The organism is Brachyspira sp. SAP_772 (genome assembly GCF_009755885.1).
Lineage (GTDB): Bacteria > Spirochaetota > Brachyspiria > Brachyspirales > Brachyspiraceae > Brachyspira.
Genome location: NZ_VYIX01000001.1, coordinates 288,358 through 346,028, shown reverse-complemented (window position 1 = coordinate 346,028; position 57,671 = coordinate 288,358). Strand labels below are relative to the sequence as shown.

The following is a 57,671-nucleotide window of genomic DNA, read 5'->3' as shown; positions in this document are numbered from 1 at the left end:
TTCTAATGATGATTTTACTGTAACTTCTGAATATTGAGGATACATACTAAATAATATAATTTCTTCTACACCGCTATTTTTTAATTCTTTCAATACATCATAAGCATAAGGATGAGTATAATTCATTATATATTTATAATCTGATAAACTGTCTAATTTATTAAGTTTATTTACTAATTTTTCTGTATATTCATTTATTGGAGATTTTCCTCCTATAGCTTCATAATGACTTATAACATCAGGTTTTATTTTATTTACTATTTTTTTTGACACCATATTTCTTATAAATCCGTTTTTTATATTTAGAATATAATAATCATTAAACATATTAACTAAAAAAGTATTTATTTCCTCAATATTTTTTGGTCCGCCCATATTTAATAGTATAACGCTTTTTTTATATTTAGACTTATTCATAATATATCCTTATTAGTAATAATTATTAATTATAATGCATTTTTATTAATTAGTCAAATCTAAAATATAATTTTTATTAATAATAATTAAAATAAATTGCTGATATGTTTAAAGATAAATTAAGAAGAAGTGTTTAAAATTTTACAGTTAGTTGATAAATAATAAATTTCTATCTATAAAACAGAGGCTTTTATGAAATCATATTATGACAAATTTAGAAATTTTGACTATATACAAAAAAGATGCACCTATAAAAGATGCATCTATTATATTTAAATTATAATTCTATTTTTTTGATTAAACCAGTAGGAATCTCTGGAATATATATAACATCATTTATAACATCTATATCAGCAGCACCTATCAAAGAACCTTCAATTTTTTCTAATTGTTCTTTTGTGCTTATATCAAATACATATATAGAAGCATTAGTTCCTCCTTCACCCCAATCTGTAACATATAGTTTATTGTTATATACAGCTATACCGTCTAATCCGCCTGAGCCTATTATAGAATCTATCCATTTACCTAATCCGCTTCCATCTGCATTAAAAGAATATATATAACCCGTATTTTCTGCTCCCATAAATCCATTTGAAACAACATACAATATACCATCATTAAAAGCTATTCCATTAGCACCATAAACATTTTCAATAGTGTTTACAATAGAAAGCGATGAGTTATTTTCTATTTTTATTATATATACCCTACTCTTTCCTGTATCTGTAACTGCTATAGTATTATCATCTATTGCAACTACATCATTTAATAATTTGGCATCATTTATAGCGAGTTTTGTTATTATAGTATTATCTTTAACATTGGCAAGCACCACATTTCCAGCTAATTCTGTCTCATCATCTTGATCAGCAATAGCAATAATATCATCAGTGATAAAATAAAACCCCTTAGGTGAATCTAATTCTCCTTCAAAGAGTTTTATTGGATTAGAGCCGTCTTCATTAACACATAAGAAAAAGCCGTCATTTGCTTTGCCTGTATTTCCAATATTTGCAATATATAATTTTCCATTTCTTAATCTTATACTTTCAGGTGCAGCAGTGCCTTCAACATCTATTAACACAGCTTCTTTTTTATTATTAGATGATGAAGAATTTTGTTTATTGCATGAAACAATAAATATTATTATAAAAAATAACGCTAATATAATTTTATTCATAAAAAAACTCCATAACATTTTTTATTTTAAAAATATATTATTTATAATCTATATCAATATAAAATTATGATAAAAATAAAAAAGCACATATTATAATCGAATTATAATATATGCTTATAATTATTTATAAATTATACAAGAAAATTATATAATAAATTATAATTGTACTTTCTTAATTAAGCTTGTAGAAAGCTCTGGTATATATATAACATTATTAACTAAATCTATATCAGCAACACCAGACAAAGAACCTTCAATTTTTTCAATCTGCTCTTTAGTATTTAAATCAAACACATAAATACAAGCATTATTATTAGCACCGTTTTCGCCCCAATCAGAAACATATAACTTTCCGTTTGCAATAGCTATACCATCTAAAGCACCAGCACCCAATCTTGAAGCTGTCCATTTAGTTAAGCCTGTACCGTCTATATTTAAAGTATAAATATCGCCTCCATTAGCATCGCCTCCGAATGTGCTTCCTGCTATATATAATACTCCGTTATCTAAGAATATGCCATTAGCACCAACTACACCTGTTACTGATGAAGTAATAGATAAAGCTGAATTATTATCAACATTTACGAAATGAACTGTAGAAGCACCAGTGTCAGTTAATGCTACTTTTGTAGGAGTTATAACTACTGTATCATTTAAGAATTTAGAGCCTTCTATAGGAAGTTTAGTTATTATTTTATTTTCTTTTACATTAGCTAATACTAAATTACCTGTCATAGAGCTATCATTAACTTGATCAGGTATAATAATAATATCATCATTTAAGAAAGAAAAACCTTTAGGGCTATCCAATTCACCTTCAAAAAGTTTTTGAGGGTTAGAACCATCTTCATTAGCAACAATGATAAATCCGTCTTTAGGTGCATTAGGGTCTCCCAAATTTGCTATATATAATTTACCATTTCTAAACTTAACACTCTCAGGTGCTGCTAATCCTTCAACATTAATAGCAACCGCTTTTTTTACATATTGAGCTCCTGAAGTACTGCTGCTAGCTTTAGTTGTTCCATCTCCAGAATTATTTGAACAAGAAACTGCAAATACTACTAATGATAAAATTAAAAAAAGTTTATTCATTTTTTTCTCCTCTTTATTTATTCATTAAAAAAATTTATACAGCACTTTCAATATTATATCAATAGTCTTTAAACAAAATATTGTTACCAAAACAGTTACAATACTAAAAATAAAAAACTATTGACTATTATGCTTATTAAATTTATTATAATATCATGAAGATTAACACTAAATTATCAGTTGCTACACATATAGTTTTATGCATAGCCTTTTTTGAAAATGAAGGCACTACTTCTCATCTGCTTGCAAAAAGCGTAAAAACTAATCCCGCCCTAATAAGAAGAATTCTATTAAAACTTCAAGATGCTGGAATAGTTGAAACAACTAAAAAGGGAAGCAAACTTATAAAAGATGAAAAAGATATAACATTGCTGTCAATATATAAAGCAGTATTCACAGAAGAAGAAAGAGGACTATTTAGTTTTCATCACCCTAATCATGTTTGTCCGGTTGGTTGTGCTATGTTTGATGTACTTGGAGAAGAGTTTAATAGTGTAAAAGAAGACTTTGAAAAATCATTATCCAAAATCACTATCAAAAAAATAGTTGATGAAGTGAAAAAAAGAAAAAAGCATTTAGACTTTATGAATAAGTAGTTTTTAATGTTTTAAAATTGTTATTTTGTTGCCTTCAAGTTTTATTATTTTTTCTTTTGATAGTCTATTTAATTCTCTTGATAATGCACTTCTATCTGAAGATATAAACTCTGCTAATTTATCTCTATTATACGGTATTACTATATTATTAGATTTTTGTATATTAGACATATATTTTAAATAAAGCATTATTTTACTTCTTAAACTTTTTTGACTTAATATATCATTTTTTATAGAGAGAAATATATTTTTATCAGATAAAACTTTAATGAGATTTTGCAAAAAAATTGCATTACTAAAAATATTATTAGTATTTATTTTTAATATCTTAGTATTGGTAAAAGATAATGCCTGTATTGTAGAAATCTTCTTTGTAGATAATGCAAAAGATTCTGCAAAAATATCTCCAGCATTTAATATATTAACTATGTTTTTTCTTGCATCATCATATTCTTTTGAAACTTCTACCATTCCATCTAATATTAAATAAATATGCTCTATACGATCTCCTATGTCTATAATAGTATTTCCTTTTTTATATGATTTATTTTGATATCCAAAACTATTAATTATATTAAGAATATTATCTCTCTCTATATTATTAAATAAACTTGATTTTAATATTATATCTATATACTCTTCCATAACTCAAACTCTCAATTATATAATAACTAATATAGTACTTTTTATTAAAAAATCAATATTATCTAGTTGCCATAGCAACTGAGTTTTTTATAAAAAATAGTATTATAAAAACAATTAATAACTTTTATAAATAGGAGTTTAAGCAAAATGAAAAGAAGAATAATAAAAATAGATGAAGATAAATGCACAGGCTGTGGAGAATGCATACCAGATTGTCCTGAGGGAGCTTTACAAATAATAGACGGAAAAGCAAGACTTATAAGCGATTTATTTTGTGACGGGCTTGGAGCTTGCATAAAAAAATGCCCAGAAAATGCAATGACTATAGAAGAGAGAGAAGCAGAAGAATATAATGAACAAAAAGTAATGGTAAATATTGCTAAAGGCGGTGCTAATGTAATAAAGGCTCATCTAAAACATTTAAAAGAGCATGGAGAAGATAAGCTTTTTAATGAAGCTATAAAATATTTAAAAGATAATAATTTGGAGGTACCTAACATGGAAGAAAACAAACCTTGCGGATGTCCCGGAAGCATGCAAAGGGACATGAGAGATAAAATGCCTACATCCAACAACAATATAAAGATGGATTCTGAGTTAAGAAATTGGCCTATACAGCTAAAACTTATGAACCCAAATGCCACCTATCTTAATGATATAGATTTACTTATTAGTGCAGATTGTGTTCCTTTTACTTATGCAAATTTCCATTCAAAATTCTTGAAAGGCAAAGTGCTTATGATGTTGTGTCCTAAACTTGATAGCGACATAGATTCATATATTGAAAAACTCGCTAATATATTTGAAACAAAAAATATTAAATCTATTACAATAGTTCGTATGGAAGTGCCTTGCTGCGGAGGTGTTGAAATGATAGTAGAAGCAGCTCTTAAAAAAGCAAATAAAAACATCATAATAAAAGAATACACTATATCCATAGATGGAGAAATAATCTAATAAAAAATAATAATGAGATGATTATAAACTAATCATCTCATCATACTTGAAATAATTAATCTTAAGATATATTATTCTTTATAATATATTTAAGGATTAATTTTCAATGAAAAAAAGAGTTCTCATACTTGGTGCTACTGGTTCTATAGGAGTGAATACTTGCTCGGTAATAGAACATTTTTATAATGACTTTGAAATAGTAGGAATTACTACAAACACAAAAATCGATGTATTAAAAGAAGAATGCATGAAATTCAAACCAAAATATGTGCATATCTCTTCTCAGGAAGCTTTAGAAAAGTTCAAAAAATTTAATATCAATGTTAATATCTATGAAGGAAGTATAGCTGATTTTGTAAAAGATATTGATTTTGACATATTAGTAAATGCTTTAGTAGGCTATTCAGGTTTTCTTCCAACAATAGAAGCAATAAAAAAATCTAAAATGGTGGCATTAGCAAATAAAGAAACATTAGTTGTAGGCGGAGATATAATTAATGATTTATTAAAAAAACATAATGCTAAATTGGTGCCAATAGACAGCGAACATTCTGCAATTTTTCAAATATTAAATCATTTTAGCAATGTAGAAATTTCAAAAGTAATAATAACAGCATCTGGAGGACCTTTCTTTAGAACTCCAAAAGAAGAGTTAAAAAATGTTACAGTGGAAATGGCTTTAAAACATCCTACTTGGAATATGGGCGGAAAAATTACAATAGATAGTGCCACTATGATGAATAAGGGCTTTGAAGTAATAGAAGCTCATCATTTATTTAATTTGGATTATGATAAAATAGAAACTATTATACACCCTCAAAGTTTAATACATTCTATGGTTGAGTTTGTAGATGGGGAGATATATGCACAAATTGGAAAAAATGATATGCGTCTTCCTATACAACATGCCCTCACCTACCCTGAAGTAAAAGGTACACCATTTGAAAAATTAAAACTTTATGAACATAGTGAGATTAATTTTTATAAGATGGATTTTGATAAGTTTATTATGCTAAAACTTGCTTATGAATGCGGCAAAAAGGGAGGATTATATCCTTGCATATTAAATGCTGCTAATGAAGTATGTGTATATTCTTTTTTGGAAAGAAAGATAAGATTTACAGAAATATTTGATATAGTAGCGAGAATGGTAAAAATTAATGTTTCGCATATACCGCTTACTGTGGAAAATATTATAAAAATTGATAATGAAACAAGAAAAGAAACTTTAAAATTAATAGAAACTATAAAACATATGTGAGAAAAATTATGAAAGAAAAAATAATAATTGGTTTTTCAAAATTAATAATATTTAGAGAAATATTAAAAACAAAAACTATAAAAAAATTAATAAAGTTATTAAAATATAATTCTAATGATGATACAGAAACAACATCTTTATATTACGATTTTTTAAATGAACTTTATAATAATAATGATAATATAGGAGAGTATTTATTAGAATATATATTTAGAGATGATAACATATATATAAAAAAAATATTATTAAAACAAAATATAAATAAAAACATAGAAAATGCTTTAAAAGAAGAATTAGATTTTTTTAGTTATTTATCTGAAATTAATTTGTCTGATATTTATAATAATTTTGCAGGGTTAGAAACAAAAAAAATTGATTTTTATAATATATACTCTAGTCATATAAAAGAAATTAGCAAAAAAGGCTATGGAATATTTTATAACAACAATATGTTCACACTTGATGAAAGAAACAACATAACAAAAGCAGAACATCAAGATAAACAAGATATAAAACAATTATATGGTTATGAGAGAGAAAGAGAGAAAGTAATACAAAACACTAGGGTCTTATTAGAAGGAAAAAAGGCTAATAATATACTTCTTTATGGTGATGCTGGTACTGGTAAAAGCAGCACTATAAAAGCTATTGCCAATATGTTTAAAGATGAAGGTTTAAGGCTTATTGAAGTTAAAAAAAGTCAATTATCATTTATCACAGATATAATACAAAAACTAAGTTTAAGTCCACTTAAATTTATAATATTCATAGATGATTTAACTTTTTCTTCTAATGATGACAGTTTCTCATATTTAAAAGCAGTACTTGAAGGCGGAGTAAACTCTTTTCCACAAAATATAGTAGTTTATGTAACTTCAAATTATAGGCATTTAATAAAAGAAAATTTTAATGACAGGACAGGAGATGATATACACGTAGAAGACACTATTCAGCAGATAATGAGTTTAACAAACAGATTTGGTATAGTTATAACTTTCCAAAGACCAGATAAGGATTTATTTGTAGATATAGTGTTATCATATGCAAAAGACTATAATATACAAATAGATAAAGAAGAACTTATAAAACAAGCAGAAAGTTATGCTATAAGAAGTGCAGGAAGAAGCCCAAGGGTTGCAAAGCAGTTTATAGAGACTTTATTATAATTTAAATAATAATTCTTAAACTATAATACATAAATATATTTCTATATTAATCAGGAACATTAGGAAATTTAAATATTGTGTAACCTGCTATATTAGTAAGTTCAATAGCATTATTATTTATAAGATATTCCATCTCTCTATTATTTCTATTATCATCCCAATTATTGATAAGTATATCATCTCTTATTGCATATAATATATCAGGACTTTTAGAAATATTTAAGTTCATATTTGTAAAATATATTTTAAAAATGTCCTCAAATTGTTTATGAACTATACCAGAAAAACTATCATATATAGCAATTTTCTTACCCTGAGAATCATCTTTAATAAAATTTCCAACAGCATACAATGCTTCTTCACTTCTAGGTTCTTGAAATAAGTAAAAATATCTATACATCTCTCCCGATACAGCAAACACATTAAGAATAAAGAATATACTAATAACTAATTTCTTTTTATTATTAAAATTATTTTCGTAAAACTTAAAAAATAAAATATATGTAATAAAAGAAATAGAGAAAGCAGAGTATAAATAATGAAAAGTACCCGGTTTAGATCTAAAAATAATAAATGATAATATCGTTATAGGTATAAACATTAAAAATACATAAAACATTTCTACTACTGTTCTAGTTAATTTATCATCTATATTTTTATTTTTTATAACTATAAAAATAGAGTTAAAAAACAAAAATACAGATATTAATACTGATAAAATTAAAAATATTAATCCATAAAAATAAATACCATTTTTTGTCCAAAAATAATATACAGAACCAAATCTTGTACCTATCATACTTGACATTTCATTAGTAGGAAAAATAAGCAATGCATATATTTGAGGAAATGGAATTCTATTTAACCCATCTCTTATATTCATAGCAAGTTTTAAATTATTAAAACCATTTTGAAATTCAGATACTAAATAAGGTAAATACAATAGAAAAGCTATAAATACTCCAATACTCCAATATAAAAAATAATGTTTTGTAGTTTTAAAACGTATTATAAGATAAACTATAATTGTAGGAACCATAGAAAAGAAAACTACAAAATGCCCTTGAGCCATTAAAGCAAGTATTGGAAAAATAAAAATTGATGATATTTGTTTTATTTTTTTATTATCATTATTAATATATTCAAATAAAAATATAAAAAATAAAAAGCTAAATATTAATGTAATATTAGGATTCCAAAAATCTGTTATCGCTAATATAACATAAGGATTGCATAATATCAAAGCAGACATTATAGAAGTAATAAAAATACCAAATTTTCTATAAAACCAAAATAAAAATACAATTAATATTATCAAATTAAATATTAAATTAATAATTCTAGCATTTAATAAATTTTCATTAGATAATTTATAAAATAATGTATAAAATATATAATATGCTCCTCCCGGAACTCTAGGTGTTGTAATTTCTCCATTAATTATTTCACTTGCTATAAACCTTGTACCTGTAGTAGGCAGCTTATTAGAATCATACCATTTTTTCATGTCATAAAAATGCTGAACCTGATCCATCCCTATATATCTTTTATCAACTGCATAAAATGAAATAAATATGCATGCTATTATGGATATAATTATTAATATAATACTATATAACTTCATACATAATATCCTTAAGGTTTTCTAAAAGGTTCATCACCTATATATTTATATAAATACAATTTAGAAGTATTTATTATTGGTATAGAATTTTTATTTATATAATCCATATAATTAGATATACTCTCATCTGTTTTTTGAGAAGATGCTACCATATTTATTATAATATAAAAATTGCTAGAATCATCAACTTGATTAAAAACAGACTCTGGAAAATAAATTTTAGCAATATCTCTGTATAAATAATTATAATTCGCATCATATACTAATTCTACTTTAACATCACTATTCTTAGAATCATTATATAATGATGATATTATAGTTTCAATATTTCTAAAACTAAAAGGCTCTTCATAATTTTTTACATAAGTTGTTATTTGAAAAGTCATAACAATTATATTTAGTATAATTAATAAAGATGATGTAAATAAAAATTTATCAATTTTGAATTTACTTTCTTTTTGTATAAAAAATAAAATTATAGGTAAAAAAGAAAATGAAAAAAATTGATAAAAATAATGTATTTTAGCAAACTGACCTGCAAACATATTACCAATTATTGTAATAGGAATAAATAATAAGAATATTCTCATCATTTCAATAATTATTTTTTCATTATTTGAATTTACTTTGTATTTTTTATTAAAAGAAAAATATATAGCTCTCAATAAGCATATAAATGCAAAAATAATACTGATAAATAAAAATAATACCCCTAAAAATTTAATTGGATACATATTCCAAAATTTTATAATTGATATCATCTTTGAACCATAAAAGGCCGACATTTCATTAGTTGGAAAAACAAATAAAGATTGAATTTGAGGAAAAGGGAATTTACTAAAAGAAGAACGTGTATTAAAAATCATATTTAAATTAGAAAAATTAGTTTGTATTTCAGAGATAAGATAAGGTAAATATTCTAAAAAAGATAAAAATATTCCTATGATAAAAAATTTCATATATTTTAATGTTCTTTTAAACTTAATAATCAAATAAATTATTATAGTTGGAACAAAAGAGAAAAATACAAAAAAATGTCCTTGTGCCATTATTGCAAGTACTGGAAAAATAAATATAGCAGCAAATCTTACTATATTTTTTCTTGTATCATTTTCTTTATTTTCATCTATATATTCAAATAAAAATATAAATAATAAAAAACTAAATATTAAAGAGAGATTAGGATTCCAAAAATCTATAATCGCTATAACAAAATAACCATTGCATAAAATTAGAGGTACAATAAAAGAAGTAATAATTAAGCCAAATTTTTTATAAAACCAAAATAAAAATATTGATATTATAATTAAATTAAATATTAAATTAATGATTTTAGCACCTAATAAAGTTTCTGAAGCTAATTTATAAAATAAAGTATATATTATATAATACGCTCCTCCCGGTACTCTGGGGGTAGTAACTTCATCGTCTATAATTCTAGTAGCCATAAACCTAGTACTAGTAGTAGGAAGTTTTTTACTTTCATACCATTTTTTCATGTCATAAAAATGAGTAGGCTGATCTATTCCTATTGTACCTATAAACTTTTTAGGCACACTATAATGCAGCAAAAATAAATTAGCAAAAATAGCAGATACTATTAATAAAACAGGTATAAATATATACTTATCAAATCTCATAAATAATGTTTATACTAAATGGCAAGCACAATAATGCCCATTTTCAACTTCTCTAAACTCAGGAACTTTCTCAGCACAAATAGCCTCTGCCTTAGGACATCTTGTTCTAAACTTGCATCCTGATGGAGGATTGATTGGAGAAGGTATTTCACCAGAAAGTATTATACGCTGTTTGTTTTTTGCAACTGAAGGCTCTGATATAGGTATAGCAGAAATTAAAGATTGAGTATAAGGGTGAAGTGATTTTGTGTATAATGATTCACTATCAGTAAGCTCAACAATATTACCCAAATACATAACAGCTATTCTTTTAGATATTTGACGCACCACCGCTAAATCATGAGCAATAAACAAATAAGTAAGTTTCATATCTTGCTGCATATCATAAAGCATATTTATAATTTGAGCCTGAATAGAAACATCTAAAGCAGATACTGGCTCATCGCACACTATGAACTCTGGATTAACAGCCAAAGCACGAGCTATACCTATACGCTGTCTCTGCCCGCCAGAAAACTCATGCGGATATCTCTGTGCCTGTTCAGCATTAAGTCCAACAAGTTTAAGGAGATTAATTACTTTCTCTCTTCTTTCTGATTTTGTAGAATAAAGTTTGTGAACATCAAGAGCCTCGCCTATTATGTCTTCAACAGTCATACGAGGGTTAAGTGAAGCATAAGGGTCTTGGAAAATAATTTGCATTCTTTTAGCATATTGTCTGTAATTATTTTCATTAACTTCCTCTCCATTAAACAATATCTTTCCGCTTGTAGGTTTGTAGAGATGAAGCAAAGTTCTTCCAAGTGTAGTTTTACCGCTTCCAGATTCTCCCACAAGTCCAAAAGTTTCTCCTTTGTTTATAGTGAAAGATACTCCATCAACGGCCTTTACTGTTTGTATATTTCTTCCAAACAAACCGCCCTTTATTCTAAAATGTTGTTTTAAATCTTGTATTTCTATTAAAGGTGCCATAATTTTTCCTTTTATTTCATTAATTAATTAGGCATTTGATGAAGCCAGCAAGCAGAAAAATGCCCCTTCTCAAATTCAGTTCTAGGAGGTTTATTGTCTATACAAACCTTCATACATTCTTCGCATCTTGTGCTAAAAGGACAGCCTGCTTTCATATTAAGTAAATCTATAGGTGTTCCTTCTATAGGTATAAGTCTATCTTGTTTAATATCAATACGAGGTAAAGACTTAAGAAGCCCTAAAGTATAAGGGTGTTTAGGTCTTTCAAATATATCAAATACAGTACCTCTCTCTACTATGCCGCCGCCATACATTACTATAATGTCATCAGCCATATCAGCTACAATACCAAAGTCATGCGTAATAAGTATAACAGCCATATGTATTTTTTTCTGTATATCTTTTATAAGCTCAAGTATCTGTGCTTGTATTGTAACGTCGAGTGCAGTTGTAGGCTCATCAGCAATAAGTATTTTAGGGTCTCCAGCAAGTGCCATAGCTATCATTATACGTTGACGCATACCGCCTGAAAGTTCATGCGGATACTGTTTTATTCTTCTTCTTGGTTCATTAATACCAACCAATGTTAAAAGTTCTACAATTCTTTCTATTGCATCTGGAGTGCTTATTTTTTTATGAGTAGTTAAAGCTTCCATAAGCTGATTGCCTATAGTATATACTGGGTTCAAACAAGTCATGGGGTCTTGGAAAATCATTGATATAGAATCACCCCTTATTTTCTTTTTTTCATGTTCAGAAAGCTTTATTAAATCAGTACCTTCAAAAAGTATCTCTCCATTAATAATTTTACCGGGCTCTTCAATAAGTCCCATAATAGAATAAGCAGAAACACTTTTTCCGCTTCCAGACTCCCCAACTATTCCTAATACCTTAGATTTATCTAATTTATAAGAAATATTATTAACAGCCTTAACTTCTCCAAGCGGTGTAAAAAAAGATACGCTTAAATTTTTAACTTCTAGTAAACTTTCCATTAAATACCACCTTTATAGCTTTTTATCTGTTTTTCATTCTAGGGTCTAAAGCATCTCTAAGTCCATCACCCACCAAATTAAAACAAAGTATTATAACACTTATTAAAGCAGCAGGGAAAAGCAGCTGATAAGGATAAGAATAAACCCCGCTAACAGCATTTGAAGTTAAAGAGCCAAGTGAAACCATAGGAGCACTTACACCCAAACCTAAGAAACTTAAAAAAGCCTCAACGAATATAGCATTAGGTATCTGAACCATAGCTGATACTATTATTGCTCCCATAGCATTAGGTATTAAGTGCTTAAAAATTATTCTGCCATGAGAAGTACCTAAAGCCCTAGCAGCAGTTACAAACTCCTGATTTTTTAATGCTAAAATCTGTCCTCTAGTCATTCTAGCCATATTAGTCCAATATAGCAAAGATATAACTATAAATATACTAAAAAGTCCGGGACCTAAAAGTCCAATTCCTCTTAATGACTCATTTTGTAAAAATAGTTTATCCATAGGAGCTTTAAGAACAACTGACAATAATACAACAATTAAAAGTGTAGGCACAGCACTAATAATATCTACTATACGCATCATAATATTATCAAGCATACCGCCAAAATATCCAGATATAGAACCATATACTATACCTATTATTACAACCAAAGTAGCAGACACTATACCTATTAAAAGAGATATTCTAGCCCCTATCATACAACGCACAAGCAAATCTCTTCCCAAAGTATCTGTACCAAATGGGTGTTCTAATGTGGGCAAACTATTTTCAACACCTCTATTTATTTGAGCATATTCGTATTCTGATATTATAGGTATAAATATAGCAAGAAGAGCTATAATGCCTATTATAATAATAGAAACTAAAGCCACTTTATTTTTTTTGAATCTTCTATAAGCATCCTGCCAATAAGTTACACTCTCTCTCTTCACCTCGGCAGCAGCCTTTTCTTCTTCGCTTGCCTTTACAAATAATGATTTATCTAAACTATTTTCCATTTATTATTCCTTTTTATTAATCTTGAATCTTTATTCTAGGGTCTATAATACCATAAGATAAATCAACTAAGAAATTCATAATTATTAAGAAAGCTCCATAAAATATAGTAACTCCCAATATTGTAGGATAATCCCTTTGAGTGATGCTTTCAACAAAATATCTTCCAAGACCGGGTATATTAAAAATCTTCTCTACAACAAAAGAACCAGTAAGTATACCAGCAGCAAGAGGTCCTATATATGTAACTATTGGTATAATAGCATTTCTTAAAGCATGCTTAAATATAATTATGCTTCTTGATATACCCTTTGCCCTAGCTGTTTTTATATAATCTTGGTGAATAACATCAAGCATAGAACTTCTCATAAGTCTAGCCATAAAACTAAGTGAACTAAAAGATAAAGCAAAACCGGGCATTAAATATTGCTTAAAAGAATCAAAACCATAAGCAGGAAGCAATTTTAATTTAACAGAAAAAATAATTATAGAAACAGTAGCAACAACAAAACTAGGCACTGCTATACCTAAAGTAGCTGCCACCATCACAGCCCTATCTATTGCCTTACCCTGTCTAAGAGCGGCAACTATACCAAATAAAACTCCAATGGTAGTGGAAATAAACATACTAAATATTCCAAGCCTAAAAGACACAGGAAAAGCCCTCACTATAGTACCTGATACAGATTGACCTATTTTAGTGAGAGAAGTACCTAAATCTCCTCTAATTGCATTTTTAAGATAGTTTGCATATTGAACAACAAGAGGCTTATCTAAACCATATTTTTTATTTAAATTCTCCAAAGCAACTTTACTAAGCGGCTTCTCTCCAACAAATGGTCCTCCCGGTACCGTATGCATTAAGAAAAAAGTAATGGTTATTATAACAAATAAAGTTAAAACTGATATAAATAGTCTCTTTAAAACATAATCAAACATAAACTATACCCCAAAATTAATAATTAATTATACAATTATTAAGATATGCAATTATATAATAAAAATGTTCTTTCGTCAATTAAAAAAACTGAATAAAATTACATGTAAAAATTGTCATGCATATTCTATTTCTATTAGAGACCTCAAAGCACTTTTAGCCTCTGTTAAAAATCTCTGATTAGGATCAACTTTGTAGTTTTCGCCTATCTTAAATACTTCAGTACCGCTTTCTGATTTTAGTTTTAAGAAAATAGTATAATCGCCGGGGTTTGATGATATAGCATTTTGTAAACATAATAAATCCATATCATCAAATATATTTTTATTAACATAAAGTGCTAATTGTTTTTTGCCTGTAGTATTTTTTATAATAATATTATTATTTTCTCTTTTTATTATAGAACCATCTTTATTATTAACAGCATTTTCATTAGAGGGTTTTGGTATTTTATTTTCTGTTACTAAAGTTTCTGCATTATCTCTTTTTATCTCTCTTTTTACTTCTTTTAAAACATTCTTTTTATCATTAAGAACGCTGTCTAAATCTTTAATATCTATTATGTTATTATATATTTTGCCAGAAAACTTATTTTTATCTCTTTTACCTTTTATAAGTATACCCATATTTTCATTGAGAAGCTCTCTATATTTATCAACCTTTGTTGTAATATAGAAAGTGCTCTCTGTAAACAAATCTATCACTTTTAATACAAGCATAGGAGTATTTTTCTTTGTAGTACCTTCTGATATATTCATTAAAATTGCAGGTATAGAAAACTCATATTTATCTTCAAGTTCTTCTAATTCAAGTAAATTATTAAAATACTTATAATCTATTTTTGTAATATATCTTGCAAAAGGATGATATCTTAAAGAAAAGCCTAAAACCTCTTTTTCATTTTCCATTAAAATATTATTAGCATATTCAACCTGTTTTTCTATCACCAAAGAAGCACTTCCTGTATCATCTTCAGACATAGAATCAAAAAGCATAGTTTGTCCTGATAATGTTTCTTTTTGATAGTTAGATGCATGAGCAAGTATTGCATCAAGTGAAGAAAGTAATGCACTTTCAGTATGTCCGAACTCAGAGAAAGCCCCGCATTTTATAAGTGTTTCATATACTTTTTTATTAACCAAATGAACATCTACACGTTTTACAAAGTCTTCTAAATTTTTAAACTGACCATTATTTTCTCTCTCTTCTTGTACAGCTAAAGCAGCTTGAAGACCTACACCTTTAACAGCATGTAAAGCATATACTATCTTTCCGTTCTTTTGAGAGAATAAAGCATCACTTTCAAAAACGCTCGCAGTAACAACTTCTATATTTTTTTGTTTAATTTCATTTAGATATAACGCTATCTTATCAGTGTCAGCTATCACAGTATTAAGCAAAGCCACATAATATTCCATTGGGTAATGAGCTTTAATATAAGCTTCTTGATAGGCTATTAAAGCATAACAAACAGAGTGAGATTTATTAAACCCATATTCAGCAAAACCTTTCATTGTATCAAAGAGATAATTTAACAACTCTTCATCATATCCTCTTTCAAGTCCGCCGCTAATGAATTTCTCTCTCATAGAGTTCATTTTCTCTACTATTTTTTTACCCATAGCCTTTCTTAAATCATCTGCTTCGGCGGCAGTAAAACCTCCAATAACCCTACTTATAGCCATAATCTGCTCTTGATATATTAATACTCCCTGACTTTCTTTAAGTATAGGTTCTAAATCTGGATGCTTGTATACTATCTCTTTTCTTTTGTTTTTTCTGTCTGCATAATCTTTATCCATTCCAGAGTTTAAAGGACCGGGACGATATAATGCCACACTTGATACTAAGTCATCAAAACTTGTAGGCTGAATATTTATAAGCATCTGACGCATACCGGGACTTTCAAACTGGAAGACCCCTCCTGTATCAGCACGCCTAAATATATCATAAACAGCTTCATCATCTAAAGGAAGATTATCTATATCTATTTCAGTGCCGTATCTCTCTTTTATATCTTTTATAGCATCTTTTATGAGTCTTAAGTTTTTAATACCCAAAAAGTCCATCTTTATAAGACCAGCACTTTCAACATAAGTCATCTCATATTGACAAGCTCTTGTACCTGTTTTAGAATCCTGATAAACTGGAGCTAAATCAGCTATAGGATGAGATGATATAATTACACCAGCAGCATGAAGCCCAACATTTCTTACCAAACCATCAAGCCTCATAGATATCTCATACATATTTTTTAGCTCTCTGCTATTATCAATCTCTTTTCTAAACTCAGCACAATCGGGATGATCATATATATCTACAACTCTTTTTATATCATTAGGTATGCTTTTAGCAAGCCTATCAGCAGTAGCTAAATCTATACCCATAACACGGCAAACATCTCTTATAACAGAACGTCCGCCCAAAGCTCCGAAAGTAGCAATCTGAGAAACATTATCTTTACCATATTTTTTTGTTACATAATCTATTACAACTTCTCTTTTATCATCTTGGAAGTCAACGTCTATATCGGGCATGCTTTTTCTTTCTGGATTTAAAAATCTCTCAAAAAGCAAATTATAATCAAGCGGATTAACCTTTGTAATTCCTGTAGCAAATGCAACTATTGAACCAGCTGCACTTCCTCTTCCCGGACCTACAGCAACATCATTATTTCTTGCATAATTAATAAAGTCCTGAACTACTAAAAAATAACCTTCAAAACCCATCTTAGCTATAACACCTAATTCCATATCAAGCCTTTCCATAGCCTCTTTTGGAATATTGTTATTATAATGCTTATTAAGTCCTTCTAGGCACATTTTTCTTAATGCAGTAGTTTCTGTCTCACCATTAGGAAGCTCATAATTTGGCATATAATAAGTTTTAGTCATTATATTTAAATCTTTGCATTGCTCTGCTATTTTAACTGTGTTTTCAAAGGCTTTTGGAAGTTTTGCAAAAGATTTTTTCATCTCTTCTTCAGTTTTCAAATGAAACTCATTGCTTGGAAACTTATATCTTCTTGGCATATCTAAAGTAGCTTTAGTTTGTATTGCCAAAAGTATTTCATGAGCCTTAGCATCTTCTTTTAATACATAATGCACGTCATTTGTAACTACTAATTCTATATTATGGTGATTTGCTAATTTATATAAAGCACTATTTAATGTTTTCTCTTCTGCTAATCCATGATCCTGAAGTTCTATATAAAAATCTTCTCCAAATATAGATTTATAATATTCAGCTAATTTTGAAGCCTGTTTATAATCTTTTTTTCTTATAGCAATAGGAATCTCTCCGCCCATACAAGCAGATAAACAAATCAAGCCTTTATTATATTTTTCTATTAATTCATGATCAACTCTTGGTCTATAATAAAAGCCTTCAGTATATCCATGAGTTACCAATTTGCATAAATTGTTATATCCCTCTTTATCTTTAGCAAGAAGAACTAAATGCATAGCACTTTTCTCTTCAGAGTTATCTAATTTTTTATCAAATCTAGTCTTTGGAGCAACATATACTTCGCATCCTATGATAGGTGTAATTCCTTTATCTTTAGCCTCAGAAAAAAACTCCATAGCCCCAAACATATTACCATGGTCTGTCATAGCTATAGCAGGCATATCTAATTCTTTTGCCCTATCTATTAAACCTGGTATGAGTCTTTTAGTTTTATCTGTTTTAGAATATAATGATTTAATACGAGCAGCACCATCAAGTATAGAATACTGAGTATGTACATGTAAATGAACAAATGACATAAGATTATACCCCTATTTTTCTAAATCTTATTTTATACCCAATTATGTTAAATATCAAGTTAAAAATCGATTTAAAAACAATATTATAATATACTATAAATATTTACGGTAAAAAATACTAAAAATTAAATCCAAATACAATAATTTTCAAAAATTAGTGCTATAAAAAAATATTTTAGCTATTGACATTTTTTATTAAATATGCTATTATACTTAAACAATTAACGATAAAAAAATATTCCGAGATAGCTCAGTCGGTAGAGCAGGTGACTGTTAATCACCGGGTCGCAGGTTCGAGCCCTGTTCTCGGAGCATTATTTTAGCCCTATGTTTATGGGGCTTTTTTTATTGCAAAAAATTAATTCAAAAAATCAATAATTATATATTAAACTTAAGAATCTATCTTGAAAACAACCATAGAACAATCATCATCAGGACTTCTATAATCTAAATACTCATAAAAATCTATTTTAATAGTTTCTATAATATTTTCAGCACTATAAGCACTATTATTTATAAACATATCTTTTAACCTATCTATACCATATACATCATATTTATTTTTTGACTTGGATGCCTCAATAATTCCATCTGTAAAAAATAAGAAAACATCTCCATTATTAAGTTTAATATCCTCTTCATGAAAATATGCACTAGGAAATAAACCTATTATAGTGCCGCCATTTCTATATTCTTTAATAGCATTATCGCGTATACAAAGCAAAGGAGTGTGTGAAGCATTTGAATAAGTTAAAACTCTATTTTTTAAATCTATTTTCGCAACTATCATCGTAGAATAATATCCGCTTGGCATCATATTAATTAAAGTGTCATTTATATCATGAAGCAGTGCCTTAACACTTTTAAAATTTTCAGATAAATCTCTAAAAGCAGTTTTTATTACAGCTGTTATTATGGCAGCATCTATACCATGCCCGCTAACATCAGATATAATAAAAAGTATCTGACTGCTGTCCCCATTTAAATAAACATAATCAAAAAAATCTCCCCCTATTATCTCAACAGGATTATAAAAGGAATAAGAAGATAAATGCTCATTATTTGGCATTTTCTTAGGAAGCATAAAAGTCTGTATCTTCTTAGCATTTTTCATGTCTTTTTTATATTTCTTTCTTATATTATCCAACACATCATATCTTCCCAATATATACATGTTTTTTTCTTTTAATTTTTTTATGGCACTTTGATAATCATATAATATACTGCTAGTGATTTTTGAAAGCCTATATGTAACCCCATTATTTTGAGTTTCCATTACTTCCTTATAATTGCTTATAGAACTATTTAAATAAAAATATACTATAAAAAAAGAAATTGAAAAAATTAAAAAGAATACAAGTAAAACTATAAATACAATTTTTGTATCATAATAAATTATAGAAGCAATATTTAATATGAGAAACAGCAAAAAAAATGCTATCAATGCTATTTTCAATAAAATTAAAACTTTTTGTTTCATAATAAGAACTTATTATTATTATAAAACAAAAAGTAATTATTTGCAAACTACACAAAATTATATAAATTAATAAAACTAATAATTTTTATTGAAAATTTTTATCTATAAGTTTTTCATATGTTCCATTAGTCATTATTACAGATAAGCCTTCGTTAATCTTATCCAAAATTAAAGTATCTTCCTTTCTCACAGCAATAGCATAATCTTCTTCAACAGCATCACTTTCTATTAATTTAATACCATCATTATATTTAGCAAAATTTTTGCAAGGCTCTTTATCAAATACAATAGCATCAATTTTATCTTCTGCCAAAGCAAGTACAGCCCCAGCTCCAGTATCAAATTTCTGAGTATTAACCCCTTCCGTTTCTGTCATAATAATATCACCCGTAGTACCAATAACAACACCAACATTCTTTCCAAGCAAATTATCAAAATTAGTAATACTATCATTTTTTTCATTAACTAACATAACCTGACTAGATACATAATAAGTCTTAGAAAAATTAACAAACTTTTTTCTCTCCTCTGTCACAGTCATTCCCGCAATAATAGCATCTATTTTTTTAGTTTGTAAAGCAGGTAAAAGACCATCAAATTTCATAGCTACAATCTCAATATTAAGACCAGAAACTTTAGCTACTTCATTTATTATATCATAATCAAATCCCTTTATCTCATCACCTTCATAATAACCAAAAGGAGGAAAATCAGCATCAATTCCAACAATCACAACATCTTTGTTTGATACTTCTTTATTATCACTATTGTTGTTATTATTTCCACAAGAAAGAATTAATAAACCAAAACATAAAAACAAAAAGAATATTTTTTTCATTATAGAAACTCCAATTATTACTGCGGATAATAATACTATAAGAAGTTAAGAAAGTCAAGTGCTATTTTTTAAATATAAAAAATACAGCTAATATTAAACATAAAAAACCAATAAAATGATTAATTCTCAAAGTTTCTGTTTTAAAAAATACAACTGTAAATATTGTAAATATAGTTAAAGTAATAACTTCCTGCATAACTTTTAATTGCATAAGAGAGAAAGGCCCTCCATTCCCCTCAAAACCAATTCTATTAGCAGGCACCTGAAAACAATATTCAAATAAAGCAATACCCCAACTAATTAATATAACAAAAGGAAGAGATAATTTAGCTAAACCTTTCATTTCGCTAAATTTCAAATGTCCATACCAAGCTATAGTCATAAATGTATTTGATAAAATAAGAAGTATTATAGTGCTTACACCTTTCATAATTTTTTAATCTCCTGTTTTTATTATGATTTAAAAAATATTTATTTATTAACTTAAAAGTTTAATATTGATTTTAGGATTTAAAGCATAATGCTGTTCTATTTTCTTTTTTGTATCATCTATTAAAGATAAAACATCAGAAGCTTTAGACATATTAGTTGAGCAATTATCAATATAAATACATTCATTAACTATATAATTTGGAAATCTTTTATGCCATCTCATAGTACCAGCCTTCATATCAAGCCCGCCAACTCTCTCAACCATCTCATAAGCTTTTATATTATCAAAATCTTCAAATACAGGACCAATATTTGCTTCCATTGGGGCAACAGAGCCTCTTATATATCTAAACCACTCTATTCTATTATCTATACTTTCAGGAGAATCTTTCTCTAATCTTAAAGTAGCAGATAAAATAATCATATTGTCTTTAATCTCTCTGCTTGAAGACAAATATTCATTTTTGGATATATCTTTTATAATCATTAAATCTTGATAAAGTACAGTTAAAGTTTCTACAATATTCATAAATGACATGCCAAAAGATTCAAGCTCTCCATAAATAGCAGACTCTATTCGGCTATTAACTAAAGCAACAAACTCTAAACCAGATAAATTTCTAATACGAGCCTCATGTGAAAGTCTCTCCAAAATAGCAGAACTATTCGCTTTTAATACACAATCATCTAAAAACTCAAAATTTTCAAAACTGCCTTCCATAGATATAATAACTCCATCATACCCATCATCAGATACAAGGAATTTATTTTTATCTTTTATCACAAAATATTTTATATTATTTTTATTTAGAAAGACAAGTAAAGACAAAAGTTCATCTATATTCTTTACAGTAACATATAAATCTACTATTCCCCCAACACTAAAACTAGTACATTCTTTAAACGGACGGTTTTTATTGTATGTAACCTTATTTTCTTGTAAAAAATCTTCAAGAGCTTGATAATTTTTTTGCATAATCGTTACTAACCTTTACTATATTACCAGCTCCTAAAGTAATTATTACATCTCCGTCTTGTTTCATTTTTTCTAACTCTGGCAATATATCTTCTATATTTTTTATATATTTTATATTATTATTTTTTACTATTTTACATATAGTTTCACCGCTAATTCCTGCAATAGGATTTTCTCCAGCAGCATATATATCGGTAATTATTAAATTATCAGCATTTAAAAAAGCTTCTTCAAAATCATTTAAAAGCAGCTGAGTTCTGCTGTATCTATGAGGCTGAAATATAGCTATAATACGTCTGTCTTTATAAGCATTTCTAAGTGAAGATAATGTAGCTTTTATTTCTGTTGGGTGATGACCATAATCATCAAATAATGTTATCTCCTTATCATACAATTTATTTAATCTTCTGCCTACACCTTCAAAGGTTTGAAGTGCTTTTTTTATAGTATCAGTATCTATATTTAAATGGTACGCCACTGCAATTGAAGCTAAAGAATTAAGCACATTATGCTCGCCTATTAAAGGAAGTTCAAACTCCCCTAATAACTCATCTTTATAATAAGCTTTAAAATATGTTTTAAACCCTTCTGTATTTATAGAGGTTTTATCAACATAAAAATCATATTCATTAGAAAAGCCATAAGAATAATATTTTTTAGTTACACTCTTAGCTAAATCTTTTACAACATCGTTTTCAAAACAAAGAAAAGAACATCCATAAAAAGGAACTTTATTAATAAAATCTAAAAAAGCAAGTCTTAGTTTTTCAACATTGCCATAATAATCTAAATGGTCATTATCAATATTTGTAACAACGCTAAATACAGGTGAAAGCCTTAGAAAACTTCCGTCACTCTCATCTGCCTCACAAACCATATATTCACTATTTAAATTACAATAGGCATTGCTCTTAAGATTAAAATGATTTCCGCCTATTATGCATATTGGGTTTAATTTTGCCTCTATCATTATTTGGCTTATTAGAGAAGTGGTAGTAGTTTTTCCATGAGAGCCTGATATTGCTATTCCTTGCTTCAAACGCATAATTTCAGCAAGCATCTCTCCTCTTGGTATCACAATAATATTTTTCTTTTTAGCAGATATTATCTCTTCATTAGTAGGGCTTATTGCTGAAGAGCTAACAACAGCTGTAACATCATCTTCTACATTACTTTCTCTATGACCATAATAGACTTTAATACCGCAATCTTCTAAAGACTGAGTTTTTGGAGTTTTAGCTAAATCGCTTCCTGTAATTGTAAATTCATCTATAGAATTAAGCACCAATGCTATAGCACTCATTCCTATTCCGCCTATTCCTATAAAATGTATCTTCTCTTTCTTTTTTGTAAACATTCGCACATACCTATAAAATTTTTATTTTTTAAATAACAAAACAAATAATTTTTAGTTAAAATTACATAAAAAATTGTAATTAATTAATATTAATTTTTTTTATAATATTTGTGGTAGAATACCCATTTACAAAATCTATTAATACAGTTTGTTTAGCATATTCTCTGCCAACAACCTCTTCTATTTTATAATCTCCGCCTTTCACTAAAATATCAGGTTTTATAAATTTAATTAATTCTAAAGGGGTGTCTTCATCAAAAATAACAACATAATCAATGCACTCTAATGCAGATAACACTATAGCTCTATCAGTTTCATTATTTATTGGTCTGCTACTTCCTTTTAACCTTCTCACAGAGTCATCACTATTTAAGCCAAGTATAAGTATATCGCCAAGCTCTTTTGCTTTTTGTAAATATTCTACATGTCCCCTATGAATAATATCAAAACAGCCATTAGTAAATACTATCCTTTTTGTCTCTCTTTTATTTAATACATTTTTTAATTCTTCTAAATCATTAAGTATTTTTTTCATATATCAATAAAGTATAAACAAGCCCATTTTGAAATTTTTACATAAATTATAACATAAAACCAATTAATGACAATCATAATTTAATAATAATTTAAATTAATTATATTTTTTTAATTAGATGTTCTCTTTGAAGCAACAAAAACTACAAAACCAAATAATAAATATAAAGCAGAAGTAATTATTGCAGTAATTAAATTATCCATAGTAGAGCCAATAGCTAAAACTGTATTTAAAATAGGCACAACCAAAAGCCCAGTAACAGACATTAATGAAAAACCTAAAGAAAACTCACTTAAAGCAGGACTTTTATAATCTGGGTCGCATATTTTTAGAAGTGTCATACCAGTTATGAGTACCCCTGTTAAAGTACCCCAAGAAATTATAGCTCTCTCAAAAGTATAATCATCTTTAAATAATATGCTAGTAAAAGAAAACACTATTAAATATGTAAATATAAACCCAAATACGCACATAACAATTATTGGAGCCATATAAGTTATAACTGCCTCTATTGGCAAACTGGTTATGGCAGACACTATAGCAAAATCGCTTAAAGTACCCATTATCTTAGCCTTTACTTTAGAATCTACGCACCAAGATAATTTTAGCTTTTTTATGATGAAGTTTAATGCAAACATTATTATCATAGCATAAGTCCAAACAGGCAAAACATTAAGGCCCTGTATGCCTATTTTTTTTATAAATCCTAATACAATATATGCTATAGCACATACGCTAAATATAACAGCGAGGTGAAAAGTGATAGTTTCTATGGAACTGCTAAAAAAAGTCTCTCTTCCCAAACTACCCTGTTTAGATATATCATCATTATAGCCAACCTTTGTAGGGTCTTCACTTGATATTTTTTTTACTATATTAGTTTTATTTTTTCTTATAGCAATATTAATAAAAACTATGCCAAAAAGTATTCCCCCAATAAGCCCAATAGTAGCAGTAGTTAAAGCAACGCCCTGAGCAGTTTCTTGTATTATTATGGGAAGCCCAAAACCTTCAAGCAATTTACCAGTGGAAGCTGCAAGTCCATGCCCGCCAGCAAACCCTGCAGAAAGCTCATAACCGAATGTTCTATACATTGGCATATTTGGATTTATTTTACTAAAAAATATATTTGTAGCATAACCTATAGCAGATTGAGCCATACTCGCACATTGAAATATAGCAAATAGCATTAAAACCTTAGCAGGATAAAGTGATTTTATACTTTTGTTTTCATTTAAAAACATCCCCAAAGGAATTGCCGCAAATATTGGTACAGATAAAATACCGGGTAAAAGTGAATAAAACTTAATATATTCAACCGATATTGAATAACTTGAAAACCTTCCCAAAATCTCTGGAGATATAATTAACCCTATAAAGCCGCCTATCACAGAGGCAGGTAAATATAAATCTTGAAATAGTTTTACCTTTGCTCTTAAAAAAGTGCCTATTAATAATAATATAGATAAAAGTCCCAATGCCTGAAGTAATTGTGTTAATAATTTCGAAGTCATTTTTTGTCCTGATATGATTTTTTATTTAATTTATTGCTTTTAGTTTTAATAATTTCTCTCTCTTCTATTTTTATATGGTCGCCATAAAACTTTGGAGGTCTGTTAAAAATAATATCTGCAAACATTAGTAATCTTGCTCCAACTTCTCTTGGAAATTGCCTTATTCTATATAATTTTCTTACATTATCAGCACTATAAGCTATTGCCTTAATATTTTTTTCTCTGGCAATAAACACAGCCCTCTCATTGTGAAAAGGCTGAGATACTATAGTAAAATTACTTAAATCAAAAACCCTATTTGCTCTTAATATAGAATCTCTAGTTCTAAAACCAGCAAAATCTAAAAATATATGCCTCTTATCTACTCCGAGTTTTATTAAATCTAAACGCATCTGTCTAGGTTCATTATAGGACCTATGTCTATTATCGCCGCTAACAAGTATATATTTTACTTTGCCGTTAGTATATAGCTCATAAGCTGCATCCATTCTAAACTTAAAATACATATTTATTCTGCCGTCAGACAAATATTTACTAGTACCCAATACCAAAGCAACATCATTATATGGAATATCTTCTATAGAATTATATATATATTTATTTGAAAAAATAGATACGCTAAAATAGGATATTAAAGCTATTAAAACCGCAGCAATAGCAAACTCTACGATAAATTGGTAAAAAGAGTAAATAAAAAGCAAAATATAATTAATTATTTTTAAAAATATATTATTATAATTTTTACTAATATAATTAAACTCGTAAACTATTAATTTTATTTTTTTTATATATTTATTTTTTAATCTACTAAACACCATTCTAAACAATACAAATCATTATTTTTTTAATATTATCGTAAAAAATATAGGGAACTTTCCTTATAAATAATTCGTCTAATATTACATAATAAAACATATTAGGATTTTTTATGTTAAAAGCAATATTTTTTTCTATAATATCATTATTTTTTCTCTCTTGCCGAGGGGTACCATATCATCATTTAAGAGGATTTGATGGTCCACCACCACCTATGCCGGGAGGTCCAGTATTCTTTGACCATTTCTTTGGAATACATGGAATACTTAATATTATAATTAAAATTCTTATAATTGTTGTTTTAATTTTCGCAATAAAATACATATACGACAAAAATAAAAATAACAAAAAAGAATAGTTATAAAAAATTATTATCTATTATATGGGGCAAATCTCTGTAAGAGCCTTATTAAAAAATAAGCTGCTAAAAACATTACAACACATAAAGCCCATTCAATGCCTTTTGGAATTCAGGGAAAGACCTGTATAATAGAGCCTAATACAAAACCTGACATTATTAAATAAGATGATTTCACATAATGCTCCATCCAATATTCAAGCAATTTTGTAGTAAGCACAACCCCTAAGATACTTCCTATAGCTAAAGGAATCAAATATAGAAAATATAAATTAAGAACGGCATCAATAGTTTCTTTATATATCCCAATTTGACAATAATTATTTTTCTTATATATTATATAATAAATAATTATTTATTGAGGTGATATATGGGTTGTCTTGGTGTATTCTTTGCTTTAAGCGATAAAGATGTAAATAAATTATTAAAAACTTCAAGGTTTGAAAGACCTGATTTTATTTCTGAAGACTTAGAAGAAATATATTTTGAAAAGCATACAAAATATATTTATGAGCTTGATAAATCTTGGGACGCTATGCATAGATGTCTTTCTAATGATGGGCTTTTAGTATTCGGTGATGATAATTATCCTTTTGGTTCTATTATAATGGGAGGAGAGGTTTTATACGGAAATGGCGATGATGAGGAAGATTATATTATCACATTAAAAAAAGCTAATATAGTAAAAGATATTGCCTCAAAAATAGAAACTATAACAAAAGAAAAGTTCAAAGAAAAATATTTTAAAATAGATGAGAAAGATTATGAATATCCTCTAAGCGATGAAGATTTTGAATATACTTGGGATTATTTTTATAGAAGTATAGAGTTTTGGAAAAATGCTTCAGAAGTTAATAGAGCCGTTATATTTACAGTAGATCAATAAATAATGCAATGATAAAGCATTTCATTTTTATAATATTCATTTATTGTTTAAATGCTTATTCTATTATGCCAGAGGATATTTATAAATTAAGCGAATTAAAATATGATGGTTATGATATATACAGAGAAAAATCAAATATAATCGGTTTTCATAAATATGAATATAATTATAATCTGTTTTTAGAAGATGATAATTTCGATACTAATAATTTATTTATTAAGACATTTGACAGAGATGCGAATATAGAATTAAAAATAAGTACAAAACAAAATCAAAAATACAATATAAAAATATTAGAAATAAATATAATTAAGTTAGGGCGTATATTAAATACATACAAAATAAATATATACCCTACTCTATTTAATTTAGAAATTACAGACGGATACAATAATTATAAATCTCTAAAAGAAAATAAAACATTCACAATCAAAATAAATAAAAATATTTTTGATGAAATAACTGAAAGAAATATAAACTCATTTTTAAAAATGGATTTTTATTTAAATGGCAGTAAAAAAATAAAAAATTTTAAAGAAATAAATAACAATACAAAAACTTTTGATATAGAACTTTTTAGCAGATATCCATACTATTTTAATGTATATAATATGAAAGTAACTTATGAATAATATCAAGCCCATATATACTAAAAATTTTTAAGTTTGTCAATTTTTTTGTTGTTCTTTTTCCCGCAGCTCGCACCCATACCTAAAGGTACTTCCTACGGTCGCAGGCACTCCTTTCAGTCGCGGTGCGGACTTCGTCAAAAGAACCAAAAAGTGCAAGTATAAAATTAGTGCTAAATTATACTAAAATTGTATTACATGTAAGATACTTTATTAAATTAAACCCAAATATAGACTTTTTGCTTCTTTGTGGCACGCCACAAGGGCACTTCTTTCGGTCGCCCTGAAGGACTCCTTTCAGTCGCAAAAGAAGTGGGGGTGTGTACCCTAAGGGCACGCTTCGCAGGGGGCTAGTCACCACTAATAATAAAAATAAGAAAATAATTTTTTACAAAATGTAGTTGTTTAGGTATATATTATCTATTATCAGGGTCAAATCTCTGTAAGAGCCTTATTAAAAAATAGGCTGCTAAAAACATTATAGGACATAAAGCCCATTCAATGCCTTTTGGAAGCCCGGGAAATACCTGTATAATAGAGCCTAATACAAAGCCTGATATTATTAAATAAGACGATTTCACATAATGCTCCATCCAATATTCAAGCAGTTTTGTAGTAAGCACAACCCCTAAAATGCTTCCTATAGCTAAAGGAATCAAATATGGAAAATATAAATTATGAACTGCATCAATAGTCTCTTTATATATTCCCAAAAGCAAAAACATATATGACACACTTATACCCGGAAGTATCATTGCTATTGCCACAATTAACCCTGCAACTACAAGTATAAAATACATGAATGTCTCGCTTCTGTTGCCACCGCTGCTAAAAAAACCTTCTGGTATTATTGATATTAAATATACTATAGCAGCACCCAATAAAATATATACAATACTTAAAAAATCGAATTTATAAGATTTAGTTTTATTATACACCGTATTAAAGCCCCCAAGTGCAGCCCCCATAAAAAAGAAAGAAGAGACCGTATAATATTTTTCTATTAAGTTTGATAAAGGCTTTGAAATTATCACCATACCCAAAACAGAACCCGCACAAAAAAATATTAAAAACAAAAAGTTGAGTTTATTTTTTGAAATATAGTTTTCATTTTTTGAGAAAGTTAGTATACCGCTTAAAGAAGCTATTAATTTATCATATATTCCAAGTATCATAGCCATAGTGCCGCCGCTGAACCCCGGTACAAGCATTGAAGCTCCTATTATAAAACCTTTAATAATTGTATATATATAATTACCTATAATTTTCATAATTTTTAATAAACCTCTATAATTTTTATTAAATAACTCTATTTTGGAAAGTGATGATATATTAATAAATAATTTTTATCAAGTATTGTTTTACATTTTATTTACATTTTTTACAAAAATAATATATATTTTTTTATTATTGTGTAATTTACTCTGTTTTATATAATATATATTGAACAATAATTATTCATTGTTCTACTTGAATATTTTTTTATATATAAATATAATCATTTCTATATATAAAAACATGAAAAAGTTTATATTATTTATAATAAACAAACCTACTACAGTATCTGTTACTTTAGTTTCTGTATTTATAATAGGATTTGTAAGTATATCTAAATTAAAAGTAGATTATTTACCAAATATGGAGATTCCTATTATAAGCGTAAAAACAGTATACGAAAACTCAGCACCAGAAGAAGTTGAAAAAAATGTTACAAGGTTAATAGAAAGTGCTATATCTTCAGTTAATAACGTAAAAAACATAAAATCAAAATCAAAAGAATCAGAATCAAATGTAGAAATAGAGTTTAATTGGGGCACAGATTTACAAACTGCTGCAGATGACATCAGAGAAGCAATAGATATGATAAGAAGCGAGTTGCCTGATGATGTTGATAACCCTAATATTTCAAAGTTTTCAAGCGATGCTAGCCCTATAATGGAGATAGCATTTTTTGGTATTGATAATTTAAGTGCCTTATATGATTTAATAGACAGCAGAATACTCACATCATTAGAGCAAATTGAAGGAGTAGCACAAACAGAGATAAGAGGCGGACTTAAAAAAACTATTTATGTGGATATAAACCTAAACAGATTAAATGCCTATTTTATAAATATTAATGATATAGTAAAAACACTCTCTCTAGAAAATCAAAATATAGTTGGAGGTGAAACCTATGAGGGTGTTTATAAATATGGAATAAGAACTAAAGGTGAGTTTAGAAATATAAATGATATAGAAAATGTAGTAGTAGCTTTAAAAGATAATATATTTCCTGTAAAAATAAGAGATATAGCAAATGTGTATGAATATTATGATGATGAAGCTGAGATAGTAAGAATTAACGGACAGAAAGCAGTAAGTGTGGCTATAACAAAAGAATCTGGTGCTAATATCATACAAATATCAAGAGATGTTAATAAAAGATTAGAAACAATGGATTTGCCTTATGGTGTGTATTATAAAGTATTATTTAATAGCTCTGATACAATAAATAACTCAATAAAAAATGTAATAAGCACAATATGGCAAGGAGCTTTATTTGCTATAATAATTCTTATGATATATTTATGGGATATAAAAAGCGTTATTATAATATCAATATCAATACCAATATCAGTAATAACAACATTTATATTAATGTATTTTTTGGATATATCAATAAATATTATCTCTCTTTCTGGGTTAGTTCTTGGCGTTGGAATGATGCTCGATAACTCTATAGTTGTTCTTGAAAATATTTTTATACATAATAAAGACTCTAATAATATAATAGATAATATAAAAGCCTCTGTAAATGGTGCTAGCGAGGTTTCTGTAGCAATAACAGCATCAACTCTAACAAGCGTATCAGTTTTTTTGCCGTTTTTATTTGTTAAAGGACAAGTTGAGCAAATGTTTAGTGATTTATGCTTAACTGTATCAATATCGTTATTAACTTCTCTTTTTGTTGCTATCACAATAGTGCCTTTACTTGCTTCTAGAATAAAAAACAACACTTTTAAGTTTACAAAATTAGAGACATTTTTTCAAAATAATATTCACAGCAAAACAGAAAAGTTTTATTTAACATTATTATCATTAGTGATGAAAAATAAAAGAAAATCATTTTTAATAATATTTTCAATACTATTTTCTTTGCTAATATTAATGCTCATAAAAATACCAAAAGAAGGATACCCTGTGTCTGACGCTGGCACTATAATATCGAGATTGAGAATGCCAGTTGGAACGAGGGTGCAATTTACAGACTTATTTATTGATAGAATGGAAGATGATATAGAAAACAGTGTTGGAGAAAATATAGATTATTATGAAACAAGAGTGAGAACAGGAAGAAATGAACATCATGGAGAGGTAAGAGTAAAATTAATAGACAGAGAAAAAGGAAGAGAGAAAGATATTAATTATTATATAGAAGAGATAAGAAATAAAGTAAACGGCTACCCCGGAAGAATAGAATTAAACTCAGAAAATGTTGCAATGGGAAAGCCTAAAAATTATAGCTCTATTATAATAGAATTAGTTGGAGATAATTTAGACATGGGCTATGATGTGGCAAGCAATGTTATTAATGCTGTTTCTAAAGTAGATGGGATAAGAAATGTACTTATAAAAGAAGATGACTCAAATCATGAAATATTATTTACTATAAACAGAGATTTAGTATCAAAAATAGGAATTAGCTTAGATACCATAGGAAGCATAATTCGTACATCTTTTAGCGGAACAGTAGCAAGCACTATGACATTAGAAAACTCTTTATATATAGATTCTGATATAGTGGTAAGACTTGAAGACAGTACAAGAGAAAATATAGACGGTGTATATAAATTGATGATACCAACAGGAACAAATATTATACCAATATCTTCTGTAGTACAAATATCTAAATCAACAGGCCCTACAGAAATAAATAGAAAAAATGATAACAGGATAATAGAAATAACAGCTAGTTCATATGGAAGGGCTGTAAATGAGATAATAGCAGATATAAGAGAAGAATTAAATAAAATATATATACCAAGCGGATTTTTAGTAAATTTTTCAGGCGATTATGAGGATATGCAGGAATCTTTTCAGCAATTATTAATATCGTTAATAATGGCTATAGTGTTTGTTTATGCTATAATAGCAGGGCAATTTGAGTCATATATCACGCCTTTTGTAATATCTTTATCTGTGCCTTTTGCTTTGTTTGGGGCATTAATATTTCTTTATATTAGCGGGGAGACTTTGAATGTTTATAGTGCAATAGGTATTATAATGCTTGTTGGTATAGTTGTAAACAATGGAATAGTTTTAATAGATTATATGAATAAAGTTGTATTAGAAGAGGATATTTCTTGGAATGAATCAGCTTTAAGAGCTTGCAAGAGAAGATTAAAACCAGTGCTTATGACCTCTTTAACTACTATTTTAGGTATGCTTCCTATGATGCTAAAAGTGGGAAATGGAACAGAGATGTATAAACCATTAGCTACTGCAGTTTGCGGGGGGCTGATCTTTTCTACAGTATTTACCCTTATAATAATACCTGCTGTATATTCAAGTTTTAGAAATAGGTTTGATATAAAAAGAAAATACGATTAATAAAAAAATAAAATTTCACTCTAGTTAACATACTTAATCAATTTATAAATAAAACTTTCGATAATTATTTAAGTACTATATTAAAAGGGTTTGTTTATGGAAAATCAATTAAAAAGGATAGAAACTAATGAGCTAGAAAATCTATTGGAAGAGTTTGCTGATTATTTACAAACTTTAAATTATGCTGCTCATACAATCAATAGTTATACTAAAGACTTAAAAGAATATATAAAATTCTTAGAAGATAATAATATAGATTTTAATGATGCTACTCACTATACTATAAGAGATTATTTTGCATCTTTAAAGAGTAAAAAATTAAAAAATGCCACAACTTCAAGACATCTTTCATCTATAAAGAAGTTCTATAAATACTTAATAAGAAACGGCTACTCAGATAAAACAAGAATAATAAACATGAAAAGCCCAAAAAGAGAAGAACATATAGCAAAATTCTTATCGCTCAATGATATAGATAAAATATTAGAGATAGATGATGATAATGATTTTACTATTATAAGAGATAAGATGATGGCTATATTTATGTATGCTATAGGTTTAAGAGCATCAGAATTAATATCTATTAAACTTAATATGATGCATAAAGGCTCTAAAACTTTAAGAATACTTGGTAAAGGTTCGAAGGTTAGAGAGATACCTTTAATCCCTATAATATATGATAATTGGGATTTATACATGCAAAAAAGGGCAATTATACAAAGAGAGTATGGAGAAGACAATAATTATTTATTTGTAAACAGATTCGGTCAGCCCATAAGCGACAGGAGTGTTAGAAATTCAATGAAAAGGCTTATGAGAATGGCTAATATTAGTATAGATTTCTCTCCGCACACTTTAAGGCATACATTTGCCACACATCTTCTAAATAATAATGCTGAAATTAGAGGCGTTCAAGAATTACTAGGTCATGAAAGCATATCAACAACTCAAAGATATACCCATGTTACAAATGACAGACTTTTTGAAGTATATAATAGAGCACATCCTCATTCAAAATAAAACATGCCAATAGAAAATTACTTGATTTTTTGGAATCTTTTTTATATAATTAACATATTAAAGTTAATTAATAAAAAAATCATTGAGGTTAAATAAATGTCATCTAATAAAAAAATAGCAATCAAAAAAAAGAGCCCTGTAGTTAAAACTTTGCAATGGCTTGGGGTATCTGCTGTATCTATTTTGCTTATAGTATATTTTTTGGTAATAGATACTACAGGAAGTCAGAGAACTCCTACAATAGGCTCTGTTAATGGTACTCCTATATATTATACTTCTACAAGCCCTTATGGAAAAGCTTTTAGAGAAATAGAGAGCTATTATCAGCAATTTGGTATACCTATGAATGCTGATATATATAATAATATAGAGGATTTGGCTTTTAGAAGAGCTGTTACTACTATACTTTTAGATGATTTGGCAGCAAAAAATATAACTGTAAGTGACAAAATAATACTTCAATATATGCAAAGCCAATTTATAGACAGTAATGGTAATTATAACCAAATGGCTTATGATGCTTTTATTAAAAATACGCCTCAAGCAGAAAAAATTAGAATAGAAAAAGATTTAAAAGAAACAGTTATGGCTCAAACCATAGCTTTAGAGTTATTTAATGGTGTTAAAATTAATTCTTTAGAACTAGAAAGAGAATATATAAAAAATTCAACAAAAAGAGATATTGAGATGCTTTATATAGATGCATCAGATATAGTAAGAAATGCTGATATACTTGAAGTAGATATAGACAAATATTTTAATGACAATAAAACTAATTTTGTACAGGCAGATATATCTTGGATACTTCTTGCTAATGCTAAAGATGCTGAAAATGTATACAAAACACTAAAAAATGATATTACTTTATTTGATAAAACTGCAAAAGAAAAAAGTATATATACAAATGAATATCATTTAGGTTATGTTACAAGAATGGAAATAGATAAAAATATAGCAGATAGAGTATTTACAAACACTCAAACAAATATTGTACTTTCTCCTATTAATGTTAATGGTGTTTACTATGTTGTATTAGTTAATGATATAAGATTACCAGAAAAATACACAGATGTTAATGCTGGTGTTTTAAGAGATAGTTATTTAAATGATAATCTTAAAGTATTGATTGAAGCAGAAAAGGCTAAACAAGTAGAAGTATTAAAAAATGCTGTTTCAAACAACAATAACTTCGCTGCTTTAAATAATAATGGAAATATTAAATACTACAAATCTTCAGCACCATTTGCTTATGGTCAAGGTTTAGTTAATGCTGCAGATGGAAATGTTATCCCAGATTCATCTAGCCCTATATTCAACAGCACTGTATTTTCTTTGAATGTAGGAGATAAAAGTGAAGTTATAAAATTAAATAATGGAGTTGCTGTTATAAAGGTTTTATCAGAAGAAAAGGCAGATATAAACAAACTAGCATCATTAGATACAGCTCAAAAAAATACTGCAAGAAGAGAATTATTAAACACAACTGTTGCTAATGTATCTATTGAATGGGAAAATAGAAGTATTGAAGAAGCAAGAATAAAGAGACATGAAATAAGATAAAAAATAGAGAGGTATTTATGTTTGACAATAACGTTCATTATATAAGAAAAGAATTAGAATCTATATACAATGTTGTAGTAGAAAATTTAGGTAAAGAATTATTAAGCAAAGAGATAAAAAAGCTTGAATACGAACCAAAATTAGATAGAATTAATATAAATGATTTCATTTTTATAAGGTTAACATTTGAAAATAAAGAAGATCATAAAGAATTATTTTATGAGATATATATAGAAGATGAAAATGGAAATGCATTAGAAAACTCAATGATAAACGTAGAGCGACCATTCTCTAAGCTTGTAGATAAAATTGATTATCTTATAAAATTAGATTATTGATTATGTTTTTGTTATTTTTGCAGCAACCTCTAAAGATATATAATTGAAACCTAAATCAATAAATATCTATATTGTTTTTTATTTTATTCAACTTTTTTACACCACAAAAAGTTTTACTATTGGCCTACTCTTTATGAAAGTGCAAATAAAAAATAACACTAAATTATATTATTTTCTATTTTTATATGTAGTATAATTTATAAAAAAAGTACAGTTCTTCACAAATCATATTTGAAGAATATAGGTTCAATATAAAAATATTAATTTCATAAAAAATTATCATTTTTAAATTTAAAAAATTGTAATTATAAAAAAATTTGTTATATTTAAATAAATGTTTTAAATCAAATACAACAATATAAGGCACTAATGAAAAATATATTAAAAATTCTAATAACAATTCTAATATTTAGCTCCACATTATTTGCAAAAAGCGGTCTAGAAATAGGTATATTCGTTCCTCTTGGTATGAGCGTTGGTATAAATACTCATCCAGAACTTCCAACAAATATGAATCAAAATACATACAATACTTACATATCAAACAATACAAGAAATACATTTATTGGTTTTGAAACAGGTGCTTTGGTGCAAATTGGCTACAAGCTAGATATTAATAGAAATGCTGGTTTTAGTTTTTTAGCTGAATTGGGTTATAGCAGAGATACATTTAATTATAAATTAAAAGATACAGAAACTAATTCACAGGCAATAAGAATGGAAAACTACAGAAATTACACTTTTGATAGTTTTTTAATTGGAGTGCTTCCTAAATTTAATTATAAAAGATTTTCTATAGGTATAGGTGCCGGCGTAAAAATTGCTTTAGCTGGCACTATAAACAATTCAAGTTATAATCCGCTGCTTGGATACTCCACAGAAAAACTTCAAATAATAGATACTAAAAATTATAAAGATTATTTTAACTCAAACATAATACCATATATTAAATTAGTAGTAGATTATAGTATTTACACTTCACAGAAATTTGATTTTGTACTTGGAGGATATATTGGCTATGATTTTCCTCTTACATACACCCCTAAAAATGCTGATTTAACAAAAATAGTGCCTGATAAAATATCTAGTTTTGATATAGGATTTAATATTGGCATAAAAATAAGACCTTTATAAAAGAGAGATTAAATGAAATTTTTTAAAATATTAATAATAATGTTAATTTTATCAATAAATGCATTTGCTAAAAATAGCTTAGAAATTGGCATATTTGTGCCGTTAGGAGTTGGAGTTGGAATAAATCAATATTCTCTTACAAATGAAAATCCAACTCAGCAGCAGGAAACTAATTTTAATAATATTGTAAAAAAAGAAAGTAGAAAATCTGGAGTTGGTTTTGATTCTGGAGTTTTATTAAATATAGGATATAGATTTAATATTAATAAGGATATGAGTTTTAGTTTACTTGCTGAAATAGGCTATTCTCATGATGAGTTTTCTTTTTTTAGAGGAGATGTTAGTAATAAAAATACTTCCGTTTTTATGTTTGAAAGCATGACATTTGGAATATACCCAAAATTAAATTGGAAGAAATTTTCTTTCGGTTTAGCTGGAGGAATAAAAGTGCCGCTATATGTAAGGTCTGTTTCTTCATATTATAATTACACAAAAAATGAAATTAGTAGAAACATTGAAAATTATAATGCCTCTCAAATAAAAAATATGTTTAATCTTCCAATAATACCATATATTAAATTTTCAGTAGACTATTCTATTTATACAGATAAAAAATTTAGTTTTGTTTTAGGCGGATATGTTGGTTATGATTTTGGACTTTCTCTTAAAACGCCTCTTTTAAATAATCAAAATGCAGCTCTAACAAAATTGATAAAGCAAAATATATCAAGCTTTGATATAGGTTTTCAAGTGGGCATAAAAATATTGCCGAATTATTAATAGGAGATACAATTATGAAAAAAATAGTAATTTTAAGCTTATTTACAATAATATCACTTCTAAGCTGCAATAATAATTACTTGAATCCAGATGCCTATACAAAAGAAGCAATTGATAGAAAATATCCTTATTGGAATATAGGAATGTCAGAGTTTAAAATAGCAGAGGGTCTAACAAATTACGCCACTATAACAGTAGAAGAAAAACGTTTTATATTAAGATGTATGGCACTTATGAGAACAGCTGTAAATACGACTGAGTTTCCTACAGAAGTAAAAAAGAAAACTTTAGCTTCTTCTGTAAATGCTTCTTATGGTAATGTAAGTATAAAAGTTGGAGATATATATGATAATGATAAATTAATAGATGTTGTACGTTCTCTTCAATATACTAATTTTATATACGAAAAAATGAATACTGGCGGAGCTGCTTTTGGAAGTGTTGGTCAGTCAAGATATGTACGCTATGTAGGAGGACAAGATCCTAATCAAATTCCTACTGCTAATTGGGTTGGTTTTGAAAATGCTAATTGGATTCAGTGGTCTGGAAACAGTTTATATGGTTATGCTAGTTTTTCTGGTTTAATGTTTCATGAGCATATGCATAATATTGGTTTTACTCATGTAGCTGAAACTTCAAGTAATAATGTGCCTTATGGCCTTCAAGGTGTTGTACAAAGCTTAATAGAAAGAATACTATATGGAGACTTAAAAACTAAATATGCTACAGCTTTAGATGAACTTACTGCTTACTACTATACTGAATACAAACATTTACTTTTAGAAGACAGTGTTTTTGACCCTAGTAAGAAATAATATTTTTTATTGCCTTAACATTTAATTGATAACACTTTAAGTATTTATATATCAAAAAATGCTTAAAGTAAGTTATCATAATTCCGAAAAGTTATGTAAACTATACACAAGGACTATCATTAAAAATGAAAGACAATATAGCTTCTAGTGCTTACAGCCTCATAAGAAGAAAAAAATATAAAAAAGCTAAAGAATTACTTTTATCTAATAGAACTGCATTAAACCGTGATGCTAATGCTCTTGCTATGCTTGCTTTTGCTAATATATTTTTAAAAGATTTTTATGCTGCTGAAGAGGTATCTAGAAAGGCACTTAGAGAGGATAGTTTTTGTGTGAATGCTATGATTGCAAAGGGATATATTAGTTTGCATAATGGGCATAGAGAAAATGCTTTAAGAGAGTATTTTAGAATATTAGAGCTTGACCCTCAAAACAAAATAGCTAAAGACAATATTGAAAGAGTGAGATTTTTAACTAATAATGCTAAAGGTAATGAGATTAACCCAAAAGCATATATTTTAGGAAAAAGAGAAATATCTATATTAAAACTTCTTATACTTATACCTATCATTTTTGTTATATCTTTTTTATCATATTTAGCAATAGACAGAGGATATCCTGCTATAAAATATATATTATTAGACAAAGAGCAGAAAGAGCTTAGAGAGAAATTACAAGATGTATATTTATTTGAGGGGCTTGAAGACGGTAAGATTCCAGAGAGTGCAAAGAGCCCTACCTACTCTCCTAAAGAAGTAGCAGAGATGTTTGACAAGGCTAAAAAGAATATGAGAAGTGCATCAGTTAATGAAGCTGTTATGATAATAAACGGTGCATTAAACAGTGACATAAATGAATATCTAAAAGAAAGATTTAGAGTTTTAAAAGAGTTTGTAATAGCACCAGATTATAATATATTTAGAGAAAGCCCAGATTATCTTACAGTGGTAGGAAACTATGAATTATATAATGGCGGATATATAAAATGGAAAGCGGACGTAAACAGCATATCAAAAACTAATATAGACGGTGTGCCAAAAAACAAAGCAAGAATATTGGTATATGATCACAACGCTGAAAACATAGTTGGTGTTGCTGACTTAATATACAATGTAACATTAAATCTAGAGCCAAAGAACTATATAGAAGTTTACGGCAAAGTATTAGGCTACGACAACAAACAAAAATCCATAGAGTTAGAAGCCCAAGTAATAAAGCATTTGCCTAAGAAGAAGTAAAAATTAGCATTTATAATTACTATTAGAAAACTATACAATAAAAAAACTATTATAAATATGATTTTTTATTATTATAAATACTTTAAATATAAATAATAAAAATTACTTAACCCACTTCTCTACCTTCATCACCCATGCCTCGCTAGCGTATGCCGCTTCCAAGCCAACTTCGCTGTCTTCAAATATTATTGTCTCTTTATTTGAAACATTAAAATATTCCATGCACTTAAAAAATATCTCTGGGTGAGGCTTTTTATTTGCTATGTCTGCCCCTGTTAAAACTAAATCAAATACTTCACCTAATTTAAATGCTTTTAATATGCCATATACTCCGTTTGGCGATGCTGTGGTTGCCAATGCTAGTTTTTTCTTGCCTCTATTAGATAATATTGTATCATAAATAAAAGGGTGGATATCTAAAAGATTAAGATTGTTTAAATATATTTCCTCTTTTTTAATATGTATCTTCTCAATTAAAGTGTCTTTATCTTCTGTTATTTTATTTAAATCCAACACATTAGCTACAAAAGTTTTATAATGCAAACCAAAGCATTTTTTATAATAATATTCTTCATCAAGTTCTATATTAAACGCTCTAAAGGCATTGCTGTATGAATAATAGTTCAAATAGGCACTATCAATTAGAGTACCGTCCATATCAAATATTAATAGTTTTATATCTGTCATAATTAAACCTTATAATTTTTTGAATATTCATTATAACATAAAGAGAAAATTTTTACATTAATATTTATTCTGTAATTATAATATTGTATAATTCTAATATAATATATATAATATCAGCAATAAAATAACTATGAAAATACAAACATTACTGCTATTATTAATATTATTTGTAATATCCTCATGTACAACACCACCTAAAAAAGATATCAATAATGAAGCAGCTCAAATGTGGATTGAAGAGTCAAAAAATAAAATAGTAATGGATAATTTTCAAAATATATATAAGTTTGATAAAAACTCTAATATAGACATTATAATATACGGCTACTCTAATCCTACAAAATATAATCTTTTAAAAATGTCAGAAAAAAATAAAGCTGTATATTATACAAAAACAAAAAGACAAAGTTTTATATTAAGCTCACTTCCAACATTTAATTTATATAATCTGTTAGAAAGTAAAAAAGTATATGACCCAATGTATTTAACTGTAGATTTTAATTATAGAGGGGATTTTAAAAATAACACTGTCTACAGATTTAAAGGATTTGTAATAGAAAACGGAAAGCTATATATAGCAAACAATTATAATAAATATTATATGGAAAAATTAGAAAATTGGCTAAATAAAAATGGTTATGGAAAAGATTCATATTGGAAGCCATATAATGGTGCTAATTGGAATGAATATCCCATACCAACAGAAGATGATATAGACTGGGATAATGTTTTTTTATTAGGAAAATTAGAAAAATAGTTATAATATGCTATAGAAAATAGTAATTTTCTTTTATTGTTATATACTCCTAATTAAGTTAATATTACGCTACAACAATTAGGAGGAATAATGACAGCTAATTCAAAATGCATTATAAATACTAAAAACATAAAAAACACTCAAAAAATAGGAGAATTATATTCAGCTATTTCTCACAGTGTAGGAGCTTTACTCTCAATAGCTGGATTTGTTCTTATGCTTATAAAAGTAAATAAAAATTATGTGCTTCCTGTGGTAGTTTATGGCGTTGGTATTATATTATTATATACATTTAGCTCTCTTTATCATTTTTTTCCAGATGGTAAAGTTAAAAGATTATTTCGTAAATTTGACCACATAGGCATATATATTTTTATAGCAGCAACATACACGCCGCTATGCATATTTTCTCTTCCCAAAAATGTTGGAATGCTTATATTATCTGTGATATGGGTATGTGCATTAATCGGCGTGATATCAAATACTATTTTAATATATAAAAGCCCAATACTCACAATAATTTTATATATTTCTATGGGTTGGATTATTGCTTTTGCTTTTAAACCTCTTCTAAGAGAGTTTAATATACTTCATTTAAGCTGGTTAATATGGGGCGGAATATTTTATACTATAGGGGCATTCTTATATGCATTAGGAAAAAAATATCAGTATAAAACTAAACAATTCACACATGACATATTTCATATATTTGTATTAATGGGCTCATTCTCTCATTACTGGTTTTTATACCAATATGTGATTTCTTGATATACAAAAAGGGCTGCCTCTAAATATTTAGAAGCAGCCCTTGATTTTTTATTATTTATATATTATCTCATTATAGTATCATAATAATTAACTATGTACCAATATTCACCCATCTTTCTTAATATAAATATTCTTTTTACTGTAGGGTCATAAACATCCCCAGTGTTCATATTAAAGAATCTATTATACATAGTAACTTCAACTTGTGCTCTTTTAAGTCCATATTCTTCTGTAATAGTGACTTTATCAACTGTGTAATTTAATAAAGTGTATACACTGCCGGCATCATATTCTCTGCTCATCATATCCAAAACCATAGTATAATGATTTTTTAATGTAGTATCTTTTGTAGATATTATATTTCTTCTTAACTCTGTCATAAACTGATTTCTAAGATTTCTATCATAAGCAGAAGCTAAATATTTTTTAAACTCATCAAATAAAGCCTTTTTATCTTCAGGCAAGGAAGTTCTATAAAGAATGTCAAACCTTATAGCAAGCTCTCTAATATTTTCTGATTTATAAGCATTCTCTAAATCGTTTAAGAAATTATTTCCAAAATTAGTTCTTATCATATTAACACTAACAGTGTCAGAAAATTGTTCTCTTAAGAAATTTTGGAAACTCAATCTAGCAGCTTTTTGATATATACCAGTATCAGTAAAATCTTCAAGATAAGTATTGCTGTAATTTCTTCTATAAGCCTCACTATATCTTTGACTTATACTAATAATAGAAGGCATATGCATATAATTAAAATAATTACTCCACTCTTTTCTCTTCATTGCATCTAAAGTATATGTAATAACCTCATCAGGGTAATATACAGGCAAAGTAGAAGCACTGTTAGTAGAAGTTCTAGCAACAACAATATTATTTGTAGATTGAGTTGTAGTTGCCGTTCTTAGAGGTTCATCAATAAAGAAATATGCATCGTCTGCCCTAATAACATATTTTTCAGTTAAATCAGGCATAGGATTAAAAGTAGCTTCTATTCTATATCTTCCGGGCTTTGTAAAATAAAACCAATTATTCAAATCTATAAAAAATGAATAACTCTCACCCTCTCTTAATGTAATCACTCTATCCTTTGAATTATCTATAGTTCTATCATTTTGATATTTCCACAATGTATAATTATCTGATGAAACAACAGGATTATTATAATTATCATAAACTGTAAATTTATAATTATTGAAAGGATTAATAGAATTAGTAAAGCTTATTTCTCCTTTTTGAGCATATATTCTTATTTCCATAGTTACAGGTTCATTTAATCTATATCTATTTAAGTCAAAGTTCATGCTAATATTAAATGAATTAGGAGCCACTATTTCATCATTAGGATATATTCTTTCAACTTCATTTAATACTATCTCATCTAAAAAATTATCCTGCGCAAAAAGTATAGAAAAACTAAATATAAAAAGTATTATATATTTCATACAACATTACCTTAAAAAATACTACTATAATAGTTTATCGACAAAAGCCGAAATAACATAAGAAAAATTATAAAAAATCTAATTATGCATTAATTATTATAAATTTTCTTCTTTATTAAACTCTTCAACTATAAAAGTATTAAAATCATCTTTAGTACATGCATAAGATTCTTTAAATAAAAATCGTTCAAGTCCACCCATATTTTGAAATTTTCTATTTTTATAATCTGATTTTGATAATTCTTTCATACTATAAAATATATTATTTTGATTTTCATATTCCTCTTTTTTATTTTCATTATAAACCAGTATATATACAACATTGTTTTTACAGTAATCTAAATCTTTTATTATTCCCAAATCCATTAATGTAATAAAACTATCATATCCTTTCTTATATATTTCATATTTTTTACTCTCAAAATTAGTATACTCTTCATTATCTTTATAATCAATTCTTTCTTTTTTCTGTTTAAAACTGCCGCTTTTAAACTCTATCAAATAAAGTTCATTTTTAATCTTAATAAATTTATAAATAGAATCTACAGAACTAGGTGGATTTCTAAATTTATACATCTTATCATACTGTCTTACCAATTCATCAATATTTATAATTTCGAATTCACACTCTGTCATATATGATTTTGAAGTTTTACTATATGATGATTCTTTTAAAGAAATTTCTAATTTAGAATAATTCAAATTCGGTAACTTTTTTGATAATGCCAATTTTATTTCTTCAAAAGCTTCAACAGTCATAATTAAATTTCTTCATCTCTCATATTCTTTAAAATCTGTAAAGGTTCAAACATTTTCTCATAAATTATATCTAAATTATCATTAACATTTTTAAATACTACATTACATTTATTATCAGCGAATTCTGTAATATAAAAATTAACCCTTTCATCTATATTATGCCTTTTAGAAAATCTGTTAATAGCTTCCAAAAAATAATGACTATGTGTAGTTATAGTAATAGTTAAATTAAAATATTTCTGTAATAAAACAATTAACTCTGCATATATAAGCTGCCATTTTGGGTGAAGATGTATTTCTGGCTCATCCAATATAAGAACATCTTTTTCATTTAAAGAACCATTCTCCAAAAGACGTTTTATTATAACAAAAGATTTTAATCCTGCTGAAAGATTTCTTAATTTTATTTCAATATCATTTTCATTATAATGCAAATAAAAATCATCATCTTTATTTACTATTTTAGCATTTATAATACTGTTAAGTACATCATAAACTTTTTCCAAAATTTCTTTATTTTTTACAGAATCAAAAACATTTTTATTATCATTAGTAAAGAAATCATCTATTGTCTTTTTTAAAATAAAATTATCAGTATCAATATTACTATTTATATAATTAACTATAAATGGATTATCAATATAAAATGCATTATGAATTATATTAAAATCAGTTTCAAATTTTACACATTCATCATTTTTAAACTCTATATTCATTTTTTGTTTCTTTATTTCTAATTCCAATTCAGCATTTGAATTTTTATTAAATAAATTATTAATTTGGTTTTCAAAAATATTTCTAAAATAATCCGTCATTATTTCAAACATTAATTTACTATTTTTTGTAGAAATAATATCCAATATATTTTTTGCTATTTCATCAAATGTATCATCATCAACTAAAATAATGTATTGCTTTTCAATAGTATTTTTTAGTATATTAATTAAACCTTTTGATGATACCTTTTCAGATAAATCATTTACATAACGATATATTTTATCTATTATCGGACTATCTTTAGGAATAAAAATTGGAACCCCAAATCTATTTTTTATATTTAATTTCTTAAGTATATTAAATATTTTATATTTTAAATCTTCTTCTATTATAAACTTTTTAAAATTATCATGATTAAATATTGAAAATAATATTTTACCTATAGTACTTTTGCCTGTATCATTATCTCCGCATATTACAGTTATGCCGTCTATTTTTATATCTGCTTCTTCTATCTTAGCAAAATTAGATATCTTTAATTTCATAAAACTACTTCCAAAAAATACTATTTTTATTATAAAGAACTTTTTTATTTTGTAAAGATTAAATATTTTTTAAACTGTAAGCTCTTTGTTTATCTTTATCAAAGCTCTACTTATTATATAATGATTATAATCAATACTGTCTTTCATGGCCTCATAAAGCTTAAAAGAGCCCACTATAGATTTATCATAATCACTATCTTCAAACTCAAAACCCTCTGTAATGGACTTTATAACCCTCTGCATGGTAACACCCAAAAACTCATTAATTTTACTTATATTAAGTATCTTTATGTCAGATTCACTTAACTTCTCTAAAAGTTTATCTACTTTTCTATGCCTTTTTAATTCACTGTTAATTTCATCGCATAGTTTAATAGCATTTAATACATAAGGCTTAAGCTCTATTATTTCAGCATCTATTTTCTCTAAACCTGTTTTTATATTTGATAATATTTTATTTTTTTTATTTACTTCTTCAGAGTTTTTATCTATTTCTATATTAATATTATCAAGTTTTTTAAGAAGCTCATCAACTGTAATGTTTTCCATTGCATTGATTATTACTCCGCCTTCTGTGGCATTATAAAACTTTTTACTGCTATTTAATTTGCATTGCTCCTCATACCAATTTCTATACATATCAAAACGTGAATCTGTAAACACACTCTCCCCATAAACATTTTTCTCTTCTCTCAAATTGCCAGAAACAAGCACTTTATATATTCTGCTGTCATAAGAATCAAGCTTTCCTATCTCTGTGAAGAAATTCTCTTCATGATAGCTTCCTTTTATATGTGTCTGATGATTAGGAAAAGACAAATCAAGCCCAAGCATTATTATAGGGTTAGCACCAATTCTAATAGCAAAGTCGTATGCTGCAGTAGAAACACTTCCCCCCATAGTAACATCTCCCCTCTCTCCCAAAGGCTTCATAAAATATTTAGCAAGAGGAAATATAGAATCTAAAAAATATATTGCTCCTTTAAATGACGATATAGCCTCATTATCAACAGAAGATTCTGCTATTAAAACAGTATCTTTAAAATTAATATTCCTAAAATATTTTGAGTTCTTTTTTTGCGGGTCAATAGTAATAACAAAATGAGGCGATATATTATGACTAGATAACGGCTTCATCGCAGTATCTACAGCTATTATTATTGCTTTATCCTTTAACTCTTTTAACTTTCTAATATTTTTCTCTAATGAAGGACCAGCAGAAACCACCACCGCCGGAATATTTTTATATTTATCAAAAAACTTATTTACGCCATAATGAGTTGCTATCTCTACAACATTTGATGCTATATTATAAGCCCATAATTTATCGAATCTTAAAATCGTGTTTATATTAATAGTTTTTTTGTCTATTATAGATAATACTTTAGTTTGATAAAATAAAGCGTCATCTGCAAATAAATTGCTGTAAGACCTTGTAATAAAAAATTTTACTTTTTTAGTGGTTTTTAAAGATATAAACTTCTCTATATCTTCAATGTCATATCCGCCAATAAAAAATGTAATCTTACTATCTTCTAATATTTTATCTAATCTAAAATTATCAATAAGCAAATTAAAAAAACTAATAGAAGGCTCAATTACAACTATATTGATATTAATTTTCTTTAGAGCATTGATTAAATATCCGCCGCCAATGCCAAATACAAATACCATATCAATATCATCTTCTATTTCTTTAATTAAAGTGTTAGCCTCTTTTATAGGGTCATAAGCACTATGAAGCAAAACACTCTTTCCATTCTTTACAACTTTTGCAGAAAGGTTTTTGGATTTTGTTTCAATAACCTCTAAAGAAACATTATCTTCTTTTTTGGCATTTTCAATTAAATCTAAAAAATTAATAGGATATGCTTTTATATTTTTTTTAATAGCATTTAAATTATTTTCTCTAATATCTATCATTCACGATTTTCTCTCTACTATATAATTTGCAAGCTCAATTAATATATTTTTTGCTTCGTTATCATCGTATATATTTAAATAATCTATAGCCTCTTTTGAAGTCTCTATTGCCTTCTCTTTTGCCCCCTCAAGCCCAAACTGTTTAACATAGGTAAGTTTGCCCTCTTTTTCATCTTTACCCACAGTTTTACCAAGAGTTTCATTGTCAGAAATTACATCAAGTATATCATCTTGTATCTGAAAAGCTAAACCAATAGCCTCTCCATATTTAGTAATATTTTCTAAATTAATATTTTCTTTCTCTGAAGCAATAGCTCCCACTCTCACAGCTCCCCTAATCATAGCACCTGTTTTCTTAGAGTGAAGTATTTTAAGCATTTCAAAATCAATGTCTCTCTCTTCATAATACAAATCTATAAACTGCCCCATAACCATTCCAGAAACTCCCGCAGCATAACTTATCTCATAAAGAAGTTTTCTCAAAGTTTTATCATTGATATTAGCATTAGATAAAATCTCAAATGAATGAGTAAGAAGTCCGTCCCCAACAAGTATTGCATTAGCTTCTCCATATTTAACATGTGTTGTAGGTTTACCCCTTCTTAAGTCATCATTATCCATAGCAGGCAAATCATCATGAACCAAAGAATATGTATGAATAAGTTCTAATGATACAGCTGGTATAATAGCTTTTTTATAATCTCCGTTAAATAATTCACAAGCAAGGCAAGTTAAAATCGGTCTTAATCTTTTTCCTCCTGCCTCAAGCGGATATTTAAGCATATCTAAAAAATTATTTTCTAATGATATATTGCTAGTTTTAAAAATATTATTTATCTCATTATCAATATCTTTTAATCTTATATTCATATATTCTTTAAGATTCATATTATTTATTCCTTACCACTTAATAATAAAATCATTATATAAAAAGAGATGAAAATGTAAAGCTAATATTAAATAAAAAAATTGTATTGAGTTTTTATTATTGATTTTTAATTTAATACGATAAAAAATAAATGATAGTATTTAATTTAAAAAATTGGAAACATTATAATGAATAAAATTATTATAGAAACAAACAGGCTAATATTAAGAGAATTAAATAAAAATAGTGAAGAAGATTATAATAGTTTATGCGAGATATTAAAAGATAAAGAAACAATGTATGCTTATGAACATGGCTTTACAGAGGAAGAATGTAGAGAATGGTTTGAAAGGCAAATAAATAGATATAAAACTTATGGATTTGGACTTTGGGCTGTTATATTAAAAGAAAATAATAAACTAATTGGGCAAGCTGGTTTAACGATGCAAAATATTGATATAAAAATTAATGGCTCTAATGAACTGCTTGAGATAGGCTATTTATTTAATAAAAATTATTGGCACTTAGGATATGCTATAGAAAGTGCTATCTCTTCTAAAGAATATGCTTTTAATAAACTAAATGCTGATAGAGTTTATTCTATAATAAGAGATAACAATATAGCCTCTCAAAAAGTCGCTATAAAAAACCAAATGAAAATAGTCACTCAAATAACAAAGCATTATTACAACATAGATATGCCTCATTATGTTTTTTGCTGTAAAAAATAAAATAATACCTTTTTTAAATAAAAAAGGCATGCAATTTATGCACACCTTTTTATAATAACTTATTTAATAATTATTAATCTCTGCTTCTTACCTTTGCTAAAAGTTTTAATATCTCTAAATATAACCACACCAAAGTAACAAGTAAACCAAAAGCAGCATACCATTCAAAATATTTTGGCATGTTGTAAGCCTCACCCTTCTCCATAAAGTCAAAATCCAAAAGCAAATTAAGTGAAGCTATTACAACTATAACAACACTAATACCAATGCTTAAAGGACTTGAACCATATAAGAAAGGAATTCTTGCACCCAAAAATGACATTACAAAATTAACTAAATATACAATAGCTATACATAAAGTTGCAGACACTATTACACTTCTAAACTTTTCTGTAACTCTTATAATTCTAAATCTATAAAGCAGAAGCATAATAAATAAATCAGCAAAAGTAAAAAACACCGCCTGAACAACTATACCATCATAAGCAGCATTAAATACATAAGAAATTGCCCCAATAGCAACACCCTCAAGTATAGCATAAAGTATAGATAAAACCTTTGCCAACTCTTTTTTGAAAGTCATTATTAAAGCCAAAACAAAAGCCCCTATAGATGAACCTATAGCAGCAGGATAAAGCATTTCTGGACTATTTGCTAAAACAAAAAATACGCTCACCATTGCAGAAAGCATTAAAACTAATGTTAGAATGATAGATTTGTTTATAGCACCATTAATAGTCATAGTGCCTTCATTTGCATGCCTTAATTCATAATCAAAAGCTTTTTCTGATAAAACTGGATTAGCCATTTTCAATAAAACCTCCGAATGAAATTAATAATATTTTCAACGAATTGCAAATATTACTGGAAACATTATATAGGTATAAACAAAAAACTCAAGCCCCTTTAGCGAACTTCCTAAACGCAGTAACAGTCTGAATGAAATATGATATTGTACTTATTTATAATAACTAGATATATAATTTTTGGCAGCTAATGATATAAATTCACTTCTATTTGATGATAAGTTATCTATTGTCTTTAATAAACTCTCGTCTAATGTAATATCTATTCTCTTCTTCTTCTCTCTTGAAACTTTTACCTCTATTAACATTCTCGTTATAGGTTCATCTTCAGTTTCTTTAATTATCTTTTCCAAACTAGAAGCTTTTGGAATTTTCTCGCCATCTTCTATTATACCATCAATATGCATTTGAAGTGCTACTTTAGAATTATCTATTACTTCTTCTAAAGTTTTACCTGCACTTACACATCCGTCAAAATCGTAAAATGTTGAATTATAACCTGATTTTACTTTATAAATATTTGCTACAAATGTTTCTATATTTTTTTTCATAATAAAATATTTTATAAAAACAAACTATTTATTTAAAATCTTTATCTTAGCTTGTTTTTCTATACTTTTTATCACAGCTATTGATAAGTCAACATTACTATGATAAGGCACTGTAACTCTTCCCTTTTTTATATTATGTTTAAACTGTTTATGGCTTCCTTTCTGAGCAATTTGAAACCATCCGTCTTGTTTTAGGAGCTTTATAATTTGTAAAGCTGTCATAATAATTTTACTCCTGCAATTGAGTTATTGTATTTAAGCTCCTTAATACACATAAGTATACACATAAACTATTTTTTGTCAACTCACAATCAAGCCCCTTTAGCGAACTTCCTAAACGCTTGAACAGTCTGCACCGAGCCGTACCAAAAAATTTTACAATATTCATATAGATTAAATATTAATTTTTATATTATCTACTTGATTTTTTATACATTTTATAATATTCTAGTTATATATACTTATAATTAGTATTATTATTATAAGATATCTTTTCGATAATAAACGAAAGTAGTTATTTTATGAAAAATAGAGGTAAAATAAATATAGATACTGCTGATTACCTATATAATAATAGGCAAACATTTATTAATTACATCAATAAATCTAACTATGATGATATTAATCATATTATTATAGGTAGGTGGTATTATGGGGTATTTTTATTAGCTAAGGATTATTTAATTTCTAAGGGTTATAGCCAACATTGTAATAAAGATTTTAGAGGGCAACTTTGTACAATAAAAAATTGTAACCTTCAATGTCTAGCACATAAAGGGAATCGTTATTCAATATGGGCTGTATTAGTAACTTATGCTAAAAAAAATAAAGCTTTGGCAACTAGAGGGACACAGTTAGCTCAATTGAGAGAAAATTATGAATATTCTGGTAAATTGTGCAATCAAAATGTTTTAAATTTAGCATATAATTATTTTACTAAAATACTAAATGACTTATAATTATAAGGAAAGTAAAAAATGAATAATTTTAATAGAGATAATTTATTATTATCAATACTAAAAAAATATTTTGATAATTTTTTTAAATTAAACAATAATATAAGACTAATAGAACAGAATGATTATTATATAATTTATTTTATGGATGAGTCTTTTTTAATTAAAAATAAAGATAATATAGAAAGTTTATTTAAGTATTTAGATAATAAATATAAAAATATATTATCATTTTTAGATATATTTATTGGATATGATTATATTTATAATTATTATTTGAATAATAATGATTTAATTGAACAAGAAGAAAATGGACTATGCAATGATTTAACATTAAAATTGTTGCAAAATTATAATAGTCAAATTATGATAGCAGAATATTCAAAAATTTTATCAGTATTATTAGATTTATGTATAGAAACTGTTAAAAAATTTAATCATAGTATTATTTATGATAAAAAAAATATAAATACATCTATTAGTGATTGTAATATAAAAGTAGAAAATAAAAAAGAATATAATAATATAAATAATTATGAGGAAGATGATGAATATTTTGAAGCAGCATGAGAATTCTACTTTTTCTATAACAGAAATTAAACTTGTTAAAGCTAATTTTTTCCAAAAAAATAATGTCATTAATAAAGATGAAATAGCCATAAATTTAAATATGGGATCTTTTTATTCTACTAGAAAGGATATAGAAAATTCTATACAATTAAATTTATCTGTTGATATAGAACTATTTCAGGAAGATATAGATAAAAATAAGATTTCTATTGCTACAATAGAAACGATAATAGTTGGAATATTTGAATATAAAAATGATATTTCAGAAAAATTGCTTCCAAATTTAGTTTCTATTTTATACTCATATATTAGACCAATTGTGGCACAATTTTCTGTTATGGCAAAATTACCTCCTATAGATTTACCTATATTAAATTTAAGTAAAATAGAAGTTAAACATATAGAAGAAAATTAAATCACTACTTCAATTATAACCCAAATATATAAATCATCAACAATATATAAGATGACAATAAGTGCTTGCAGTTCTTTTGGTTCTTTTATACCAATAAAAGAACTGGGGTGCTGCACGGTGTGTACTTCGTTAAGGGCAAAGCCCTGCAAATATCTTAACAAATAATTTTTTTATTTAATGTATGTTTTATTCAACTTTTTCCCGCCGCAAAAAGTTGCAAAAAGTGCAAATGTTTTTATTTTATATCCTAGAATATATATAAATATAATACTTGTATTTTGCTTAAAAATGCAGTCTTTTTGCTTCTTTGTGCCAACAAAAGAAGTGGGGGTGTGGGGGCTAGTCCCCACGAATATAAAAAAGATAAAAATTTTATTGTTCTTTTTCCCGCCGCAAAAAGAACCAAAAAGTGCAAATGTTTTTACTTTATATCTTGGAATGTATAAGATTAAATTAATACCTATATTTTGTATCTTTTTGAAAATAATTTTATTCTTTCAAAAAACCATGCTCATACACCTTAACGGCAATCTTTTGGGCAAGAACGTCAAGATTGCGTTTGAGGTCGGCAAGTAATGAGTTATAAGTCTCGTCTTTAGAGGTTGGATTCATACGCCCCTTGTCATTAAACTTCTGGAAAAACGCACGTATGTCATAGTAGGACGCATTAACATTAATGAGGTCGAAAGAATGATAATATTTCCATAGCGATAACCCAGCCTCAAAAACCGCATTAGCCTCGCTTGAAAATTTTAAAGGAGAAGACGATTTTGTGTCGCTGCTAAAAAGACTGTCATTGTCTGAAGTAGTTTTTTTAATTTTTCCAGAGAGGAAATCAGTCATGAAGTGAGAGGCGAAAGAGTCTTTAGCATTAAGCTGCACTTCGGTGAACGGAATCCAATGATTAACGCCGTGCTCTGAAGAAATTCTGTTTTTAGAGTGGAAAAGTGTAAAAGCTAAACAATCATTTTTGAATTCTGTATCTTCTTCCCAAGAGTCATTAGGATAAAAAAATTGGTCGTTGTGATTAATCCAAGTATGCTCAATACAATGACGCACTGAAAAATATATACACATATATATGATATTATTTACATTTACAGGCATAATTTTTCCATGTCTTTCTGGTTTCATATTTGAAATGTTTACAAAATTATTCGTTTGAAAATCTGGGCTATCTCCAACTATAATACCAAGATTAATTTCGCCTGATAATAATTTGTAAAAGTCTATCCAAGTATTAATATTTTTTTCATTTGTATAAAAATTTCTTACACCTATTTTATTTTCTTCATCATTAAAAATTTCCAATCTTATTTTTTTTATCTTTTCTTTTTTAGAAGTATCCCAAATCATAAAGCCTATAGGGAATTGCCCATTAACATTATCAAAAGTATAAGCTGGCACCATAAAACCATTTAAAAATTTCGCTTCAAAAACTTCTCTAAATTTTACAAAATTAGTAGAATTAATATATTTTAATGTAGCAAAAGAAGCTAACACGCAATTAGGAATTTCTTTATAAACTCTTATAAAAAATTGTGCAAATATCTCATTACTTGCTTTACTAAGTAGCTTTTTATATTTTATATATGTATTGTTGTCAGTAGAAACTTTATCTTTATGCTCTCCTGTTGCTGACATTTTCTTTTTATTTCCAGCCTCGGCGTAAGGTGGGTTGATATAGATTACTAATTTCTTCCTACTCTCTTCATCTTCTACTATTCGCCTCAAATCTTCTGGAAGCTTATCAAACTCGTCATTCAAAAAGTCAAATTGAAATATATGATTCTCTAGCAAGTTCGCGCCATTCTTCACTCGCTCTTTCATTATCTCTACATCTGCCTTGTCCAAAGTAGATGCCCATATGTTATATTTATTCGTAAGCCCCGCAAGCAAATTCCCCGTGCCTGCCGCACAGTCCCATATATAATATTCCTCCTGCCAATTCTCCCCCAATACTTCCGCTATATATTCCTGACTCTTCTCAACCCATATCTGCGGCGTGAAAAACGACCCCTTTCGCTCTCTTATATCCTGCGGCACAAGTAAATCCCGCCTCTCTATTATATAATCCCAATACTCACTTTTAGGCGGTCTTTGATACCTCTTCCAAAACTCATTATGTGCCTTCTGCTTATCATAAAAATACGCTTCCTTACTCGATGCAAGCCCCATATCGTCTATTTTTCTGTCAAGCTCATAATGGTCAGTTTTTAGTATTACATATAGTTTTTCTTTTAATGTTAAATTATTCTCGCTTAGTAAATCCGCCAAATAAAAATCGGCATCTATTATACCAAAACTTTTAGCCCTATCCCAATCCACAGATATAGATTCTTTTACGGCATTAAGCCACTTTGAATATATATTAACAAAATTATTCTTATCTATCTGCACTTTCGATAAGGAGTTTTTACCCGCTATAAAATTAGCCCTTATAAACTCTTTTAATTCACTCTCATCATCATCAAATTTATAAATATAGCTTTCATTTTTCAAAGTATTTTCTACAAGGTTGTATAGCTGTTTAAACTCTTTAGACTCATGGTCAGAAGGGGTTACATTCCAATTAAAATCATTTTGATTAAAAACATCAAGCACTTTATAATACTGAATAAAAGCGATTTTCTCAGCATCAAAAGCCCCCAAGAAAGGCGGCGGCAAATGTTTATCGAATACTCTTTTTTTTCCTATAGTGAGTATAAGCTGCACAAAGGATTCATATATATCATTTTTATTTCCTTTTTTAGCTTCTGCCCACAAAAAATATTCAGTATCTTTTTTATCTGCTTCTTTTTTTGGAGCGATACTAAAATCAATCTCCTCTATAATTTGAGTATTATCAAAAGAGTAAAAATAATCTCTAGCGACTTTATTTTTTAATTCTTCTTCTCTGATAGTTTTACTGTAAGACATAATAGTTATAATATTTTAATTTTCATTAAAAGTCAACAATTTCATAACAGTTTTAAAATTGCAAAGAGTGCAAATGATTTGACTTTATATTTTAGAATATATAAATATAATACTTGTATTTTACCTAAAAAAATGCAGTTCTTTTGGTTCTTTTATACCAATAAAAGAACTGGGGTGCGGGGCAAAGCCCTGCAAATATCTTAACAAATAGTTTTTTTTATTTAATGTATATTTTATTCAACTTTTTCCCGCAGCAAAAAGTTGCAAAAAGTGCAAATACTTTGACTTTATATTTTACAATATATTTTCAATATAATATAAAATCTAAAATTAAACATAAATGTATATTTTGTTAAATGCAGTTCTTTTGGTTCTTTTATACCAATAAAAGAACTGGGGGCGTGGGGGCAAAGCCACCACAACTAATAAAAAACATAAAAATTTTATTGTTCTTTTTCCCGCAGCAAAAAGAACCAAAAAGTGCAAATGTTTTATTTTACATCCTAAAAAATATATATAAATATAATACTTATATTTTGTCTAAAAATGTAGTTCTTTTACTTATTTTATAATTGACTTTTGGCTAAAAATAATTTATCATTCTCCACAATTATGGGGATATAGCTCAGCTTGGGAGAGCATCACAATGGCATTGTGAGGGTCGTGGGTTCGAGCCCCATTATCTCCAATTAACCTTTTTTATACACAGAATAAGCGTAAGATATTATAGCAGATGCTGCTGATACATTAAGTGAATCAAAATCGCTACAGGCTTTTATCATAATGCTGCCGTCAGAATTTTTCTTCAAACTCTCTCTCACTCCGCTATGCTCATTTCCAAGTATAATAGCTGTAGGTGTGTCAAATTTAAAATTTTCTAATGATGTACCGCCCTTCTCGCTCGCATGATATACCCAAAAACCTTTATCTTTCATTATCTCAACAGCTCTATTAAGATTGGTCTCTATTGATATAGGCAAATGATAGGCAGCACCAGCAGATATCTCATAAACCTTTTCATTTATAGGAGCAGCATTGTCTTTAGGTATAATGATTCCACCCAAACCAAAAAAATATGCATTCCTTATAATAGCACCCAAATTATGAACATCTGTTATAGAATCAAGTATAAATATGAGCGGCGTATTAGTTTTCTCTAAAGCCCTATCCAAAAAAACATCAATACCTATTTCAGCATTTTCTTTCACACTCGCAGCAATAGAATAAACTTTACCTACAATGCTTTCCATCTCTCTTTTGTCAACATTTTTAATTAAAACTTTTTTTCTCTCAGCAAGCTTAATTATTTCTTTTTCTCTTTTAGATATAGGAAATTTAATATAAATAACATCAACCAAGTCTTTAGATAGAGCTTCAACTATAGCATTCTTCGAGCTAATAAACATTATTTCTTATAACCATTAGGGTGATTTTTATGCCAATTCCAAGCAGTTTCAACTATTTTCTCTAATGAGTCTATAGTAGGAGTCCAACCCAACACCTCTTTAGCCCTATCACTGCTTGCAATAAGTTCAGAAGAATCCCCTGCCCTTCTAGGACAAACTTCTGCAGGTATAGCATGCCCTGTTACTTTTCTAGCCACATCTATAACCTCTTTTACACTAAATCCGTTTCCATTACCCAAATTACAAGCAACACTCTTACCGCCATTTTTAAGATAATTCATAGCAGCAATATGTGCCAAAGCCAAATCGCATACATGTATATAATCTCTCAAACAAGTGCCGTCTGGTGTAGGATAATCATCTCCAAATATTTTTATATTCTCTCTTTTGCCAAGCGGAACTTGAAGTATTAAAGGTATTAAATGTGATTCTGGATTATGGTCTTCTCCAATATCTCCGTCAGGATGAGCACCAGAAGCATTAAAATATCTTAAAGCTACATAATTAAAATCATAAGCTTTTGTATACCAAGAAAGTATTTTCTCTAATGCAAGCTTACTGTCGCCATAAGGATTAGTAGGCTCTTTTCTGCAATCTTCTTTTAGAGGAATAGATTCAGGCTCTCCATAAACCGCAGCAGTAGAAGAAAATATAAAATTCTTTACTTTAGCTCTAAGCATAGCATTAAGAAGATTTATAGAGTTAGATACATTGTTATAATAATATTTAGCAGGATTTTGTACACTCTCACCAACTTCTATATAAGCACATAAATGCATAACAGAATCAATATTATGTTTAGCAAATATCTCGTCAAGTAAAGCACTATCTCCAATGTTTCCCTGATAAAAGTTCTTACAATCTTTAATAGCCTCTTTATGACCATACTCAAGTGAATCTATTACAACAGTTTCTATATTCTGTTTTAAAAGTTCACGCACCACATGTGAGCCAATATAACCAGCTCCTCCGCAAACTAATACAGCCATAATAAAAAACTCCTTTTATAAAAAATTAATTTTCAGCACCTAAACTCTCTAAAAGCTCAGTAGTCTCAGCATCATTAGCATAATACAAAACACCATCCCCATCTTCATCGGTGCTGTTAATATCAAAACCTAAATCATTAACCAAATATTCAATAACTTCTATATTGTCATTTAAAGAAGCAATATGAAGCCCATTAGCATCATAAATATTTCTAGAATCAATTAAATCAGGATGAGCTTGAACTAACATTTTTATTTCATCAACACTTCCAGTACCGCAAGCCCATAAAAAAGCATTCCA

The 57,671-nt window shown here is 27.4% G+C and carries 55 protein-coding genes and 2 tRNA genes (2 of these 57 only partly in view); 23 read left to right on the top strand and 34 right to left on the bottom strand.

Annotated elements, in window-relative coordinates; genetic code table 11:
* The 3 genes from hemH to GQX97_RS01505 all read right to left on the bottom strand — a co-directional run.
* A protein-coding gene (gene hemH / locus GQX97_RS01515; RefSeq protein ID WP_157150200.1) for a ferrochelatase crosses the window boundary here: on the bottom strand, positions 1-417 show its 5' end (the start). It extends 585 nt beyond the left edge of the window; 417 of the gene's 1,002 nt are visible here — the first part of the coding sequence; the start codon lies at positions 415-417; its stop codon lies beyond the left edge, outside the window.
* Between the two features lie 277 nt (positions 418-694).
* A complete protein-coding gene (locus tag GQX97_RS01510; protein WP_157150199.1) occupies positions 695-1,600 on the bottom strand; it encodes an ATP-binding protein in 906 nt (301 codons plus the stop codon).
* Between the two features lie 156 nt (positions 1,601-1,756).
* Positions 1,757-2,695 carry an ATP-binding protein gene (locus GQX97_RS01505; protein ID WP_157150198.1) on the bottom strand — a complete coding sequence of 313 codons (939 nt, stop codon included), beginning with the start codon at positions 2,693-2,695 and terminating at the stop codon, positions 1,757-1,759.
* Between the two features lie 155 nt (positions 2,696-2,850).
* On the opposite strand from GQX97_RS01505, the gene GQX97_RS01500 reads away from it, so the two are divergent.
* On the top strand, positions 2,851-3,291 hold the full coding sequence (locus tag GQX97_RS01500; protein WP_157150197.1) for an Rrf2 family transcriptional regulator: 441 nt from the start codon (positions 2,851-2,853) through the stop codon (positions 3,289-3,291).
* A gap of 3 nt (positions 3,292-3,294) precedes the next feature.
* On the opposite strand, the gene GQX97_RS01495 is transcribed toward GQX97_RS01500, so the two are convergent.
* A complete protein-coding gene (locus tag GQX97_RS01495) occupies positions 3,295-3,936 on the bottom strand; it encodes a Crp/Fnr family transcriptional regulator (protein WP_157150196.1) in 642 nt (213 codons plus the stop codon).
* A 147-nt stretch (positions 3,937-4,083) separates the two neighbouring features.
* Between GQX97_RS01495 and GQX97_RS01490 the strand changes: the two genes are divergently transcribed.
* From GQX97_RS01490 to GQX97_RS01480, 3 genes are all read left to right on the top strand, one after another.
* On the top strand, positions 4,084-4,893 hold the full coding sequence (locus GQX97_RS01490; protein WP_157150195.1) for a 4Fe-4S binding protein: 810 nt from the start codon (positions 4,084-4,086) through the stop codon (positions 4,891-4,893).
* Between the two features lie 106 nt (positions 4,894-4,999).
* Positions 5,000-6,154, top strand: coding sequence for a 1-deoxy-D-xylulose-5-phosphate reductoisomerase (gene dxr / locus GQX97_RS01485; RefSeq protein ID WP_157150194.1), 1,155 nt, complete (start codon positions 5,000-5,002; stop codon positions 6,152-6,154).
* Between the two features lie 8 nt (positions 6,155-6,162).
* Positions 6,163-7,320: an ATP-binding protein gene (locus GQX97_RS01480; RefSeq protein WP_157150193.1), complete on the top strand. Its 1,158-nt coding sequence runs from the start codon at positions 6,163-6,165 to the stop codon at positions 7,318-7,320.
* A 46-nt stretch (positions 7,321-7,366) separates the two neighbouring features.
* Here GQX97_RS01480 and GQX97_RS01475 read toward each other — a convergent pair whose 3' ends face one another.
* From GQX97_RS01475 to dnaE, 7 genes are all read right to left on the bottom strand, one after another.
* Positions 7,367-8,944, bottom strand: a complete 1,578-nt coding sequence (locus GQX97_RS01475; protein ID WP_157150192.1) for a hypothetical protein — start codon at positions 8,942-8,944, stop codon at positions 7,367-7,369.
* An 11-nt stretch (positions 8,945-8,955) separates the two neighbouring features.
* Entirely contained in the window at positions 8,956-10,584 is a 1,629-nt protein-coding gene (locus GQX97_RS01470; protein ID WP_157150191.1) for a hypothetical protein, read from the bottom strand.
* 9 nt (positions 10,585-10,593) lie between these two features.
* Complete coding sequence (locus tag GQX97_RS01465) at positions 10,594-11,556, bottom strand: ABC transporter ATP-binding protein (RefSeq protein ID WP_157150190.1); 963 nt, start codon at positions 11,554-11,556, stop codon at positions 10,594-10,596.
* Between the two features lie 23 nt (positions 11,557-11,579).
* On the bottom strand, positions 11,580-12,551 hold the full coding sequence (locus tag GQX97_RS01460) for an ABC transporter ATP-binding protein (RefSeq protein ID WP_157150189.1): 972 nt from the start codon (positions 12,549-12,551) through the stop codon (positions 11,580-11,582).
* A 22-nt stretch (positions 12,552-12,573) separates the two neighbouring features.
* The gene (locus tag GQX97_RS01455; RefSeq protein WP_157150188.1) at positions 12,574-13,557 is read right to left on the bottom strand and encodes an ABC transporter permease; all 984 of its coding nucleotides are present in this window, start codon (positions 13,555-13,557) and stop codon (positions 12,574-12,576) included.
* A gap of 16 nt (positions 13,558-13,573) precedes the next feature.
* Positions 13,574-14,494, bottom strand: a complete 921-nt coding sequence (locus GQX97_RS01450; protein WP_157150187.1) for an ABC transporter permease — start codon at positions 14,492-14,494, stop codon at positions 13,574-13,576.
* A 114-nt stretch (positions 14,495-14,608) separates the two neighbouring features.
* Positions 14,609-18,259 (bottom strand): DNA polymerase III subunit alpha, encoded by a 3,651-nt coding sequence (gene dnaE, locus GQX97_RS01445; RefSeq protein ID WP_157150186.1) that lies wholly within the window; start codon positions 18,257-18,259, stop codon positions 14,609-14,611.
* Between the two features lie 239 nt (positions 18,260-18,498).
* Here dnaE and GQX97_RS01440 point away from each other — a divergent pair.
* Positions 18,499-18,571: transfer RNA gene (locus tag GQX97_RS01440), tRNA-Asn, on the top strand.
* Between the two features lie 79 nt (positions 18,572-18,650).
* Here the strand turns inward: GQX97_RS01440 and GQX97_RS01435 are convergent.
* From GQX97_RS01435 to GQX97_RS01400, 8 genes are all read right to left on the bottom strand, one after another.
* Positions 18,651-19,739 carry a PP2C family protein-serine/threonine phosphatase gene (locus GQX97_RS01435; RefSeq protein WP_232473237.1) on the bottom strand — a complete coding sequence of 363 codons (1,089 nt, stop codon included), beginning with the start codon at positions 19,737-19,739 and terminating at the stop codon, positions 18,651-18,653.
* A gap of 85 nt (positions 19,740-19,824) precedes the next feature.
* Positions 19,825-20,577: a basic amino acid ABC transporter substrate-binding protein gene (locus GQX97_RS01430; RefSeq protein ID WP_157150185.1), complete on the bottom strand. Its 753-nt coding sequence runs from the start codon at positions 20,575-20,577 to the stop codon at positions 19,825-19,827.
* Positions 20,578-20,638: 61 nt separating this feature from the next.
* Positions 20,639-21,007 carry a DMT family protein gene (locus tag GQX97_RS01425; protein ID WP_157150184.1) on the bottom strand — a complete coding sequence of 123 codons (369 nt, stop codon included), beginning with the start codon at positions 21,005-21,007 and terminating at the stop codon, positions 20,639-20,641.
* 48 nt (positions 21,008-21,055) lie between these two features.
* Complete coding sequence (locus GQX97_RS01420; protein WP_157150183.1) at positions 21,056-21,985, bottom strand: UDP-N-acetylmuramate dehydrogenase; 930 nt, start codon at positions 21,983-21,985, stop codon at positions 21,056-21,058.
* The gene (gene murC, locus GQX97_RS01415) at positions 21,960-23,342 is read right to left on the bottom strand and encodes a UDP-N-acetylmuramate--L-alanine ligase (RefSeq protein ID WP_157150182.1); all 1,383 of its coding nucleotides are present in this window, start codon (positions 23,340-23,342) and stop codon (positions 21,960-21,962) included. Before murC ends, GQX97_RS01420 begins: the two co-directional genes overlap by 26 nt.
* A gap of 79 nt (positions 23,343-23,421) precedes the next feature.
* Positions 23,422-23,877, bottom strand: coding sequence for a D-glycero-beta-D-manno-heptose 1-phosphate adenylyltransferase (gene rfaE2, locus GQX97_RS01410; RefSeq protein ID WP_157150181.1), 456 nt, complete (start codon positions 23,875-23,877; stop codon positions 23,422-23,424).
* 110 nt (positions 23,878-23,987) lie between these two features.
* Positions 23,988-25,391 carry a sodium/glutamate symporter gene (locus tag GQX97_RS01405; RefSeq protein ID WP_157150180.1) on the bottom strand — a complete coding sequence of 468 codons (1,404 nt, stop codon included), beginning with the start codon at positions 25,389-25,391 and terminating at the stop codon, positions 23,988-23,990.
* Positions 25,388-26,209: an ElyC/SanA/YdcF family protein gene (locus tag GQX97_RS01400; RefSeq protein ID WP_157150179.1), complete on the bottom strand. Its 822-nt coding sequence runs from the start codon at positions 26,207-26,209 to the stop codon at positions 25,388-25,390. Before GQX97_RS01400 ends, GQX97_RS01405 begins: the two co-directional genes overlap by 4 nt.
* Positions 26,210-26,319: 110 nt before the next feature.
* Between GQX97_RS01400 and GQX97_RS01395 the strand changes: the two genes are divergently transcribed.
* Positions 26,320-26,565: a hypothetical protein gene (locus GQX97_RS01395; protein WP_157150178.1), complete on the top strand. Its 246-nt coding sequence runs from the start codon at positions 26,320-26,322 to the stop codon at positions 26,563-26,565.
* A gap of 112 nt (positions 26,566-26,677) precedes the next feature.
* Here the strand turns inward: GQX97_RS01395 and GQX97_RS14895 are convergent, their stop codons facing one another.
* Entirely contained in the window at positions 26,678-26,869 is a 192-nt protein-coding gene (locus GQX97_RS14895; protein WP_255447222.1) for an undecaprenyl phosphate translocase family protein, read from the bottom strand.
* A gap of 66 nt (positions 26,870-26,935) precedes the next feature.
* On the opposite strand from GQX97_RS14895, the gene GQX97_RS01385 reads away from it, so the two are divergent.
* Complete coding sequence (locus GQX97_RS01385) at positions 26,936-27,451, top strand: YfbM family protein (protein ID WP_157150177.1); 516 nt, start codon at positions 26,936-26,938, stop codon at positions 27,449-27,451.
* Positions 27,452-27,459: 8 nt separating this feature from the next.
* A complete protein-coding gene (locus GQX97_RS01380) occupies positions 27,460-28,083 on the top strand; it encodes a hypothetical protein (RefSeq protein WP_157150176.1) in 624 nt (207 codons plus the stop codon).
* A gap of 413 nt (positions 28,084-28,496) precedes the next feature.
* Here GQX97_RS01380 and GQX97_RS01375 read toward each other — a convergent pair whose 3' ends face one another.
* Complete coding sequence (locus GQX97_RS01375; protein WP_157150175.1) at positions 28,497-29,351, bottom strand: DUF368 domain-containing protein; 855 nt, start codon at positions 29,349-29,351, stop codon at positions 28,497-28,499.
* Between the two features lie 247 nt (positions 29,352-29,598).
* Between GQX97_RS01375 and GQX97_RS01370 the strand changes: the two genes are divergently transcribed.
* The 8 genes from GQX97_RS01370 to GQX97_RS01335 all read left to right on the top strand — a co-directional run bounded on the left by GQX97_RS01370 (position 29,599) and on the right by GQX97_RS01335 (position 39,558).
* Entirely contained in the window at positions 29,599-32,673 is a 3,075-nt protein-coding gene (locus GQX97_RS01370) for an efflux RND transporter permease subunit (RefSeq protein WP_157150174.1), read from the top strand.
* Between the two features lie 96 nt (positions 32,674-32,769).
* Positions 32,770-33,693 carry a tyrosine-type recombinase/integrase gene (locus GQX97_RS01365; RefSeq protein WP_157150173.1) on the top strand — a complete coding sequence of 308 codons (924 nt, stop codon included), beginning with the start codon at positions 32,770-32,772 and terminating at the stop codon, positions 33,691-33,693.
* A gap of 96 nt (positions 33,694-33,789) precedes the next feature.
* Positions 33,790-35,253 (top strand): SurA N-terminal domain-containing protein, encoded by a 1,464-nt coding sequence (locus tag GQX97_RS01360; RefSeq protein WP_157150172.1) that lies wholly within the window; start codon positions 33,790-33,792, stop codon positions 35,251-35,253.
* A 17-nt stretch (positions 35,254-35,270) separates the two neighbouring features.
* A complete protein-coding gene (locus tag GQX97_RS01355; protein ID WP_014933366.1) occupies positions 35,271-35,591 on the top strand; it encodes a hypothetical protein in 321 nt (106 codons plus the stop codon).
* 369 nt (positions 35,592-35,960) lie between these two features.
* The gene (locus tag GQX97_RS01350) at positions 35,961-36,725 is read left to right on the top strand and encodes a hypothetical protein (protein WP_157150171.1); all 765 of its coding nucleotides are present in this window, start codon (positions 35,961-35,963) and stop codon (positions 36,723-36,725) included.
* A gap of 12 nt (positions 36,726-36,737) precedes the next feature.
* Entirely contained in the window at positions 36,738-37,505 is a 768-nt protein-coding gene (locus tag GQX97_RS01345; protein WP_157150170.1) for an outer membrane beta-barrel protein, read from the top strand.
* 14 nt (positions 37,506-37,519) lie between these two features.
* Positions 37,520-38,320, top strand: coding sequence for a hypothetical protein (locus tag GQX97_RS01340; RefSeq protein WP_157150169.1), 801 nt, complete (start codon positions 37,520-37,522; stop codon positions 38,318-38,320).
* Positions 38,321-38,445: 125 nt separating this feature from the next.
* Positions 38,446-39,558, top strand: coding sequence for a lipopolysaccharide assembly protein LapB (locus GQX97_RS01335; protein WP_157150168.1), 1,113 nt, complete (start codon positions 38,446-38,448; stop codon positions 39,556-39,558).
* A gap of 102 nt (positions 39,559-39,660) precedes the next feature.
* Here GQX97_RS01335 and GQX97_RS01330 read toward each other — a convergent pair whose 3' ends face one another.
* Complete coding sequence (locus GQX97_RS01330; RefSeq protein ID WP_157150167.1) at positions 39,661-40,245, bottom strand: HAD family phosphatase; 585 nt, start codon at positions 40,243-40,245, stop codon at positions 39,661-39,663.
* A gap of 130 nt (positions 40,246-40,375) precedes the next feature.
* On the opposite strand from GQX97_RS01330, the gene GQX97_RS01325 reads away from it, so the two are divergent.
* Together GQX97_RS01325 and GQX97_RS01320 are read left to right on the top strand one after the other, a co-directional pair.
* Positions 40,376-41,002, top strand: coding sequence for a hypothetical protein (locus GQX97_RS01325; RefSeq protein ID WP_157150166.1), 627 nt, complete (start codon positions 40,376-40,378; stop codon positions 41,000-41,002).
* 90 nt (positions 41,003-41,092) lie between these two features.
* Positions 41,093-41,770, top strand: coding sequence for a hemolysin III family protein (locus GQX97_RS01320; protein WP_157150165.1), 678 nt, complete (start codon positions 41,093-41,095; stop codon positions 41,768-41,770).
* Between the two features lie 62 nt (positions 41,771-41,832).
* On the opposite strand, the gene GQX97_RS01315 is transcribed toward GQX97_RS01320, so the two are convergent.
* The 5 genes from GQX97_RS01315 to GQX97_RS01295 all read right to left on the bottom strand — a co-directional run bounded on the left by GQX97_RS01315 (position 41,833) and on the right by GQX97_RS01295 (position 48,047).
* Positions 41,833-43,215 carry a hypothetical protein gene (locus GQX97_RS01315; RefSeq protein ID WP_157150164.1) on the bottom strand — a complete coding sequence of 461 codons (1,383 nt, stop codon included), beginning with the start codon at positions 43,213-43,215 and terminating at the stop codon, positions 41,833-41,835.
* A 96-nt stretch (positions 43,216-43,311) separates the two neighbouring features.
* On the bottom strand, positions 43,312-43,974 hold the full coding sequence (locus tag GQX97_RS01310) for a hypothetical protein (RefSeq protein WP_157150163.1): 663 nt from the start codon (positions 43,972-43,974) through the stop codon (positions 43,312-43,314).
* Positions 43,975-43,976: 2 nt separating this feature from the next.
* Complete coding sequence (locus tag GQX97_RS01305) at positions 43,977-45,236, bottom strand: AAA family ATPase (RefSeq protein ID WP_157150162.1); 1,260 nt, start codon at positions 45,234-45,236, stop codon at positions 43,977-43,979.
* 69 nt (positions 45,237-45,305) lie between these two features.
* On the bottom strand, positions 45,306-47,159 hold the full coding sequence (locus tag GQX97_RS01300; RefSeq protein ID WP_157150161.1) for a motility associated factor glycosyltransferase family protein: 1,854 nt from the start codon (positions 47,157-47,159) through the stop codon (positions 45,306-45,308).
* A complete protein-coding gene (locus tag GQX97_RS01295) occupies positions 47,160-48,047 on the bottom strand; it encodes a polyprenyl synthetase family protein (protein ID WP_157150160.1) in 888 nt (295 codons plus the stop codon).
* 168 nt (positions 48,048-48,215) lie between these two features.
* Between GQX97_RS01295 and GQX97_RS01290 the strand changes: the two genes are divergently transcribed.
* Positions 48,216-48,758, top strand: coding sequence for a GNAT family N-acetyltransferase (locus GQX97_RS01290; protein WP_157150159.1), 543 nt, complete (start codon positions 48,216-48,218; stop codon positions 48,756-48,758).
* 73 nt (positions 48,759-48,831) lie between these two features.
* On the opposite strand, the gene GQX97_RS01285 is transcribed toward GQX97_RS01290, so the two are convergent.
* The 3 genes from GQX97_RS01285 to GQX97_RS01275 all read right to left on the bottom strand — a co-directional run bounded on the left by GQX97_RS01285 (position 48,832) and on the right by GQX97_RS01275 (position 50,337).
* The gene (locus GQX97_RS01285) at positions 48,832-49,566 is read right to left on the bottom strand and encodes a Bax inhibitor-1/YccA family protein (protein WP_157150158.1); all 735 of its coding nucleotides are present in this window, start codon (positions 49,564-49,566) and stop codon (positions 48,832-48,834) included.
* Positions 49,567-49,716: 150 nt separating this feature from the next.
* Positions 49,717-50,115, bottom strand: coding sequence for a type II toxin-antitoxin system HicB family antitoxin (locus tag GQX97_RS01280; protein WP_157150157.1), 399 nt, complete (start codon positions 50,113-50,115; stop codon positions 49,717-49,719).
* A gap of 24 nt (positions 50,116-50,139) precedes the next feature.
* The gene (locus GQX97_RS01275) at positions 50,140-50,337 is read right to left on the bottom strand and encodes a type II toxin-antitoxin system HicA family toxin (protein ID WP_157150156.1); all 198 of its coding nucleotides are present in this window, start codon (positions 50,335-50,337) and stop codon (positions 50,140-50,142) included.
* A gap of 299 nt (positions 50,338-50,636) precedes the next feature.
* Here GQX97_RS01275 and GQX97_RS01270 point away from each other — a divergent pair, with 299 nt between their 5' ends.
* Genes GQX97_RS01270 through GQX97_RS01260 form a run of 3 tightly spaced genes read left to right on the top strand, consistent with a single transcriptional unit; the run spans position 50,637 to position 52,056 of the window.
* Positions 50,637-51,074: a hypothetical protein gene (locus GQX97_RS01270; RefSeq protein WP_157150155.1), complete on the top strand. Its 438-nt coding sequence runs from the start codon at positions 50,637-50,639 to the stop codon at positions 51,072-51,074.
* Between the two features lie 18 nt (positions 51,075-51,092).
* On the top strand, positions 51,093-51,641 hold the full coding sequence (locus tag GQX97_RS01265) for a hypothetical protein (RefSeq protein WP_157150154.1): 549 nt from the start codon (positions 51,093-51,095) through the stop codon (positions 51,639-51,641).
* Positions 51,616-52,056 carry a hypothetical protein gene (locus GQX97_RS01260; protein WP_157150153.1) on the top strand — a complete coding sequence of 147 codons (441 nt, stop codon included), beginning with the start codon at positions 51,616-51,618 and terminating at the stop codon, positions 52,054-52,056. The genes GQX97_RS01265 and GQX97_RS01260 overlap by 26 nt, the downstream gene beginning before the upstream one ends.
* Before the next feature lie 489 nt (positions 52,057-52,545).
* Here the strand turns inward: GQX97_RS01260 and GQX97_RS01255 are convergent, their stop codons facing one another.
* A complete protein-coding gene (locus GQX97_RS01255) occupies positions 52,546-54,975 on the bottom strand; it encodes a hypothetical protein (RefSeq protein WP_157150152.1) in 2,430 nt (809 codons plus the stop codon).
* 614 nt (positions 54,976-55,589) lie between these two features.
* On the opposite strand from GQX97_RS01255, the gene GQX97_RS01250 reads away from it, so the two are divergent.
* Positions 55,590-55,663 (top strand) — tRNA-Ala (locus GQX97_RS01250).
* Position 55,664: 1 nt separating this feature from the next.
* On the opposite strand, the gene rlmB is transcribed toward GQX97_RS01250, so the two are convergent.
* The 3 genes in view from rlmB to GQX97_RS01235 are tightly spaced (at most 25 nt apart) and all read right to left on the bottom strand, a layout consistent with a single transcriptional unit that may run on beyond the window.
* Positions 55,665-56,381 (bottom strand): 23S rRNA (guanosine(2251)-2'-O)-methyltransferase RlmB, encoded by a 717-nt coding sequence (rlmB, locus tag GQX97_RS01245; protein WP_157150151.1) that lies wholly within the window; start codon positions 56,379-56,381, stop codon positions 55,665-55,667.
* On the bottom strand, positions 56,381-57,370 hold the full coding sequence (gene galE / locus GQX97_RS01240) for a UDP-glucose 4-epimerase GalE (RefSeq protein WP_157150150.1): 990 nt from the start codon (positions 57,368-57,370) through the stop codon (positions 56,381-56,383). Before galE ends, rlmB begins: the two co-directional genes overlap by 1 nt.
* Before the next feature lie 25 nt (positions 57,371-57,395).
* Positions 57,396-57,671 carry the 3' portion of an ankyrin repeat domain-containing protein gene (locus GQX97_RS01235; RefSeq protein WP_157150149.1) on the bottom strand. Its footprint extends 477 nt past the window's final position, so the window shows 276 of its 753 coding nt (coding positions 478-753); its start codon lies off the right edge, out of view — the gene reads right to left on this strand; it ends in the stop codon at positions 57,396-57,398.

Bases quoted from the DNA above. Each gene is read 5' to 3' on its own strand.
- GQX97_RS01510 (WP_157150199.1), bottom strand. From the start codon at position 1,600: ATGAATAAAATTATATTAGCGTTATTTTTTATAATAATATTTATTGTT.
- GQX97_RS01505 (WP_157150198.1), bottom strand. From the start codon at position 2,695: ATGAATAAACTTTTTTTAATTTTATCATTAGTAGTATTTGCAGTTTCT.
- GQX97_RS01500 (WP_157150197.1), top strand. From the start codon at position 2,851: ATGAAGATTAACACTAAATTATCAGTTGCTACACATATAGTTTTATGC.
- GQX97_RS01495 (WP_157150196.1), bottom strand. From the start codon at position 3,936: ATGGAAGAGTATATAGATATAATATTAAAATCAAGTTTATTTAATAAT.
- GQX97_RS01490 (WP_157150195.1), top strand. From the start codon at position 4,084: ATGAAAAGAAGAATAATAAAAATAGATGAAGATAAATGCACAGGCTGT.
- dxr (WP_157150194.1), top strand. From the start codon at position 5,000: ATGAAAAAAAGAGTTCTCATACTTGGTGCTACTGGTTCTATAGGAGTG.
- GQX97_RS01480 (WP_157150193.1), top strand. From the start codon at position 6,163: ATGAAAGAAAAAATAATAATTGGTTTTTCAAAATTAATAATATTTAGA.
- GQX97_RS01475 (WP_157150192.1), bottom strand. From the start codon at position 8,944: ATGAAGTTATATAGTATTATATTAATAATTATATCCATAATAGCATGC.
- GQX97_RS01470 (WP_157150191.1), bottom strand. From the start codon at position 10,584: ATGAGATTTGATAAGTATATATTTATACCTGTTTTATTAATAGTATCT.
- GQX97_RS01465 (WP_157150190.1), bottom strand. From the start codon at position 11,556: ATGGCACCTTTAATAGAAATACAAGATTTAAAACAACATTTTAGAATA.
- GQX97_RS01460 (WP_157150189.1), bottom strand. From the start codon at position 12,551: ATGGAAAGTTTACTAGAAGTTAAAAATTTAAGCGTATCTTTTTTTACA.
- GQX97_RS01455 (WP_157150188.1), bottom strand. From the start codon at position 13,557: ATGGAAAATAGTTTAGATAAATCATTATTTGTAAAGGCAAGCGAAGAA.
- GQX97_RS01450 (WP_157150187.1), bottom strand. From the start codon at position 14,494: ATGTTTGATTATGTTTTAAAGAGACTATTTATATCAGTTTTAACTTTA.
- dnaE (WP_157150186.1), bottom strand. From the start codon at position 18,259: ATGTCATTTGTTCATTTACATGTACATACTCAGTATTCTATACTTGAT.
- GQX97_RS01435 (WP_232473237.1), bottom strand. From the start codon at position 19,739: ATGAAACAAAAAGTTTTAATTTTATTGAAAATAGCATTGATAGCATTT.
- GQX97_RS01430 (WP_157150185.1), bottom strand. From the start codon at position 20,577: ATGAAAAAAATATTCTTTTTGTTTTTATGTTTTGGTTTATTAATTCTT.
- GQX97_RS01425 (WP_157150184.1), bottom strand. From the start codon at position 21,007: ATGAAAGGTGTAAGCACTATAATACTTCTTATTTTATCAAATACATTT.
- GQX97_RS01420 (WP_157150183.1), bottom strand. From the start codon at position 21,985: ATGCAAAAAAATTATCAAGCTCTTGAAGATTTTTTACAAGAAAATAAG.
- murC (WP_157150182.1), bottom strand. From the start codon at position 23,342: ATGTTTACAAAAAAGAAAGAGAAGATACATTTTATAGGAATAGGCGGA.
- rfaE2 (WP_157150181.1), bottom strand. From the start codon at position 23,877: ATGAAAAAAATACTTAATGATTTAGAAGAATTAAAAAATGTATTAAAT.
- GQX97_RS01405 (WP_157150180.1), bottom strand. From the start codon at position 25,391: ATGACTTCGAAATTATTAACACAATTACTTCAGGCATTGGGACTTTTA.
- GQX97_RS01400 (WP_157150179.1), bottom strand. From the start codon at position 26,209: ATGGTGTTTAGTAGATTAAAAAATAAATATATAAAAAAAATAAAATTA.
- GQX97_RS01395 (WP_157150178.1), top strand. From the start codon at position 26,320: ATGTTAAAAGCAATATTTTTTTCTATAATATCATTATTTTTTCTCTCT.
- GQX97_RS01385 (WP_157150177.1), top strand. From the start codon at position 26,936: ATGGGTTGTCTTGGTGTATTCTTTGCTTTAAGCGATAAAGATGTAAAT.
- GQX97_RS01380 (WP_157150176.1), top strand. From the start codon at position 27,460: ATGATAAAGCATTTCATTTTTATAATATTCATTTATTGTTTAAATGCT.
- GQX97_RS01375 (WP_157150175.1), bottom strand. From the start codon at position 29,351: ATGAAAATTATAGGTAATTATATATATACAATTATTAAAGGTTTTATA.
- GQX97_RS01370 (WP_157150174.1), top strand. From the start codon at position 29,599: ATGAAAAAGTTTATATTATTTATAATAAACAAACCTACTACAGTATCT.
- GQX97_RS01365 (WP_157150173.1), top strand. From the start codon at position 32,770: ATGGAAAATCAATTAAAAAGGATAGAAACTAATGAGCTAGAAAATCTA.
- GQX97_RS01360 (WP_157150172.1), top strand. From the start codon at position 33,790: ATGTCATCTAATAAAAAAATAGCAATCAAAAAAAAGAGCCCTGTAGTT.
- GQX97_RS01355 (WP_014933366.1), top strand. From the start codon at position 35,271: ATGTTTGACAATAACGTTCATTATATAAGAAAAGAATTAGAATCTATA.
- GQX97_RS01350 (WP_157150171.1), top strand. From the start codon at position 35,961: ATGAAAAATATATTAAAAATTCTAATAACAATTCTAATATTTAGCTCC.
- GQX97_RS01345 (WP_157150170.1), top strand. From the start codon at position 36,738: ATGAAATTTTTTAAAATATTAATAATAATGTTAATTTTATCAATAAAT.
- GQX97_RS01340 (WP_157150169.1), top strand. From the start codon at position 37,520: ATGAAAAAAATAGTAATTTTAAGCTTATTTACAATAATATCACTTCTA.
- GQX97_RS01335 (WP_157150168.1), top strand. From the start codon at position 38,446: ATGAAAGACAATATAGCTTCTAGTGCTTACAGCCTCATAAGAAGAAAA.
- GQX97_RS01330 (WP_157150167.1), bottom strand. From the start codon at position 40,245: ATGACAGATATAAAACTATTAATATTTGATATGGACGGTACTCTAATT.
- GQX97_RS01325 (WP_157150166.1), top strand. From the start codon at position 40,376: ATGAAAATACAAACATTACTGCTATTATTAATATTATTTGTAATATCC.
- GQX97_RS01320 (WP_157150165.1), top strand. From the start codon at position 41,093: ATGACAGCTAATTCAAAATGCATTATAAATACTAAAAACATAAAAAAC.
- GQX97_RS01315 (WP_157150164.1), bottom strand. From the start codon at position 43,215: ATGAAATATATAATACTTTTTATATTTAGTTTTTCTATACTTTTTGCG.
- GQX97_RS01310 (WP_157150163.1), bottom strand. From the start codon at position 43,974: ATGACTGTTGAAGCTTTTGAAGAAATAAAATTGGCATTATCAAAAAAG.
- GQX97_RS01305 (WP_157150162.1), bottom strand. From the start codon at position 45,236: ATGAAATTAAAGATATCTAATTTTGCTAAGATAGAAGAAGCAGATATA.
- GQX97_RS01300 (WP_157150161.1), bottom strand. From the start codon at position 47,159: ATGATAGATATTAGAGAAAATAATTTAAATGCTATTAAAAAAAATATA.
- GQX97_RS01295 (WP_157150160.1), bottom strand. From the start codon at position 48,047: ATGAATCTTAAAGAATATATGAATATAAGATTAAAAGATATTGATAAT.
- GQX97_RS01290 (WP_157150159.1), top strand. From the start codon at position 48,216: ATGAATAAAATTATTATAGAAACAAACAGGCTAATATTAAGAGAATTA.
- GQX97_RS01285 (WP_157150158.1), bottom strand. From the start codon at position 49,566: ATGGCTAATCCAGTTTTATCAGAAAAAGCTTTTGATTATGAATTAAGG.
- GQX97_RS01280 (WP_157150157.1), bottom strand. From the start codon at position 50,115: ATGAAAAAAAATATAGAAACATTTGTAGCAAATATTTATAAAGTAAAA.
- GQX97_RS01275 (WP_157150156.1), bottom strand. From the start codon at position 50,337: ATGACAGCTTTACAAATTATAAAGCTCCTAAAACAAGACGGATGGTTT.
- GQX97_RS01270 (WP_157150155.1), top strand. From the start codon at position 50,637: ATGAAAAATAGAGGTAAAATAAATATAGATACTGCTGATTACCTATAT.
- GQX97_RS01265 (WP_157150154.1), top strand. From the start codon at position 51,093: ATGAATAATTTTAATAGAGATAATTTATTATTATCAATACTAAAAAAA.
- GQX97_RS01260 (WP_157150153.1), top strand. From the start codon at position 51,616: ATGATGAATATTTTGAAGCAGCATGAGAATTCTACTTTTTCTATAACA.
- GQX97_RS01255 (WP_157150152.1), bottom strand. From the start codon at position 54,975: ATGTCTTACAGTAAAACTATCAGAGAAGAAGAATTAAAAAATAAAGTC.
- rlmB (WP_157150151.1), bottom strand. From the start codon at position 56,381: ATGTTTATTAGCTCGAAGAATGCTATAGTTGAAGCTCTATCTAAAGAC.
- galE (WP_157150150.1), bottom strand. From the start codon at position 57,370: ATGGCTGTATTAGTTTGCGGAGGAGCTGGTTATATTGGCTCACATGTG.